This window comes from Fenollaria sp. C0166D3 (assembly GCF_056590255.1).
The window spans coordinates 1-56,124 of sequence record NZ_JBWPVU010000011.1; the positions used below are offsets into that span (position 1 = coordinate 1).

General features: G+C 37.4%; 52 protein-coding genes. 48 read left to right on the plus strand and 4 right to left on the minus strand.

Translation table 11 applies throughout. The features are described from left to right. The first annotated feature begins 156 nt into the window (after positions 1-156). Genes AC1EJ0_RS07530 through serS form a run of 12 tightly spaced genes read left to right on the plus strand, consistent with a single transcriptional unit; the run spans position 157 to position 12,219 of the window. On the plus strand, positions 157-342 hold the full coding sequence (locus AC1EJ0_RS07530) for a hypothetical protein (RefSeq protein ID WP_480023911.1): 186 nt from the start codon (positions 157-159) through the stop codon (positions 340-342). After that, positions 332-1,756, plus strand: coding sequence for a TldD/PmbA family protein (locus AC1EJ0_RS07535; RefSeq protein WP_480023910.1), 1,425 nt, complete (start codon positions 332-334; stop codon positions 1,754-1,756). The genes AC1EJ0_RS07530 and AC1EJ0_RS07535 overlap by 11 nt, the downstream gene beginning before the upstream one ends. Then, positions 1,756-3,036, plus strand: a complete 1,281-nt coding sequence (locus tag AC1EJ0_RS07540; RefSeq protein ID WP_480023909.1) for a metallopeptidase TldD-related protein — start codon at positions 1,756-1,758, stop codon at positions 3,034-3,036. The genes AC1EJ0_RS07535 and AC1EJ0_RS07540 overlap by 1 nt, the downstream gene beginning before the upstream one ends. Beyond that, positions 3,033-3,704: an orotate phosphoribosyltransferase gene (pyrE, locus tag AC1EJ0_RS07545; protein WP_480023913.1), complete on the plus strand. Its 672-nt coding sequence runs from the start codon at positions 3,033-3,035 to the stop codon at positions 3,702-3,704. Before AC1EJ0_RS07540 ends, pyrE begins: the two co-directional genes overlap by 4 nt. Then, complete coding sequence (locus AC1EJ0_RS07550) at positions 3,704-4,603, plus strand: DUF2232 domain-containing protein (RefSeq protein ID WP_480023908.1); 900 nt, start codon at positions 3,704-3,706, stop codon at positions 4,601-4,603. The genes pyrE and AC1EJ0_RS07550 overlap by 1 nt, the downstream gene beginning before the upstream one ends. Before the next feature lies 1 nt (position 4,604). Then, positions 4,605-6,614 (plus strand): DHH family phosphoesterase, encoded by a 2,010-nt coding sequence (locus AC1EJ0_RS07555; protein ID WP_480023907.1) that lies wholly within the window; start codon positions 4,605-4,607, stop codon positions 6,612-6,614. Further along, positions 6,614-7,057, plus strand: coding sequence for a 50S ribosomal protein L9 (gene rplI, locus AC1EJ0_RS07560; protein WP_480023906.1), 444 nt, complete (start codon positions 6,614-6,616; stop codon positions 7,055-7,057). Before AC1EJ0_RS07555 ends, rplI begins: the two co-directional genes overlap by 1 nt. Before the next feature lie 9 nt (positions 7,058-7,066). Continuing rightward, positions 7,067-8,398, plus strand: coding sequence for a replicative DNA helicase (gene dnaB / locus AC1EJ0_RS07565; protein ID WP_480023905.1), 1,332 nt, complete (start codon positions 7,067-7,069; stop codon positions 8,396-8,398). Further along, entirely contained in the window at positions 8,388-8,978 is a 591-nt protein-coding gene (locus tag AC1EJ0_RS07570; protein ID WP_480023904.1) for a GNAT family N-acetyltransferase, read from the plus strand. The genes dnaB and AC1EJ0_RS07570 overlap by 11 nt, the downstream gene beginning before the upstream one ends. Then, complete coding sequence (locus AC1EJ0_RS07575; protein WP_480023903.1) at positions 8,953-10,014, plus strand: DnaD domain protein; 1,062 nt, start codon at positions 8,953-8,955, stop codon at positions 10,012-10,014. Before AC1EJ0_RS07570 ends, AC1EJ0_RS07575 begins: the two co-directional genes overlap by 26 nt. A 1-nt stretch (position 10,015) precedes the next feature. Beyond that, positions 10,016-10,930 carry an ATP-binding protein gene (locus tag AC1EJ0_RS07580; RefSeq protein WP_480023902.1) on the plus strand — a complete coding sequence of 305 codons (915 nt, stop codon included), beginning with the start codon at positions 10,016-10,018 and terminating at the stop codon, positions 10,928-10,930. Between the two features lie 11 nt (positions 10,931-10,941). Continuing rightward, positions 10,942-12,219, plus strand: a complete 1,278-nt coding sequence (serS, locus tag AC1EJ0_RS07585; protein ID WP_480023901.1) for a serine--tRNA ligase — start codon at positions 10,942-10,944, stop codon at positions 12,217-12,219. A 151-nt stretch (positions 12,220-12,370) separates the two neighbouring features. On the opposite strand, the gene AC1EJ0_RS07590 is transcribed toward serS, so the two are convergent. Continuing rightward, positions 12,371-12,886: a flavin reductase gene (locus tag AC1EJ0_RS07590; protein WP_480023900.1), complete on the minus strand. Its 516-nt coding sequence runs from the start codon at positions 12,884-12,886 to the stop codon at positions 12,371-12,373. Between the two features lie 115 nt (positions 12,887-13,001). Here AC1EJ0_RS07590 and AC1EJ0_RS07595 point away from each other — a divergent pair, with 115 nt between their 5' ends. The 7 genes from AC1EJ0_RS07595 to AC1EJ0_RS07625 all read left to right on the plus strand — a co-directional run bounded on the left by AC1EJ0_RS07595 (position 13,002) and on the right by AC1EJ0_RS07625 (position 17,542). After that, complete coding sequence (locus tag AC1EJ0_RS07595) at positions 13,002-13,526, plus strand: chromate transporter (RefSeq protein WP_480023899.1); 525 nt, start codon at positions 13,002-13,004, stop codon at positions 13,524-13,526. A gap of 4 nt (positions 13,527-13,530) precedes the next feature. After that, complete coding sequence (locus AC1EJ0_RS07600) at positions 13,531-14,064, plus strand: chromate transporter (RefSeq protein ID WP_294795994.1); 534 nt, start codon at positions 13,531-13,533, stop codon at positions 14,062-14,064. Between the two features lie 15 nt (positions 14,065-14,079). Beyond that, complete coding sequence (gene pta / locus AC1EJ0_RS07605; RefSeq protein ID WP_480023898.1) at positions 14,080-15,051, plus strand: phosphate acetyltransferase; 972 nt, start codon at positions 14,080-14,082, stop codon at positions 15,049-15,051. Beyond that, positions 15,051-15,533 (plus strand): dihydrofolate reductase, encoded by a 483-nt coding sequence (locus AC1EJ0_RS07610; protein WP_480023897.1) that lies wholly within the window; start codon positions 15,051-15,053, stop codon positions 15,531-15,533. The genes pta and AC1EJ0_RS07610 overlap by 1 nt, the downstream gene beginning before the upstream one ends. A gap of 131 nt (positions 15,534-15,664) precedes the next feature. After that, a complete protein-coding gene (locus AC1EJ0_RS07615; RefSeq protein ID WP_480023896.1) occupies positions 15,665-16,402 on the plus strand; it encodes a carbon-nitrogen hydrolase family protein in 738 nt (245 codons plus the stop codon). An 11-nt stretch (positions 16,403-16,413) separates the two neighbouring features. Continuing rightward, complete coding sequence (locus AC1EJ0_RS07620; RefSeq protein WP_480023895.1) at positions 16,414-16,887, plus strand: pyridoxamine 5'-phosphate oxidase family protein; 474 nt, start codon at positions 16,414-16,416, stop codon at positions 16,885-16,887. Position 16,888: 1 nt separating this feature from the next. Beyond that, positions 16,889-17,542, plus strand: a complete 654-nt coding sequence (locus AC1EJ0_RS07625) for a DNA alkylation repair protein (RefSeq protein WP_480023894.1) — start codon at positions 16,889-16,891, stop codon at positions 17,540-17,542. A gap of 39 nt (positions 17,543-17,581) precedes the next feature. Here the strand turns inward: AC1EJ0_RS07625 and AC1EJ0_RS07630 are convergent, their stop codons facing one another. Next, entirely contained in the window at positions 17,582-18,205 is a 624-nt protein-coding gene (locus AC1EJ0_RS07630) for a hypothetical protein (RefSeq protein ID WP_294984662.1), read from the minus strand. 89 nt (positions 18,206-18,294) lie between these two features. Between AC1EJ0_RS07630 and AC1EJ0_RS07635 the strand changes: the two genes are divergently transcribed. From AC1EJ0_RS07635 to AC1EJ0_RS07665, 7 genes are read left to right on the plus strand one after another with little or no spacing between them, the layout of a single operon-like run. After that, the gene (locus AC1EJ0_RS07635; protein ID WP_480023893.1) at positions 18,295-19,248 is read left to right on the plus strand and encodes an RluA family pseudouridine synthase; all 954 of its coding nucleotides are present in this window, start codon (positions 18,295-18,297) and stop codon (positions 19,246-19,248) included. Further along, the gene (locus AC1EJ0_RS07640) at positions 19,245-21,740 is read left to right on the plus strand and encodes a PD-(D/E)XK nuclease family protein (RefSeq protein WP_480023892.1); all 2,496 of its coding nucleotides are present in this window, start codon (positions 19,245-19,247) and stop codon (positions 21,738-21,740) included. Before AC1EJ0_RS07635 ends, AC1EJ0_RS07640 begins: the two co-directional genes overlap by 4 nt. Further along, the gene (locus AC1EJ0_RS07645; protein ID WP_480023891.1) at positions 21,740-24,667 is read left to right on the plus strand and encodes a UvrD-helicase domain-containing protein; all 2,928 of its coding nucleotides are present in this window, start codon (positions 21,740-21,742) and stop codon (positions 24,665-24,667) included. The genes AC1EJ0_RS07640 and AC1EJ0_RS07645 overlap by 1 nt, the downstream gene beginning before the upstream one ends. Positions 24,668-24,672: 5 nt before the next feature. Further along, entirely contained in the window at positions 24,673-25,365 is a 693-nt protein-coding gene (locus tag AC1EJ0_RS07650) for a response regulator transcription factor (RefSeq protein WP_304016393.1), read from the plus strand. Next, positions 25,349-26,761 (plus strand): sensor histidine kinase, encoded by a 1,413-nt coding sequence (locus AC1EJ0_RS07655; RefSeq protein ID WP_480023890.1) that lies wholly within the window; start codon positions 25,349-25,351, stop codon positions 26,759-26,761. Before AC1EJ0_RS07650 ends, AC1EJ0_RS07655 begins: the two co-directional genes overlap by 17 nt. Next, the gene (locus AC1EJ0_RS07660; RefSeq protein WP_480023889.1) at positions 26,745-28,121 is read left to right on the plus strand and encodes a hypothetical protein; all 1,377 of its coding nucleotides are present in this window, start codon (positions 26,745-26,747) and stop codon (positions 28,119-28,121) included. Before AC1EJ0_RS07655 ends, AC1EJ0_RS07660 begins: the two co-directional genes overlap by 17 nt. Before the next feature lie 60 nt (positions 28,122-28,181). Beyond that, on the plus strand, positions 28,182-28,562 hold the full coding sequence (locus AC1EJ0_RS07665) for a hypothetical protein (protein ID WP_480023888.1): 381 nt from the start codon (positions 28,182-28,184) through the stop codon (positions 28,560-28,562). Positions 28,563-28,599: 37 nt separating this feature from the next. Here AC1EJ0_RS07665 and AC1EJ0_RS07670 read toward each other — a convergent pair whose 3' ends face one another. Next, positions 28,600-28,863 (minus strand): GIY-YIG nuclease family protein, encoded by a 264-nt coding sequence (locus AC1EJ0_RS07670; RefSeq protein ID WP_480023887.1) that lies wholly within the window; start codon positions 28,861-28,863, stop codon positions 28,600-28,602. Next, a complete protein-coding gene (locus tag AC1EJ0_RS07675; protein WP_480023886.1) occupies positions 28,863-29,303 on the minus strand; it encodes a regulatory protein RecX in 441 nt (146 codons plus the stop codon). The genes AC1EJ0_RS07670 and AC1EJ0_RS07675 overlap by 1 nt, the downstream gene beginning before the upstream one ends. Before the next feature lie 100 nt (positions 29,304-29,403). On the opposite strand from AC1EJ0_RS07675, the gene AC1EJ0_RS07680 reads away from it, so the two are divergent. The 22 genes from AC1EJ0_RS07680 (at position 29,404) to AC1EJ0_RS07785 (ending at position 55,600) form a co-directional block, all read left to right on the plus strand. After that, a complete protein-coding gene (locus AC1EJ0_RS07680; protein ID WP_294795810.1) occupies positions 29,404-29,823 on the plus strand; it encodes an FHA domain-containing protein in 420 nt (139 codons plus the stop codon). Next, positions 29,824-31,053, plus strand: coding sequence for an FtsW/RodA/SpoVE family cell cycle protein (locus AC1EJ0_RS07685; protein ID WP_480023885.1), 1,230 nt, complete (start codon positions 29,824-29,826; stop codon positions 31,051-31,053). Continuing rightward, entirely contained in the window at positions 31,046-32,437 is a 1,392-nt protein-coding gene (locus tag AC1EJ0_RS07690; protein ID WP_480023884.1) for a peptidoglycan D,D-transpeptidase FtsI family protein, read from the plus strand. Before AC1EJ0_RS07685 ends, AC1EJ0_RS07690 begins: the two co-directional genes overlap by 8 nt. Positions 32,438-32,451: 14 nt before the next feature. Beyond that, on the plus strand, positions 32,452-34,245 hold the full coding sequence (pepF, locus tag AC1EJ0_RS07695; RefSeq protein WP_480023883.1) for an oligoendopeptidase F: 1,794 nt from the start codon (positions 32,452-32,454) through the stop codon (positions 34,243-34,245). An 8-nt stretch (positions 34,246-34,253) separates the two neighbouring features. Further along, positions 34,254-35,114, plus strand: coding sequence for a diadenylate cyclase CdaA (cdaA, locus tag AC1EJ0_RS07700; RefSeq protein WP_304016383.1), 861 nt, complete (start codon positions 34,254-34,256; stop codon positions 35,112-35,114). Further along, a complete protein-coding gene (locus tag AC1EJ0_RS07705; protein WP_480023882.1) occupies positions 35,071-36,318 on the plus strand; it encodes a CdaR family protein in 1,248 nt (415 codons plus the stop codon). Before cdaA ends, AC1EJ0_RS07705 begins: the two co-directional genes overlap by 44 nt. Before the next feature lie 181 nt (positions 36,319-36,499). Continuing rightward, positions 36,500-38,038 (plus strand): ATP-binding cassette domain-containing protein, encoded by a 1,539-nt coding sequence (locus AC1EJ0_RS07710; protein WP_480023881.1) that lies wholly within the window; start codon positions 36,500-36,502, stop codon positions 38,036-38,038. Positions 38,039-38,269: 231 nt separating this feature from the next. Beyond that, positions 38,270-38,767 carry a translation initiation factor IF-3 gene (gene infC, locus AC1EJ0_RS07715; RefSeq protein ID WP_480023989.1) on the plus strand — a complete coding sequence of 166 codons (498 nt, stop codon included), beginning with the start codon at positions 38,270-38,272 and terminating at the stop codon, positions 38,765-38,767. An 11-nt stretch (positions 38,768-38,778) separates the two neighbouring features. Next, positions 38,779-38,970, plus strand: coding sequence for a 50S ribosomal protein L35 (rpmI, locus tag AC1EJ0_RS07720; protein WP_019214968.1), 192 nt, complete (start codon positions 38,779-38,781; stop codon positions 38,968-38,970). Between the two features lie 12 nt (positions 38,971-38,982). Further along, positions 38,983-39,333: a 50S ribosomal protein L20 gene (rplT, locus tag AC1EJ0_RS07725; protein ID WP_058259285.1), complete on the plus strand. Its 351-nt coding sequence runs from the start codon at positions 38,983-38,985 to the stop codon at positions 39,331-39,333. A 69-nt stretch (positions 39,334-39,402) separates the two neighbouring features. Next, on the plus strand, positions 39,403-40,746 hold the full coding sequence (locus AC1EJ0_RS07730; RefSeq protein WP_480023880.1) for a TrkH family potassium uptake protein: 1,344 nt from the start codon (positions 39,403-39,405) through the stop codon (positions 40,744-40,746). An 8-nt stretch (positions 40,747-40,754) separates the two neighbouring features. Continuing rightward, positions 40,755-41,417, plus strand: coding sequence for a potassium channel family protein (locus tag AC1EJ0_RS07735; protein ID WP_480023879.1), 663 nt, complete (start codon positions 40,755-40,757; stop codon positions 41,415-41,417). Next, complete coding sequence (locus AC1EJ0_RS07740) at positions 41,407-42,159, plus strand: TrmH family RNA methyltransferase (RefSeq protein ID WP_480023878.1); 753 nt, start codon at positions 41,407-41,409, stop codon at positions 42,157-42,159. Before AC1EJ0_RS07735 ends, AC1EJ0_RS07740 begins: the two co-directional genes overlap by 11 nt. Before the next feature lie 39 nt (positions 42,160-42,198). Continuing rightward, a complete protein-coding gene (pheS, locus tag AC1EJ0_RS07745) occupies positions 42,199-43,221 on the plus strand; it encodes a phenylalanine--tRNA ligase subunit alpha (RefSeq protein WP_058259281.1) in 1,023 nt (340 codons plus the stop codon). Between the two features lie 9 nt (positions 43,222-43,230). After that, positions 43,231-45,606 carry a phenylalanine--tRNA ligase subunit beta gene (gene pheT, locus AC1EJ0_RS07750; protein ID WP_480023877.1) on the plus strand — a complete coding sequence of 792 codons (2,376 nt, stop codon included), beginning with the start codon at positions 43,231-43,233 and terminating at the stop codon, positions 45,604-45,606. 11 nt (positions 45,607-45,617) lie between these two features. Then, positions 45,618-46,100 (plus strand): cell division protein ZapA, encoded by a 483-nt coding sequence (locus AC1EJ0_RS07755; RefSeq protein WP_304016372.1) that lies wholly within the window; start codon positions 45,618-45,620, stop codon positions 46,098-46,100. Further along, positions 46,090-48,165 carry a U32 family peptidase gene (locus tag AC1EJ0_RS07760; protein ID WP_480023876.1) on the plus strand — a complete coding sequence of 692 codons (2,076 nt, stop codon included), beginning with the start codon at positions 46,090-46,092 and terminating at the stop codon, positions 48,163-48,165. Before AC1EJ0_RS07755 ends, AC1EJ0_RS07760 begins: the two co-directional genes overlap by 11 nt. 8 nt (positions 48,166-48,173) lie before the next feature. Continuing rightward, positions 48,174-50,543, plus strand: coding sequence for an endonuclease MutS2 (locus AC1EJ0_RS07765; protein WP_480023875.1), 2,370 nt, complete (start codon positions 48,174-48,176; stop codon positions 50,541-50,543). 12 nt (positions 50,544-50,555) lie between these two features. After that, positions 50,556-52,250 carry an arginine--tRNA ligase gene (gene argS, locus AC1EJ0_RS07770; RefSeq protein WP_480023912.1) on the plus strand — a complete coding sequence of 565 codons (1,695 nt, stop codon included), beginning with the start codon at positions 50,556-50,558 and terminating at the stop codon, positions 52,248-52,250. Next, positions 52,250-53,944 carry a B12-binding domain-containing radical SAM protein gene (locus tag AC1EJ0_RS07775; protein ID WP_480023874.1) on the plus strand — a complete coding sequence of 565 codons (1,695 nt, stop codon included), beginning with the start codon at positions 52,250-52,252 and terminating at the stop codon, positions 53,942-53,944. The genes argS and AC1EJ0_RS07775 overlap by 1 nt, the downstream gene beginning before the upstream one ends. Further along, positions 53,904-54,641, plus strand: a complete 738-nt coding sequence (locus AC1EJ0_RS07780; protein WP_480023873.1) for a hypothetical protein — start codon at positions 53,904-53,906, stop codon at positions 54,639-54,641. Before AC1EJ0_RS07775 ends, AC1EJ0_RS07780 begins: the two co-directional genes overlap by 41 nt. Further along, positions 54,641-55,600, plus strand: a complete 960-nt coding sequence (locus AC1EJ0_RS07785; protein WP_480023872.1) for a tetratricopeptide repeat protein — start codon at positions 54,641-54,643, stop codon at positions 55,598-55,600. The genes AC1EJ0_RS07780 and AC1EJ0_RS07785 overlap by 1 nt, the downstream gene beginning before the upstream one ends. The last annotated feature ends 524 nt before the right edge of the window (positions 55,601-56,124 follow it).

Sequence of the window (56,124 nt, forward strand, 5' to 3'; positions counted from 1 at the left end):
TCATTAAATTTTAAGACACCAAACCAAGTTGTAAAAGAATATTTTTCTAAGTGTAACATATGTCTTGACAATTAAGAGAAAAGTAAATTGATTTAAATATAATTATTATTGATAAATAACTTTCATATGTGATATAATGTCTTAAGAGGTGTGAGTATGAACGGAAAATATTTAATTAAAACAGCATTTATTATTTTACTAGCATTCACTATAGCTAATGTAGTATACAAACCTATAGCTGAGTATACTGTTCCAGCATTACTTATTGTTGACCTTCTTTTAATTGTTGGTTTATGCACAAGTAAGCCTGAGAGAAAGGAGAAGAAGACTGATGAAAAATAAATTATCACAGTTCTTAGTTGATGCAAAGGAATGCCTTGTAAAGACAGTTGACATGCTTAGCAAGGACTTTGATTATGTATCGATACTTGCTACTGATACTGACTCAACTAATTACATGGTATCAAAGAGCATAACACGTGTTGGCGAAGGCATGGACAGCGAGAGAGGTTTTGTAGCACGTGTATATAATAATGATTATTATGGTGAAGTATCTTTTGACAAGCTTCAAAGCCCAGAAGAGCTCTCCAAAATGATAAAAAAAGAAATTACTGAAAATTATAAATTTTATAAAGAGAACAATTTCTCTATGAGAAAATATTCTTTAATCGATGAGGAAGACTTTATTAAGGATTTTTCATCTGATTTAGAGATTTCTCTTGATGAGATGAGCGTTCAAGAGAAAATAAATTATTTAACCGATATAAAAGACAAGATGCTTAAAGAGTCTGATCTAGTTGTTTCTGCGAGAGCTATGTACATAGAAACTGAAGTGAGAAAGCTTTTTGTTTCTAAAAAGATGTGTTTAAATCAAGCATATACTTTTACTAGCGTTATGGCTGAGGCTGACGTTCAAAAGGATGACGACTTTAGATATGATTACAAGAGCGTAAGCAGATTAGGCGGTTTGGAAGTACTTAAGGAGCTTGACAATATCTATAAAGAAGTGGTTCATAATGCGATTGAACTTCTTGGTTCAGAACTTGTTAAACCTGGTTACTATGATTTAATTAGTGCGCCAGACATCACAGGTTTACTTGCTCATGAGGCTTTTGGCCACGGGGTAGAGATGGATATGTTTGTTAAGGACAGAGCTTTGGCAAAGGACTATGTCAATAAAAGAGTGGCAAGTGACATAACTACGATGCATGACGGTGCCACAGCTATTGGCGAATGCTCAAGCTACAGCTTTGACGATGAAGGCACTTTAGCATCTGATACTGTTATTATTGAAAATGGTATACTTAGAAGAGGTATGGCGGATAAACTGTCTGCAATGTCTTTGGGCGTTAAGCCAACTGGCAATGGCAAGAGAGAATCTTTCAGAAGAAAGGCTTATACAAGAATGACAAACACTTTCTTTGAAGGCGGTAAGGACAGCGTTGACGATATGATCAAGTCCATTGACTACGGATTTTTACTTGACGGCATGAACAATGGTATGGAAGACCCTAAGAACTGGGGAATTCAATGCACTGCCATGAAAGCGAGAGAGATAAAGGACGGTAAATTAACTGGAAAAGTATTTAGTCCAGCAACACTAACAGGCTATGTACCTGATGTGCTTGAGTCTATATCCATGGTTTCTGGCGAAATCGAAATGAATGGCTCGGGCTACTGTGGCAAAGGCTATAAGGAATGGGTTAAGACTTCAACTGGTGGCAGCTACTTAAAATTTAAGGGGAGATTAAGCTAATGGACAGAATTAAAAATATTATCGATATAATAAAAGAAAATAAAGAAATCTCTGATTTTAAGTTAATTAGGAAGAAAACATCTAGCAAGGAGCTTTTCTTAATAAGAGATCAGGTAGATATGGACAGAAGCGTTGAGACTGATGACGTGAGTGTGACTATATATGCTGATACTGAAGAAGATGGCAAAAAATTTAGAGGAGACTCTTCATTTAACACAGCTCCATCGGATTCAGACGAAGAAATTGCTAGAAAAGTAGCTCTTGCTTATGAGAGAGCAAAATTCATAAAGAACAAGCACTTTCCTTTAGCTGAAGGCACAGAATTAGTAGATGAAAAAGCTTATATAGATGAGCTTGAGACTATAAAAAAGGTGAAGGACATAGTTTACAAAGACTATGGAACTAAATCTAAGATAAACTCATGCGAAATCTTTGTTAATAATATAGAAGAAAATCTTGTGAACTCAAGGGGCTGCGACTGCAAGTCTAAAAAGAGCGAGATAATTGTCGAATCAATTGCTGATGCGTGCGGTGAAGCAGGTTCGATTGAAGTTTACAGAATGTTTACTTTTTCTAAGCTAAATGAAAAAGAATTTGAAGAAAATATTTACGAAGAGCTTAAAGAGGCAGAGGACAGAGCTATGTCTAAGCCAGCTGAGCCTATCGAGGCAGTTGATGTAATCATCACTGGTCTAGATGTTCCAGCCTTCTTTAACTTTTATAATTATCAAGCGAGCGGCTCTACTCATTATATGAAGCTAAATAAGCTAAAATTAAATGAAGAGGCGCATAAAGGTGCTAAGGGAGATCTTGTAAATATCACTCTAAAGCCTGAAATTGAAGGCTCCGTTCACAATAGCAAATACGATAGTGACGGCGTTAAGCTAAAAGAAACGCAAATATTTAAGGACGGCAAGATGATAAACGTATCTGCCGGTCAAAGATTCGCCTCATACATGGGTATTGAAGCTACAGGTAATTTAGTAAATATCGAAGTGGCTCCTGGCTCTATGTCAATAGATGAGATGAGAAAGACTAGACATCTTGAGATAAAGAGTTTCTCGAGCTTTCAAGCAGATGCTTCTATAGGTATATTTGGCGGTGAGTTTAGATTAGCTAAGTACTTTGACGGCAAAGAGACAAAAATTATCAACAACGGAGCTTTCTCAGCAAATATCATGGACAAGGGACTAGATATGTATTTTTCTAAAGAAATGATTCATATAGATAATTACTATGGACCAAAATATATTTTAATTAAGGATGTGAACATAGGATAATGTCATACAAAGAAGATTTTATACATTTAATGCTTAAATCGGATGTTTTAAAGTTTGGCGACTTCAAGACTAAGTCTGGAAGGATGAGTCCATACTTTATTAACACTGGATTTTTTAATAATTCTGAAGAGATAGCAAAGCTTGGGGACTTTTATGCCAAAGCTTATATGGACAATATTAAATTAGATAAGCCTTTGCTATTTGGCCCAGCATATAAGGGCATACCGCTAGTAGTTTCTTGTGCTGTAAGTCTTTACAAGAACTATGGCCTTGAGATCGGCTACTCATTTAACAGAAAAGAAGCAAAGGACCACGGCGAAAAAGGTATATTCGTTGGAGAGACTCCAAATGCTGACTCAGATGTAGTCATTATCGAGGATGTAATCACTGCAGGAACTGCTGTTAGAGAGTCTATCGATATACTTAAAAACTACGACGCAAAAGTTAAGGCTCTGATCATCTCTGTTAATAGGATGGAGAGAGGTACTGGAGACAAGTCAGCAATTCACGAGCTTGAAGACGACTATGGTGTTAAAGTTTATTCGATACTTGATATAAAATTCATCGCTGATTACTTAAGAAATAAAGAGATAGATGGCAAAGTATATATAGATGAAGAGATGTACTCAAAGATCATGAAGCATCTTGATACTTATAAGGAAAGATAATGCAGATAGAGAATAAAAATCTTGAGACGGCCATAACATTCGTAATTCTAACTTTGACCATGCTATTAACTAGGTACTTAGGCGTGTTTGCGATGCCACTAGTGCTTGGCGCTTACCTAATGAACTCAATCGCGAATAAAGACTACAGTTCCATATATCTTTACATGGCTTCACTTGGCGTTTTGGCAATATTTCTAGAGCCGGTCTTCATATTTGAAAAGGCCATACTTGGACTGCCATTCTTAATAATTGCGGTTAAGCTGATTAAGAATAATATGAGGGGCGACAAGCTGCTTATAGCCATGACACTAACTTTGGTTGTCTCGAGCATAATATATATAATAGTTTTAAGAGAGTATTTCGATGTAAATCTCATCGAAAAGTTCAATGCAAGGCTCGATAAGCAGATGGCGCTCGTGAGCTCTTACGAGGGCGACTTGGTCTTTGACAAGGACATGGTCATTATGGCGTATCAAGAGTTTAAGAAATACTTAGCAAGCACTGTGTTTTTACTAGCTTTTGTATCGGCCTTCATAGCTTTAAAACTGCCTCATTATATAATCAGAAAAAGAGGCGACGTCAATATTACAGAGCCATTCGTAGAAGCTTTAAAGCTAAAGAAATCAGCATTTTACTTAATGCTAGCAATATTAGTCATATTTATGCTAACAAATTTAGGACTAAATCAGCTTATAGTTGACAATATATCTTTGATGATATTCATGAGCTTTGCTATACAGGGCCTATCTTTTGTAATGTTCTTATTAAAGATACGTTACAAAAAGAAGACGGCGGCAAATTTTTACTTTGCATTTTCAATATTTTTTGTAGGAATTATGTTTTTCATGAATATTATATTCGGCTTTATTGATGGAACTACAAGGATAAGGGGTGCGTAAAATGTTCAAAAAAATCGAAGCATACGTTAAAGAAAATTTAATAGAGGTAATTTTCGAGCTAGTTCTTGTCATAATGCTCATGATACTAAACATCATCATCGGCTTTATCGCACTTGTCATCTTTGTCTCACTGCACATTAGGTTTTTACAAAACTTTGAAGACCAAACTACACTTAGACAAAAGAACTTTGAAAATATCGAGGAGACCATCGACTCATTAACAAAGCAAGCGGTATTCAAGATGCCATTCCCTATGGTTATAATTAAGCAAGACGGTGAAATTAACTGGTATAACAGTAAATTTATAAAGATGCTAGAAAATGAAGATGAGCCAGAGAACAACATACTTGACGCTATATCATCACTAAACCTTAATGAGATATTAGGTGCAGGCGATGAGCCTTTAAAGATATTATACAGAGATAATTATTATCAAGTTTATGTGAATAAGGTAAAATTGAAAGACAGCAAGGATGGAGAGATGCTTCTTCTTTACTGGATTAACAGAACTGACCTTAAAGAAGCGAAGGACACTATTGACAAGGAAAAGATAGCGACTATACTTCTTTACATCGATAACCTTGATGAAGTTAAAAGCAGTGTTGAAGACAGCCTTAGAGCGACTATCACTGGCAATGTTGAGACTGAAATTATCAACTACTTCAATGGCTATGATGCGACTGTTAGAAAATATGATGACGACAGGTATTTAATAATTGCAAATAACGAAAATCTTCAAAAGATTATACAAAAGAAGTTTGATATACTTGACAGGGTTCGTGACTTAAAGGTACAAAGCATAATACCACTAACTCTTTCAATTGCTGCGACTACTGATGGAGAGACGCCTCTTGAGCAATACGAAATCGCTAGAAACACCATGGACATAGCTTTAGGTAGAGGCGGTGACCAAGCTGTTCTTAGAAGAGCACACAATTACGAGTACTTTGGCGGAAAATCGAAGGCTGTTGAAAAAACTACTAAGGTTAAGGCAAGAGTCGTTGGTGGCGCGCTTAGATCACTTATTGATGATGCATCAAACGTAATTATTATGCCTCATAAAAATGCGGACATGGACGCGATCGGCTCAGCCATCGGCGTAGTGAAGCTTGTTAGAATGAGGGGCAAAACTCCTTATATCGCACTTAACTCGGTCAATATGAGTATTAGAAATATCATGGCAAGGATAAATGAAGAAGAAAGCCTAAAGGGTGTTGTAAAGCCTGAGGGAGAACTTATTGGCTTAATCGATGAAAAGACTTTACTAATAGTTGTCGATCATCACAAGAAGTCCATCTCCGAGGCACCAGACCTAGTTGATCAAATAAAGGACAGAGTAGTAATTGACCACCATAGAAGAAGTGGCGAGTTTATTGAATCGACTGAACTTGTCTTCTTAGAGCCATATGCATCGAGTACGTCTGAGCTTGTTACAGAGCTATTCACATATATGACTGACAATGTAGTTTTAAGTAAATTCGAGGCAGAGGCACTACTTGCGGGCATCACTGTTGATACAAAGAACTTCACTGTTCAAACGGGTGTAAGGACATTCGAAGCGGCATCTATGCTTAGAAGGTTCGGAGCTGACCCAGAAGTAGTTAAGAAGTACTTTAAAGAAGATTACTTAGTTATTAAGAATAGGGCTGACATAGTTAGACAGTCAGAAATATTTATGGACGATACTATCATCGGTATACTTGAAGATAAGGTTGATAACTCAATACTTATAGCGGCACAAGCGGCTGATGAGATGCTAAGCATCAATGGCATGAAGGCATCTTTCGTTGCGGTTAAGGTCTCAAATAACGAAACGCACGTATCAGCTAGATCACTTGGTGAGATAAGCGTACAATTGATTATGGAAAAGCTTGGTGGCGGCGGACACTTGAATCAAGCAGCAACTAGGATAGACTTGTCAGTTGATTTGGCTGTTGAAGAACTAAAGAGAAAAATAAAAGAATATAAAGACGAAGAAAATGAATCTAAGAAAGAAGAAGGTGTTAAATAATGAAAGTTATACTTATAGAAGACGTTAAGGGCCTTGGCAAAAAAGGTGAAATGGTTAATAGCAAGGACGGTTATGCGAGAAACTTCTTATTTCCAAAGAAACTTGCTCTAGAAGCAACAGATGAGAACGTTAAGCAATGGAAGGAAGAGCAAGCCAAACTAAAGGCCAAGATTGAACAAGAGACTAAAGAAGCAAATGCAATCAAAGCAGATATAGAAAAGAAAGTCTTAAAGATGAAGGCTGAAGGCGGAGCAACTGGCAAATTATTTGGCGCAGTTACTTCACAAGACATACAAAAGGCTTTACTTGAAGAATTTGGCCTAGACATTGATAAAAGAAAGATAGAAATGAAGGAAAATATCAAACAAGCAGGTGTATATACTGTAGTTTTGAGACTATATCCACAAATAACAGCTAATTTAAGAGTTAATATAAGTATATAGGGGAGTACTATGGAAGTTTTAAGAGAATTACCTAACAACTTAATAGTTGAGCAGGAAGTTTTAGCAAATGCAATGCAAAATAAGACTGCTGCTGTCAAGGCCATTGAAGGACTTAACGAAGGAGACTTTTATAATGATCTTCATAGAAAGATATTCAATGCGATTAGGACTTTATTCTCTTTAAACAAGCCCATAGACCTATTGACGGTAACAGAAACGCTTGAAACGAGTGAGAATGTTGATGCTGAGACGATTAAGTACATTGCGAGCATCTATGCAAACAACGAAGGACTTAGCTCAAACCAAGATACTTATATAGATATACTTAAGGAAAAATCTATACTTAGGAGCCTTGCAGAATTTTCAGACGAGATCAAGGCTTTGTCGCTTGAAGATAAATCGCCTGCTAAGAACGTTCTTGAAAAGGCAGAGAAAGGACTTTTTGAAATCTCTCAAGGAGGTCTAAGAAACTCATTAACTGCTCTTGATGTAATTATGAGCGATACAGTTCAAACAATTATGAAGAGGGTTCAAAACAGAGGCGAGCTAAGCGGTGTAACTACAGGATTTACTGATCTTAACTCCTTATTAGGCGGCTTCCAAAAGTCAGACCTAGTACTATTGGCGGCGAGACCATCTATGGGTAAGACAGCTCTTGCTGTTAACCTTGCTGTAAACGCGGCCAAAGCGGGCAAAAAAGTTGCTATGTTTTCACTTGAAATGAGTAAGACGCAAATTGGTCAAAGAATATTAGCCTCGTTCGCACAAATGAATTTATCGAGTCTATTCAAGGGCGAGCTTGAAGGCCAAGATCTTGTCAATCTGATTACTGCATCGAATGAACTATCAAAGTATAGTCTTCATATCGATGACACGGCAGCCATCTCCCTAATAGAGCTTAAGGCAAAGCTAAGACGACTTAAGATGGAAGAGGGACTAGACCTAGTTGTTATCGACTACTTACAGCTTATGACGACTGGCGAAAGGATTGAGAATAGAGTTCAAGAAATTTCACAAATATCAAGAGGCCTTAAGGCCATAGCGAAGGAGCTGGATGTACCAGTACTAGCACTTTCACAGCTATCGAGAGCCTTGGAGCAAAGACCGGATAAAAGACCTAAGCTATCTGACCTAAGAGAGTCAGGTGCCATAGAGCAAGACGCCGACATAGTTATGTTCCTTTACAGAGACTACGTTTACAATAAAGAGACAGAAAATCCAAATCTAGCAGAAGTGATCGTTTCGAAGCACAGAAACGGTCCTATTGGCGCGGTCAACTTAATCTGGAAGGATGAGTACACAAGGTTCTTTGACGTTTCGAACAAGGCTTATGAAGGATAATGAGTACAGGATAAAGCCACTCGAGCTCGAAGACGCCTACAGGTTTAGAGGCTGGGAGCGAGGCAACTACTACCTCTTAAACGATTACGATTTCATCTATGAAGAGGACTGGGAAGTAAAAGCGTGGCTCAAGACTAAGAAGGGCTTCTTTAAACGCTATTTTGCAATTTATTATGATGATAAGGCCATTGCCTACATCGGTTTAAAAAAGATAAATTATATATTAAGAAGCGCAGAACTATCCATAGTTATGGATGTGGCATGGCAAAACCATGGCCATGGCTATAAGATACTAGAAGAATTTTTAACTTATGCTTTCACTGATTTAAAGATGAGAAGGATATGGCTGGACGTAAACGCCTTTAATGAGAAGGCCATACACTTATATAAAAAGCTAGGCTTTAGGAAGAAGGCCTACTACTTAGATACATACAACATTCAAGACATTGACAAGACTAGAGAAGAATACATAGAACATCAAGATGAGTTTAGAGAAGAGGGCAAGGAGCTTTTGTCATTTGTCTACACTTACGAGATAAAGAGAGGTGAGTTTTTTGAGCTTCACGCTAGAGAAAATTAATTCAAATTTATTAGATACAAGAGTTAACAACATTTTTATAAGCGAGTTTATGCCGCAAGCGGACGGTACTTTCGTCAAAGTATATCTCCTTGCTTTAAGATTTGCACAAGACGATGACATAGAGGCGAGCAATGAAAAGATAGCCGAAGTTTTAAAAATTCCTGTTATAGATGTCGCCAATGCATGGAGGTTTTGGAAATCGGTTGGCATAGTTGACTTCGAGGACGATGGCCTTAGCTACAACTTTGATGTCATCTTTAAAGACTTAAAAGCGCTATACCTTGGAGGGGCTTCTTCAGATAAGGGCACAAGCAGCATGAGTCAAAATACTTTTGATGACGAGATCGACATCGATGAAGATGATTTAAGCAGTGACACAAAATTAATTATAGAAGTAAATAAGGACGAAGGCGTTAAAAAGATGTTTCAAGATGTCGCTCACATCGTTAGAAGGCCGCTTAACACTCAAGAGAAGATCAAGATCATCAAGTGGCTTCGCGACTACAACATTAGCTGTGAGATGATATCACACGCTTACTCATACGCTTATGACATACTTAAGAAGAAGTCGCCAGCTTATGTTGAGACCATCATCATGAACTGGTATGACAAGGGATACACTAACCTTTCTCAAGTGATGAGCGACTTTAACGTGATGAACGACAGCCAAAGAAATTACAATAAGCTTATGCAGTCATTAGCAATGCCGTTTAAAAATGTATCTGATTTTGAAAAGAAGATCATAGATAAGTGGTATGATGACTTTAATTATGGTAATGACATCATCTTAAAGGCTGCCGAGAACTTTATCTACACATCAAAACCTTCTATAGCCTACCTCGACGCAATACTTGAGGCGTGGCACAAAGAAGGCATAAAGACTGTTGAAGACGCCGAGAGAACAAATGAGCTATATAGGTCGGACAGAAAGACTAATAATACTAAGAAGCCAAAGGCGAGGGCTAAGGATTTTGACGAGAGAGAATACCCAGACGACTACCTAAGCGATACCTATGAAGGCAATTGGAGGAAGTAGCATGACTTTGTTAGATGATGTTTATAGACAAAAAGCGAATATTAAGAACATTAGAGAGAGGGAAAGAAGTGAAAGGGTCCAAGCTATATACAAGAACTACCCAGAGCTTTTAAGCCTTGAAAATGAAAAGAACGAAGTGCTTAATGACTTTGCGTCTATGAATTTTACAAATTATGAAGATATTAATAAAAAGATACTAAATATAGAAGCTAAAAAGCAAAAGCTTATCGAGGAATATGGGCTTGCAGATGCTTTCAAAGTGCACTACGACTGCGAAAAATGTGAGGACACCGGCATATATCAGTCAAAGAGATGTTCCTGCATTGACGAGATGCTAAGAGAAAAGATGCTTGAGACAAATGAACTCAATACTGAGATGAGGGAGAAGAGCTTTGAAAACTTCGATGCCAATATATTTACAGACGATATTAGAGATGAAATGCTTGAGATAAAGAAGAGTCTTGAGGATTATGCAGATAATTTCCATAATGAACACAAATCCATCTTCTTTTTCGGTGATGTGGGTACGGGCAAATCCTTTATGGCGGTTTCACTTGCAAAGAGGCTTATAGAGAAGCTTGTCAATGTTACATACATCGGTTCTTATGAGATGTGCCAAACCATAAATGAGGCTATATTTAAGGCAGATGGCGATGCAATAACGAAGAGAGATCTTTTTTACAACACGGACTTTTTAATCATTGATGACCTTGGAACCGAGATAGACACACAGATTAGCTCGAAGTCTATACTCGATTTGATTAACTATAGACTTAGTAAAAACCTAAAGACGCTTATCACAAGCAACTTAAATGTTGACGCTATAAAAGAAAAGTACGGCGAGAGACTATCGTCGAGGATACTGTCAAATTACTATATATATCGCTTTAAAGGACGCGATTTAAGATTAAGATAAGGAGTGATTTTATGCTAGATATAAAAAGAATCAGAAAAAATCCTGAAGAAGTTTTAGAAGCTTTAAAGAAAAGACACGGAAGCTTCCCTATCGAAGAGCTTCTTGAAGAAGATAAGAAGAGAAGAGAGCTTCTAACAGTTGTTGAGACTATGAAGCAAAAGCAAAATGCGATTTCGAAGGAAGTGCCTAAGCTTAAGAAGGCTGGCGAAGACGTTAGCAAAATCTTTGAAGAGATGAAAGAGCTTTCAAATGAAATCAAAGATTATGATGCAAAAGTTAAGGAAATCGACGAGAAGATAGCTGACTACCTACTAAGCATACCAAACGTTCCTAACAAGGACGTTGTCTTTGGTAAGGATGATAGCGATAACGTCGAAGTAAAGAAGTATGGTACGCCAACTGAGTTTGACTTCGAGCCAAAAGCTCACTGGGACTTAGGAACAGACCTTGATATACTTGACTTTGATAGAGCTGGAAAGATATCTGGATCAAGATTTTCTATATTCAAAGGCGATGGAGCAAGACTTGAAAGAAGCTTAATTCAATTCATGCTTGATCTTCATACGCTTGAACAAGATTACACTGAGATGAGTACACCGTTTATGGTCAATAGAGCATCGATGCTAGGTACAGGACAATTGCCAAAGTTTGAAGACGATATGTTCTACTTGCCATCAAAGGACTTTTTCCTTGTGCCAACAGCAGAAGTGCCTCTAACAAATATGCTTAGAGACGAAATTGTTGACGTGAGCGAATTGCCTATAAACATAACTGAGTACACACCATGCTTTAGACAAGAAGCGGGCGCTGCAGGTAGAGACAACAGAGGCCTTATTCGTAACCACCAATTCGATAAGGTTGAACTTGTTAAGTTCGTTGAGCCACAAACAAGCTACGACGAATTACAAAAGCTACTTGGTGATGCAGAAGCTGTACTTCAAAAGCTTGAAATACCTTACAGAGTCGTTCAACTATCGACAGGCGACCTAGGTTTTTCATCGGCAATGACATACGACATAGAAGTTTGGATGCCAAGCTATGGCAGATACGTTGAAATATCAAGCTGCTCGAACTTTGAGGACTTCCAAGCAAGAAGAGCCAACATTAGATATAGAAATGCCGATGGCAAATTAAACTTCGTTCACACACTTAACGGCTCAGGCCTTGCAGTAGGAAGAACATTTGCAGCACTTGTAGAAAACTATCAAAATAAAGATGGTTCGATCACTATACCAAAGGCACTACAAAAGTACTTTGGCAAGGACCGCATAGTTAAAAAAGAAAAATAGAGTAAGCTAAGCAAAAAAAATAAAATAGTCAAAACAAATAGAGAAAGTAAAATAAGTAAAGAAAGTAAAATAACTAAACAAAGCAAAAATAAATTAGAGCTATGTATATCACTTGATACGCATAGCTCTTTTAATTTATCTTGATTACAATCTAGTCTTCATTTACATAAGCCTTCACTATCTCACCAATATAGACGTAGTGAAAGTCATGCTCTGGATAATTCTTCTTAATTATGTCTTGATCGACGAAGCTCTCCTCATGAAGCTTGCCTCTGTAAACCTTTCTGCATACCAAAACCATCTTCGCTTCCTTAAAGTAAACACTGCCATCACTAAAGACAGGCGTCAAAGATGTCTTAGCAAGCTTATCTTCATCGCGTCCGCTATGAGTGCCAAGGTACATTAAGTCCTTTTTGTACGCCGCATCAAAAAAGCTTAGCGTGTAGTAATTTTCCTTGTCAACAAAGGTCCTCGTATACCTTTGCGGTCTTAAGTAGATGACCGACGTAGGCATATCGCCATTCCATATGGCACCCAAGTGGCCCCATTGCGCAGTCATCGTGTTAAACGACTTTTCATTACCAGCGCTAACAAGCATCCATTCTTTGCCAATCAGCGTCATCGGATTAAATTTTAACTCCTTCATATCAATAGCTTTTAAGCTCATACCATCACCCCTTATATAAATTATATCACAAAGAGCATGAATATATTACTTAAAATTTACATTGCTAGTCTAGAAAAATATTTTTCTTTGTGTTATAATAATCTTTGGTGAGTATATGAATTTATTAGTCGAAATATTTTTAGTGTTTTTCAAGATAGGCCTCTTTAGCTTCGGCGGGGGCTATGCTATGATGCCGCTTTTTGAAAAAGAGATCATCAATGGACTTCAGTGGATAAGCTACTCAGACTTTATAGACATAGTTGCCATAGCACAAACAACGCCCGGACCCTTCGCGGTTAACTCAGCTACCTTCATCGGCAACAAGCTAGCAGGCTTTTGGGGCAGCGTTGTAGCGACACTTGGAGTAACACTACCTAGCTTTATCATCATGAGCATAATATTTTTGACCATAAACAAGTTTAGAGACTCAAATGCAATCAAAGTATCGATTAGAGGCATAAGACCAGTCGTCTTAGCACTTGTCTTAGCGGCAGTCGTTACCATTGGCAAGGGCGCCATCATCGACTACAAGTCTATAATCATAGCCATCGTTGCCTTTATCTTAGTTAGAGTCAAAAAGCTTAACCCCATACTTCTTATGGCTGTAGGCTTTTTAGTCGGCATAGTGATTTACAGGTGATGATATGAAGATACTTGATTTATTTTTTACATTCTTTAAAATAGGTGCCTTCACTTTGGGAGGTGGCTTTCCCATGCTACCAATAATTGAGCGTGAGATAGTTACCAAGAAAAAACTGATGTCAGACGAAGAGTACATAGACTCGATAAGCCTTGCGCAAACAGCTCCAGGGCCTATCGCAGCAAACATCTCGATACTAGTAGGCTACAGGATATATGGCTTTTGGGGCGCGATCGCTGCCTTTTTTGGCGCAGTACTGCCAAGCTTTATGATCATACTAGTCATATCGCACTTCTTTATGGGCGTGCAAGACAGTCCATATGTGCAAGCAGCCTTCAAAGGCGTTAGACCAGTTGTGTGCGCACTAGTATTTGCAGCGCTTGTAGGCTTAGTAGAAAAGGCCCACTTAAACAAATTCGAGTACGCAATAAGCATATTAGCTTTTTTAATAGTTGTGTTTTTAGATGTCAATCCCATCTTCGTCATCATTGGCGGCGTTGTGATTGCCTTAAGCAAAGATAAATTTATTAATAAATAGAAATAGGAGGTTATTATGGATTTATTTGAAGAATTAAAAGTTGAAGTAAAAGAAAAACATCCATCGATCGTTTTTCCAGAAGGTGAAGATGAAAGAGTTTTAAAGGCTGCTTTCAGATTAAAAGAAGAAAATATCTTAGAACCAATAGTTCTAGGCAAGAGAAGCGAGGTAGAAGAAACTGCAAAGGCTATAGGCAAGGACCTTGCTAATATCAATTTCATCGATCCAGCTGAAGCTAAGGACATTGATGAGATGGCTCAAAAGTTCTTTGAAAGAAGAAAGGGCAAGATTACTTTAGAAGACGCTAAGGCGCTACTTCTTAAGGACGTTAATTACTTCGGAACTATCTTAGTATATATGAATAAGGCAGATGGCCTTGTATCAGGCGCTGCACATGCAACAAGTGATACAGTTAGACCAGCACTTCAAATCATTAAGATGAAGGAAGGCTACAAGAAGACTTCAGGCGTTTTCGTTATGGTTAAGGGCGACGAAAGATATATTTTCGCTGACTGCGCCATCAACATCGCACCTGACTCAAATGACATCGCTGAAACAGCTATACTATCAAACATAACAGCAAAGAGCTTCGGCGTTGATCCAAAGATCGCTCTATTAAGCTTCTCAACAAAGGGCAGTGCTAAGTCAGATGAAACAGAAAAAGTTATCAAGGCACTTGAAATAGTTAAGGAAAGAGACGCATCCATCGCCGTAGATGGAGAGCTTCAATTCGACGCAGCATTCGTACCAACAGTTGCTGAAAAGAAGGCAAATGGCTCAGACATCGCAGGCCATGCGAACGTATTCATATTCCCATCACTAGAGGCAGGTAACATTGGATACAAAATTGCACAAAGACTTGGCGGCTACGACGCTATAGGACCTATACTTCAAGGCTTAAATAGCCCAGTTAACGATTTATCAAGAGGCTGCAACTCAGACGACGTTTACAAGCTTGCTTTAATCACAGCAAAACAAGCTTTATAATGATACTCGTAATGGCAGTCGACGCCAAATGGGCGATTGGCTACAAAGGAGACATGTTAACAAGGATACCAGAGGACCTCAAGCATTTTAAAGAGATGACCATGGGCGGCGTCTTAGTCATGGGACGAAAAACCTTCGACGCGACAGGCGCACTTCCTGGCAGAGAAACGATCATCGTATCACGCTCACTTAAGGAGATGGATGGCGCTCACATAGCCCACAGCCTTGACGAGCTAAGAGAGATGATAGAAGAAAAATTTTCAGATAAGAAAATTTTCTTAGTTGGCGGCGCAAGTCTTATAGACCAGCTCATAGATGAGGTGAACGAGGCAGAGATTACTTTTATTAAGAAAGACTTCGAGCCTTATGACACAGTTATGAGGAACTTGGATGAAGATGAGGCATTTGAGCTAGTTCAAACAAGCGAAGAACATGCATATCAAGATATGAAATTTGAGTATAGAAGATACAAGAGAAAATAATTTATATTAAAGACATATGAGAGCCATATGTCTTTTCTTTTGCCATAAAGAAAAGTTTATAATATTTATAATATATGGTTTACGAATTTTTTATGCCATTTATGATATAATTAATAAAAGGGGGTCATAGTATGAAGATCAATCTCATGTCTTTAGCCTTTAAAACAAAAGACACAGAACACAACAAAAAGATTATTATAAAATTCATGCGCGAATACGCTCACAAAGCGGACTTACTTGTCTTTGGCGAGTCGTTCTTACATGGTTTTGAGGCGCTGTCTTGGGACTATGAAAAGGACAAGGCCATTGCCATAGATATAAATGATGATATTATTAAGGAAATAAAAATGGCTGCGAGGGAAAATTCTATTGCGGTGAGCTTTGGCATGATAGAAAAATTGGATGAAGCTCTTTACTCATCGCAAATAACCATTGACAAGGCTGGCGAAGTAATTGATGTCTTTAGACGCGTGTCTGATGGCTGGAAGGAACCAATAGCGGACGCTCACTACAAGGAGGGCGATGGCTTTCACACATTTACTTTTGAAGGAAAGAAAATTCTAGTTGGCATATGCGGTGATTTTTGGCACGATGAGCTCATAGAAGAGGCGGGAGCCATTGAGAAGGATCTAGTGCTTTGGCCAGTTTATACGGACTTCGAGCCGCGCATTTGGAACGAAGAAGAAAAGTTTGAGTACGCAAAACAAGCGGCTAAACTAAAGGCGCCTGTCTTGTATGTGAACTCGGTCTGCTACGATTTTGACGAGCCATATATATCTAAGGGCGGCGCATGTCATTTTGATGGCGGGGAAATTATAAAAGACGTTCCATCGGGCGCTGAGGCTGTTCTTGCCGTAGAAATTGATTAAGGAGAGAAAATATGAGAAGGGCAGATAGAGAAGTTACAGATATAAATGAAATACTTAGGATAATGAAGGACTGCGACGATGTAGTGCTTGCCTTTAACGATGAGCCATCGCCATACATCTTGGCTGTGAACTTTGGCGTCAGTGAAAATGCTGGCGAGATCACTTTATACATTCACGGCGCGACTGAAGGAAAGAAGTATGACTATCTTAAGGACGGGGCGGCTGTGAGCTTCCAAATGAGCACTAATCACAAGCTTATCATGGACAAGGAGCGCGGCTACTGCACTATGAATTACGAGTCAATCATAGGTAAGGGCGAGGTGTATGAGCTTCATGATTATGATGAGAAAGAGGCAGCGCTTGAAGTTTTAGTGCAAAAGTATCATATACCGAGCGAAAAATTTGTTTATGCAAGGGCTGCTATACCTAGGACACGCGTTTTTAAAATTTGCGTGAAAGAGTTAACTTGCAAGGCGAAGGCGTAAAATGATGACTTATGAAGACGTAGTTCGTGAGTTAAATGCAAATGCAGATGCAAAGTACAGGGACTTTATAGCTAAACTCGTTCCGACTATCGAGAAAGATACTATCATCGGAGTGCGTATGGGCGACTTAAGGCGCTTAGCTCGTGAAATTATTAAAAATTCAAATCTTGATATATTTAATGAAGCGAAATTTTATTATAGAGATGAAAAGCTTTTATACGCTCTTTGCATTTTTAAGATGAGTGAGAGCTTTGATAAAGCTATGAACGCGCTCGATGAGTTTTTGCCATACATCGATAGCTGGGAAGTAACGGACTTAATTGCAGGTGAAATAATTATTGATGAAGCACATATTGACAAAGCTTTTCAAAAGGTGCTAAGCTATGTGCATAGCTCTGATGAATACACTATTCGCCTTGGTCTAGTCATAATGAATAAAAAATATAATGACGAGGCTCACATAGATAAAATTATTGACGCAATAAAAAATATTACACTTAATACTTACTATGTCAATATGGCAGCGGCGTGGCTACTTTGTGAGCTATACTTCACCGACAAAGTTAAAGTAGATGAATTTTTATTGAGCGAGGCCATTAGCACAGAGATAAAAAAGATGACTCGGCAAAAGATACGCGAGTCACTCAAAAAGTAATACACTAAGAAAGCCAGAGACTAAACTCTGGCTTTTATCTTATTTCTTAACTTGTGCTATAATCTTAACGACATCGTCAAGGCTTGCTCCCTTATTAAATGTGAACTTACCTGATTTAAGTTTTGTGTCAAGCTTTAGCTCAACGCACTTGTTAACGAAGTCTGTTGCGCTTGATACAACGCCTTGTTGCTCAAGTATCTTACCTATCTCGCCTGGTAATGACTTAGCAGGTATATTAACTTCGATAGTTCCACCTGTTTCAGCTGGCTTTTCTTCCGCCGGTTTTTCTTCGGCCGGCTTTTCTTCGTTTGCGTCGCCTGCATTCTCTGTAGGTGTTTCTTCAGTCGCATTGGCATCACCTGCTGTCTCTACAGGCGCTTCTTCGTCACCTGTTTCAGTGTTTCCTGCAGTTTCAGGAAGCTTGTCGCCAGTATCTTCATTAGTGCCTTCGTTGTTTTGATCACCGTCTATATTTTCAACGACCTTTTTGTCGTCATTGTTATTCTCAATGTTCTTTGTTAGAGTAGAGTTGGCACCGTTGTTCACGAACAAGATGTCAAGTCTCCAGCTGATAATACATACAACAGCTATGATTACTATGAGCATAATTATGTAATCAATCGAGTTATACAAAAAGTCTTTAAATTTTTCCCAAAAATTCATTATTACACCTCTTATTTTGAAACTTTCTTTTTTTTATACTTTGTATTATAATTATATCATATATTATAGCAAAATAAAAGGTGAAAATGATGAAAGAGATAAAAATTAATGAAAATGATAATGATCAAAGACTAGATCGCTTCCTTGTGAAGTTTTTTCCAAACGCGACGAAGTCCTTCCTCATGAAGATGCTTAGGAAGAAAAATATAGTTTTGAACGGCAAAAAAGCGAGCGGTGACGAGAGGGTCATGACAGGTGACGTCATCAAAGTATTTTTCTCGGACGAGACTTTCGAGAAATTTACCGAAGCGCCAAAGAAGTTTAACCCCAATATCATTGACTTGAATATAGTTTATGAAGATGAGAACATCGCCATCATCGATAAAGATGAGGGTGTATTAAGTCATGCCACTAAGGATGGCTTTGAGAAGAACGTTGTCGATAGCTTTATAAAGTATCTCATCGACAAAAAAGAATTTTCTCCGCGAAATGAAAATACTTTTAGACCCGCCCTTGCTAATAGGCTTGACAGGAACACTAAGGGTCTCTTGATTGGCTGCAAAAATTACGAAGCGCTTAAAGAGATGACTAAGCTTATCAAGGATAGAAAGATAAATAAATATTACAAAACCATTGTCAAAGGTAATTTTGATGTGGACGAAACTTTTGAAGTGAATTACGAAAAGAACGAGAAGAAGAATATGATGAAGATCTCTGATGATGGCGCTGAGATGATCACGCACTTTAAGACCATGGAGATGAAAAATAATTTTACTGAGCTTGAGGTACTTTTATTAACTGGCAAGACTCATCAAATACGTTTCCATCTAAAAACGCTTAAGCACCCGATTGTAGGTGACAGGAAGTATGGTGATGCGGCGCTTAATGCAAGGCTCGCGCATATAATTAACAATCAGCTTTTGTACTCATACAAAATCGCTTTTCCAGAGCTAGATGGTTTCTTTAGCTATTTATCGAATAAAGAATTTTATGCTAATAGCTGGGCTACTTATGATAAGGTTAAGGAGGTTTTGTTCAAATGATTACTGTATATGAAACGAGTAAAGATGCGAGCAACTTATTTAGCGCGATAGCAATGGATGAGGGCGGTAAAACTATTATTATAACTAAAAATACTGAGTACAAAGACTTCATCGTACAAGAGGGACTAAAAAGGCTTGGCGCGCTTGTAAACACAAGTGTTTTGAGTATAGATGACTTTTATTTAAGAGAAGCAAAGGGCAATTACAAATTTCTATCTGAGCTTAGTATGCGCCTTATAATTAAGCAAGTGATTGAGATGAACAAAGGCGAGATGCCATTTCTAAACTATCCATCGTATATGGATTTGATTTTCGAAGCGATTAAGGACGCAAGCGCTAATGAGATTGATTTACTCAAGAGCGGCGGCGAGTACAAGAAGATTTACGCTGACTACGAAGCGCTTCTTAAGAAGGGCGGCTACCTTGGCATGAATGAAGGCGTTGAGCTTGATGACTTAAAAATAAAAGAAGCGGATGCAATATATTTTATCGGCTTTAACGAGATGAATAAAAAGCTAGTCCACTTGATTGAGATGGCAAAAAAATTTGATAAAAATGTAAAAATTTTTATAGAAGAGGACTTTGCTTCAGATGAGCTAGTCACTTACTTAAAAGAAAATGCAAATGAATATCATGCTTCAGATGAAGATCTAAGTCATTTTGAAAAAATTTCGAAAAATTTATTTAATGAAGAGATTACCCACACAGCTGGAATAAGTTTTGTGCGTGCGGACTCAATCGAGGCCGAGCTTGACTATGCCTTAACTGATATTAAGGAAAAGGTATTGAAGGACGGCTACGCTTATGGCGATGCCCTTATCTACATAATGGACAAATCAGAGGAGAGGGCCTTAACTGATATGCTTCGCGCCTACGAGATACCCGTGAACAAGAACAGTGTAATTCACTTAAGGGATTTAGTTTGGCAAGATAAATTATTTGCCGATATTGCTGCGAGCGAAAGCCCTATGACGAGCGGAAGCCTTATGCCGGGCGAATGCCATATGCCGGGCGAATGCCATATGACGAGCATTAGTGATATGTCGGACGAATGCCATATGTCGGGCGAATCGATTTTTGAACTGATTAATAAATACGCGAGTGATGAAATGCTCTTAGATAAGTTTAAAAAAATAATCGCCGCAATCGAAGATATCTATTGCAAGGCCATTAGCAAAGAGAAGTGGATTGAGCTACTTAAATTAGCCTTCAAATATGAAGTTTACAGAGAAAAGGACAGACTTCCTTTTGGTGTATCCATATACTCAGCTGACTTTGATACGCTAAGGCGCTATAAACTAATCTACATAATCGGCATGAATATGGATAGCTTTCCTAAGAGCATGAGCGAAAACTTTTTGCTTGACAATATTTACGCAGAGACCGGCTTTGACAAGAAAGAAAAAATGTCGAGGCTATCGAAGAACTTGATGAAAAAACTTTTTAAGGCTGCTGATGAAAAAATCACTATGACTTACTCGGCAAGAACGAGTTCGGACGCGGATCAAGGCGCCTCATCCTTCTTTAATGAGTTTCATATTGACGAGTGGATAAGCGTGAAGAGCCTTGGAGCTATCGAGAAGAGCGCCTCACTTGCGGCGAGCGATGAGCAAAAGAAATTCATTAGCGCTTACAAAAATATTGGCCCAGCGAAGTTCATTAACTACGACGAAATCAATAAGCTTAGGGCAGAGGGCGTTATCTCGAAGTATAACGGCAAGCTCGAGAGCTACTCAGCCATGAGCATCGTTGACGATTTTGTAAAAAATAAATTAACTGTATCGTTCTTAGAGACTTTCAAGACCTGTCCATATGCGGCGCTCCTTGGCTATATCTATGGCATAGAGCCTACCGAGGTCGATATGAAGGCGAGAAACATCGGGACTTGCATGCATAAAGTTTTGGAGCTTTATTACAGAAACTTTATCGGGGAAAAGGTCATCTATGACGAGGCTCTTTTAGTGAGGACCATGGATATGATTAAGAAAACTAATGAATACGCCGATGTTTATGGCTTTGAACTTGAAAATATCGAGAGCTATATCAAGGACTTTATCATCTTTGATGAAGAGCGAATGAAAAATTCGAATTACATCGTAAAAGAAGTAGAAAAGATGATCACTATAGACGTAGATGGTTATAAGATTAAGGGCAAGATCGATAGGGTCGACGAGGATACTTTATCTGGCAAGCTCCTTGTCCTTGACTACAAAAAGAGCAATTACGTCAATAAAGATAGTCTTCAGCTATCGGCCTATGCCCTCTACTATAAACATAGTGGCGTAGACATTGACGCGGCCTTCATTACTATGACTAAGCTTAATGGCAAGCTTGATATTAAAAAGGCTGATGCCGATGCTTGTGAAGAAGATATAAGGTCTTTAATAGAAAAGCTTAAGACTTATAGCTTTAATATCATTGACGAAGCAAGTAAAGAAAAATGCCTAGTCTTTTGTGATTATAGATGCATGTGCAAGAAGGGGAGAGAGTAATGAACTTAAATGAAAAGCAGCTATTAGCTGTAGATACAATAGATAAGAACGTTTTGCTCGACGCCTCGGCTGGCACTGGTAAGACCACTGTCCTTGTCAATAGATTTGTAAATATCTTAGACAAGGGAGACTTTTCACGCATAAGGCCTGACGAAGTGCTTTCGTCGATAGTCGCCATCACATTTACAAAGAAGGCAAGTAACGAGCTTAAGGAGAGGGTAGCAAAGCTTATCTACGAGAAGGCAAAGACTGATGAAAGCTTCAAGAGCTATTACAATAATATGCCCTCAGCAAATGTTTCGACCGTTCATCAATTTGCCTTCAAGATGCTAAAGGCCTTTCCGCTACTAGCCAATATCGATCCGCGCGCAAAAGTCATTGAAGAGGACGAAGCGGATGAGCTACTTGATAGGGCAGTGAGAGAGGCGCTTGATGAGAAAAATTATGAAGACTTATTCAAGGCACTTGATAAGAACTACGACGATAATTTTCTTAATAGCTTTAAGAGCATAATTAATAAGACTAGGGGCATGAACCTTGCTGAGCTGCGCGAAAACACTTTGAGCTACATAGGCTCTATATATGATGAAGATAGTATAAGAACTGCTCTTATTAAGATGTGTGATGCCATTAATGAAGTGAGGGATGATTTAAAAGAAAATTCAAAGCTATATGGTGTTATCGAAAAACATAAAGACGCTATAGACGCTTTAAACGATATGCCTATAGAGGATCTTGATTTAAATCTGCTTAATGACTTTGCTTACAATATCGGAGTAAACGCAAAAAAGAAAGAGTATTACGATGCTATCATAGACAGCGCTTCTTATGTACTTAAAGCGCTTGAAGCGGGTATGCTTAGCCTCTACGAAGACTTCTTTACTCTACTAGAAAGCGCTCACAATAAGTACAAGAGCTTTAAAGAGAAAGAGGCGGCGCTTGACTTTAACGATTTAGAGATTCTTTTTAGAGACCTTCTTAAGCTAGGTGAAGTACGCGAGACGCTTCAAAATAAGCTTAGCTACATCATGGTCGATGAGTTTCAAGACACATCGCCCATACAAAAGGAAATATACTATCTACTTAACGAGGCGCTTGGTGGAGACAGGCTCTTCGTCGTTGGTGACTTTAAGCAGTCCATCTACGCGTTTAGAGGCGCGGACGTGAGTCTATATCAATCAGTTAAGGAAGACTTCTTAAATGATTCTAGGTCCACAGCCATAAGCATGAACGAAAATTATAGGACTGGCGAAAAAATTATTTCAAGCGTGAATAAACTATTTGCTGACGAGATACATGACTACGAAGATTTAATTTTTAAGGGCGATATTGCTAATAGTGAAGTAATAAGCATCAAATACATTGAGAAAAACGATAGAGATTTAGAGGGGGCTGCCATTGCCAACAAGATTATGGATTTGCATGCGCAAGGAACCTCTTTTGGCGACATCGTTATCTTGGTGCGTGCCAATAGAGACTCAGCTGCCATAGAAAAGGCGCTAAAGAGGTCGAAGGTGCCTGTATATAACACGGCGAACAAGGCACTGAACGATCGCGACGAAATGGAAGACATATATAACTTTATTCATTACTTAAGATATGAGGATGAACTTTCATTAATTGCCTTGCTTAGATCGAACTTCTACGCCATTGATGACGACGAAATATTTTTAGCTAAGGATAGAGATGGCTTTAAGTATTATAAGGAAGAGTTTGAAAAGTACGTGCAAATGAAAGACGAGCAAAGGCTTGATGAGGTATTAAAAGCATTCTTTGACGAGACTCATTATATTGAGAAGCTGCTTATAAGGAAGAGAGGCGCACAAGCCTACACTAATGTCCGCAGCTTTTTAGATAGGATAGGAGCTTATTATGAGATGGGCGAAACGAATTTTGATGCCTTGGCAGACAAGCTTCTTCTATTACGTGAGAAAGGTGCAGCAGAGCCGTCATACATCAGCGAAAGAGATGATATAGTAAGGATCATGACCATACACAAGGCAAAAGGTCTTGAGGCGAAGGTCGTTATCTGCGCACAAATGGCTTTTAAAAGATCTCCAGATACTGTTTTTGCAAGACTTGCTGATGATAAGATTTTCTTAAGATTTAAAGAGCTTAACTCGAATTTTAAAGAGGCACAGGCGAATGACAAGGACCTATATGAAGAAGAAAAGATAAGAAACCTCTATGTAATGCTAACGAGGGCGAAAGAGCAGCTAATAGTTTATAAGACTGGCGGCAAGAGCGGTTTTATTCCATATATAGATAAGCTCGATGCAATTAGTGAAGAGCCTGACTTTAATGAAAGAGAATTAGATATAGATGAAGAAGAAATTTCTATGAGCGACGAGGACCTTATTTCGAGAGAAGAGATCAAGTGGAAGAGCCCATATGCGCCGCTACCATCGAGTGCTGCCTACGCATATGACTTCGGCGCAAACACATTCAAGGTCTATGACGATGAGCGCGACACTATCGAAGGAGTTAGTAGTGATAATAAAAATCTTGGCTCCGCGGCTCACAGATTTTGTGAGGCGTATGAGGGCAAGGACTTTGACGAGGTCTTAAGAGAGACGGCCCGCTGCTATAAGCTTAGCGAAAAGCAAAGAGAAGTCCTAATGATATGCGCGAAAAACTATGAAAAGTTTTACAAAACAGTTACAAATGCCAAAACATATAAAGAATTCGAGTATTATTATACTAAAGATGATATAATATACACAGGAGTTATTGATAGAGTGGATATATACGATGACCATGTAGAGATAATCGACTACAAGCTCACTAGCCTTGACGAGAAGAGCGCCAAGAGCATATATGCTACACAGATGACCATGTATATGGAGGCTGCGAGGACGATATTCAAAAAAGAGGCGAGAGCAAAGTTATTCCTTCTATCAAGAGATAAATTAATCGATATGGAGTAGATTATATGAGTTACAGAGTACTATTAGTCGAAGACGAAGCGGCTATAAGAAAGTTTGTTAAGATAAATTTAGAGAAGGAGGGCTACCTTGTCAGCGACTTTCCGAGCGCTGAGGCGGCACTTGAGGCGTGCAAAACGCAAAGCTTTGAGATAGCAGTCCTTGATATAATGCTTGAGAAGATGGATGGAGTCACGCTACTTAAGATACTTAGGGAAGTTTATCCACACATGGCCATCATCATGCTGACTGCAAAGAGCGAGGACATTGACAAGATAAATGCCTTTGAATCGGGCGCCGACGATTACTTGTCAAAGCCATTCAACCCGAAGGAGCTAATACTAAGGATCAAGTCCATCAGCAGAAGGCTTATCACGGACAATAAAAGGGAAGAGAATGAAATCGTTCTTGGCAAGTTTAGAATTGATCTTAACTTAAAAGATTTTTATGTCGATGGCAATTTAATTGAGCTAACACCGACTGAGTTTGGCATAATTAAGTATCTAATTGAAAATGCAAATACGCTTGTAAAGAGAAAGGACATAGTCAAAACAGTTTGGGGCTACGACTACCTAATGGATACTAAGCTTGTCGACGTCAATATATCTAGACTTAGAAAGAAGATAGAGAAGGATCCATCAAATCCTGAACATTTAAAAACTATTTGGGGAGAGGGATTTACGTTTGAGTACAAAGAATAGCTTGAAGAAGAGCTTGATGCAAAACTTCATCTTGCTTGTCTTTATCTCGCTTGTGCTGATAAATATATTCTCGTCATATATGTTCAAGAGATTTTACTATAAGCAAACCATAAAGAACGCGAAAGATACTTTGGATATGTATGTCGATTACGACAAGAAGTTTTATGGCTTTACAAGCAATGAGAAGATAAAGGAAGCGATTAACCAGCATCCAAACCTCTTCTACAACAACATCGATCAAAGGCTCGAGATCTTGGATACAGATGGCACGGTACTATTTGACTCAGAGGGTTATAAATACACTGCCGTTCCAGAGATTGATTCTATTATTAACAATGGCAGTGCGACATGGATAGGACGTGACTCAGCTAGCGGCGAGAGGGTTCTAACTGTCAGTACGGCTGTCAAGCATAATGAGGAGCCTATATATTATTTAAGATTATTTTTCGGCTTAGGGCAAGTTGATGATTTTACTAGTAAACTATCTATCATCATAGCGGCAATAAGCCTTTTAGTCTTGTTTTTATGTATTATTATTTCTAATTTTATAAGTGATTCTATCGTTAATCCAATTAAGTATTTAACAAGGATAGCTAGGCGCATGTCTAAGGGCAATTACAAGGAAAAGTCCAAGCTTGATCTAAAAAATGAAATAGGTGAGCTATCAAATGCCATGAACACGCTATCAGACGAGATTATCAAGCATGACGAGCTTAAGAATGAGTTCATCGCAAACATCTCTCATGAGCTAAGAACGCCCCTTACATCATTAACTGGCTGGGCATATACGCTTAAAGACGGCGACCTCGATGAAGAGACGACAGAGCTTGCTCATGACATATTGATTAGCGAGAGCGAAAGACTTAGCTCATTACTAGAAGAGTTACTTGATTTTTCAAGACTTATCTCAGGAAAGATCTCACTTAATAAAGATTATTTCGATTTAAAAATCTGTGTTGAGAACATCACTAAGCAAGTATTTCCAAAGCTTGAGAAGAACAAGGAGAGAATCGAGCTCAATGTCTCTGACGCCTCCTACATTTATTATGGCGATGAGAATAGGATCAAGCAGGTCATGATTAATCTTCTTGATAATGCAGTTAAGTTCAATAAAGAGCATGGTCTTATCACCATAAATCTATATCAAGATAAGGATAATTTCTTTATCGAGGTCATAGATGAAGGCGTCGGCATTGATGATGACGAGATTAAATACATCTTCGAAAAATTTTATGCAGGCAAAAAATCTAAGTCACATACGGGCGTTGGCCTTGCCATAGTCAAGGAGATAGTGGAGCTTCATAAGGGAAGCGTGGGCGTTGAGTCAAAGCCGGGTGAAGGCACTAAGTTTATTCTAAGGCTAGCGAAGGAGATTAAAGATGAAAAAGATTCTTAGCTTGATAAGCCTAGTAATATTATCATTGCTGCTCACTTCATGTGCGCCAAAAAATACAATAGCAAATCCAGACTTATATGGCGTTTGGCAAGTAAAAGAGATAAAGGATGTAGAGGAAAAGCAAAAAGAGGTCGACGCGGCACTTAGGGTAGACGACTACATCTACATCAGTGATGATGACTACATCATAGGTAATGACGTCATAAAAGACGCCAAGACTAAATATAGAAAAGTATCTTTGAAGGACTATCTATTCTTTAATTACAAGATAGAGCTTAATGATACGGGTGGCCTTGATGCAGATGTTTACTCCATATACGAAGATGATAGCTTTAGATATGACCTCATCATAAGTGAGGATAAGATGATGATTAAGCTAGGTAAGTACCTTTACACGCTTACAAAGACTGACAAGGCGCTTGATGAAGTGCATATGAAGGAGTTAGTTTCTCTTGTTGATAGCACTGAAGCTGATGCTAGTGAAGCTGTAGATGAAAATATCGGCTTTTTACTAGGTCTTAGAGAGGACGAAGACGGTGTATCGACTTACAAGACTATATACATGCAGCCATACAAGGGCGAAGCCTATGAGCTTGATTACCTACTAGTACCAAGGCGCGATGGCTTTGCGAGGATCGAGTGCGCCAAAATTGAAAAAGATGGCATCTATCAAGAAGACTTCTTAGTTATTAATGACCATGTCAATACTTTTGAATCGCTTGTGCTTTATGATGGGCAAAACGAAAAAGCGCTTGATAGAATGAGAAAGATACTCTTCGTTGGCAATGATTATTTTTCATATGAGATAGTGTCAAAGCTAAGGGACAACGGTGACATAGGTATATATTTCTTAGATAATTATAGCCAAAACAATAAAGCCGCTCTCCGTGAACTAATAGATGAGAGCGAAACAGATAATACAAAGACTTATAAGATGGATGAGTTTAAAAACAGCTTAAACGATGCGAGAAACTTAACAGTAGTAAGGAACAACGGCTACTGGATACTTAAGCAGAGGGACTATGACATGAAGTATCCGGGCCTATATAAGGACAGCTACGTCATGAAGAAGCCAAATAAAAATCTTGTGCGCTTCGACGAGCTCTACTTCAATTACGAGACTTTGAAAGAGAAGTTTCCTAAGCTTAAGGACGCCTTTAGTGCGCCAAACAAGTCCATGGTCATGATATATAAGGACAAGACGCTCGCTGCTTACAGTGTATATAGAGACGAGATTATGGACGAGATCTTCTCCATTGACTTAAACTCAAAGATAATAATGAATGAGTGGGCACTTGGCCAATACGGCGATATGTGGAAAGAAAAATTTATCTCGCTTGGTGCGAAGAAGATAAAATAATTAGGCTTGCAAATAGGGCTTATATGTAGTATAATTAGTAATCATAGCGAAGGTGAAGTAATGGGTACTATAAAATCAATTTTAGAAAAAATACTTACAGAAGTAAAACCATATATGACAGAGACATCGCTTCTATTCATAGTTGCACTTGTCTTTGCTGTTTTAGTTTTATTTTTGCACATAGCCTTTATGAAGTATAAGTTTGTTAAGTATATACCGACTATAGGCTTAATAATATTTGCTGCAGTAGTTTTATTAAAAGGCAATAAGAGAAGTATATTGCAAGCGTCAATCGTTGATATGAAACTTGCCATCATATCCTTAACGGCGGCATTTACATCACTCTTTGTAGCTATAGCGATGGGGTCGATGGCGAAGAGGAGAAAGTCAAGGAAGACTAGAGTAAGTACAAAAGCTAAGAGTGAAGAAACAAGTAAATAGAGTAGATCATATAAAATACAAGAGTAGACAGATTTGCCTACTCTTTTTTTGCGTTTTCTTCTATTAACTTTAATTTAGCTTCTTTCGTAAGCTTTTTAATCGCTGCCTCTCTTTGCATCGCTTCTTCTTTAGTAAGGAAGCTCTCGTAATGAACCAGCTCAAATGGGCCGCGGCCTCTTGTGTACTTCGCGCCCTTACCGCTCCTATGTTTTTTTATGCGCTTATAAATATTATCAGTGTAGCCGGTGTAGATGGAGCCGTCCTTGCACCTAAGCATGTATATATAATAAAGCTTATTCATTATAAATCGACTATGTCCTTGATGTCGGAGTAGTCAAAGCCTCTGCTTATTAAAAAGCGAATGATTTTGTTCTTTCTCTTGTATGGATCAGTCTCGCTCTTAGTCGCTTCGAGCTTTCTCTCGTAAGCCTCTTTAAGCGCCTCATACTCTATATCACTTGCTTCTTCAATTGCTTCTTCAATCTTATCGTCATCGATGCCTCTTTGTTTTAACTCGTAGACTATCTTTCTTGCACCTTTGTTCTTGATGCGAAAACTATCTTCCACAAAAAACTTTACATATAAATCGTCATCGACAAGGCCTACTTCTTCTATGTAGTCACAGACCTCACTCGTTTCTTCATCATTGAATCCTTTTCTGATCAAGTAATCGTAGACATCCTTCTTCGTCTTAATGTTCTTCAAATATTTAATTGCATAGTTATAAGCTTTCTCGTTCATGATACACCTCTATAATTAATTCTAACAGATTAGTAAATATTTTTCAATATCCATAGCAAAAACTATTGATTTGTGATAAAATAAAGGTGAGGTGAAAGCTGTGGACTTTTTTTCAATACTGTCTATGATATTAAAATATATATTCATCATAATTATATATGCCTTCGTTTTTCAAATAGCGAAGATGATTTTTCAAGACATTAAGTCTACTCAAGTCTCGAGGAAGGGCGCTTACTTAATGCTTATCGATGACGAGGAGAAGGACAAGATATATCCAATCAGAGAGAGCTTAAGCGTTGGCCGTGATAGGTACTCGGACATAAGGCTTGACTACAAGTTTGTATCGAAGAACCACTTCATCATCGAAGAGGACGAGGGAGAGTACTACTTAACGGATCTTGATAGTAAGAACGGCACTTATGTCAATGGTACTAAGATCGAGGACGAAGTCATCTTAGAGGACGGTGACATCATTGAGCTTAATGACATTAGATTTGTTTTTGTTAATAGGGAGATATAAATGAAAAAGAAAGTAAACATATCAAGGCCTTTACTATTGGTCTTCATGTTTGTAATACTTGAACTAAGTTTATTCTTCTTTTACAAGGACATGAAGCCAACGAAAAATTTTATATATTATACGACTGGCGTGCTTGTACTTATCTATTTACTAAATATCTTATTAATAAAGATATCGCCAAAGGCGGATCGCTACTTAAATCTTATAGTCTCAATGCTATTTTCAATAGGTACATTCGAAATACTAAGGCTTGATGAGGCGAGTGGCTTTAGGCAAATCATATGGATAAGCATAGGCATAGTTGTTTTTTATCTAGCCATCTTCATAATGACGGCAATGAAAAATAAATTTGATAAGATGTTTTTTATAGTCTTGGCACTCATCTACATACTCTTTATAATAACGCTTGTCTTTGGCAAGACAAAGTATGGGGCGAGAAACTGGATTAGGATAGGCAAGATCAGGTTTCAACCGGGCGAGTTCATCAAGATACTCTATATATTCTTGCAGGCGATTTACTACAAAAATTATAAGAGGTACGCCTCAATCAAGTTTGGGCCAGAGATATTCACGCTTATCTCATATAGCTTCATAATGTTTTTCTTCTTGCAAAAGGACCTTGGCTCGGCAGTTATCATCTACGGTATGATGATGTTTAGCGAGTTTGTTTTTGAGAAGAAAAAGTATATAAAGTATGTGAACCTAGCTTTAGCAGTCGTGATGAGCGTCGTGAGCTACTACTTATTTAGTCATGTAAGAATAAGGGTCTTGAGCTTTATCAATCCATGGGACTACATGGACGGCATAGGCCTACAGATAACACAGTCGCTCTTCGCCATCAGTTCAGGCGGCTTCGTCGGAACAGGCATCGGACTAGGACTGCCAAAGACTATACCCGTTGCGACAAGCGACTTCATCTTCGCAGCTATATGCGAGGAGATGGGTACACTAGTTGGCATTGCAATCATAATGCTATTTATCATGCTTATATCGAGGATGTTTAAGATATCACTCAAGTCGAATGACACATTCTACAAGGCGCTGAGCTTCAACTCTGCGGTATTATTTTCAATTCAGTCGCTACTGATATTAGGCGGCGTACTTAAGCTAATACCACTGACAGGGGTTACATTGCCCTTCGTTGCCTATGGAGGCACGTCGATCCTCGCGTCATTCATAGTACTAGCCATGGTGCAGCTTTCAAGCATAGAAGGTGAAGTCGATGGATAGGACGAATAAGAGAATTATTATTTCACTACTAATATTTTTAGCGGCCTTCTTTGGGATTATAGTCTACTTGACATATTTCCAATTATTTTTGGCGAAGGACATTAAGAACAATCCTTACAATAGAAGGAATAGGGTCGATGAAGAGAATGTTATTAGAGGAAATATTTATGATAGGAATGGCGTGGTTCTTGCCGAAACAAAGGTAAAGGGCGAAGAAAAAACAAGAGTATATCCATTTGGACAAAGGTACTCGCATGTCATTGGTTACACAAGCAAAAAGTATGGTAAGCAAGGTCTTGAAAGCACCTTTAATGATGTCTTGACGGGCACTGACAAGGACGACTACTTCAAGGACATAAGAAAGATATTTAACGACAGAGCTGGTAAGTCACTAGTTTTGTCTATAGATAACAATTTAGAAGCGCTTATTGAGAAAAACTTTGCTAGAGAAAAAGGCGCCGTCATCGTCATGGACAATAGGACTGGAGAGATACTTGCAATGCACTCAAACCCTGGTTTTAATCCATCAACTATAGATCAAAACTGGGACGACTTTGTTAACTCAAATAACGGCGAGCTCCTAAATAGAGCAACACAAGGCCTATATCAACCGGGATCGACATTTAAACTCGTTAGCGCTATGGCGATACTTAAGTCAAAGCAGGATCTAAGCTACACAGATACAGGTAAGGAGACCGTCGACTCATATATATTCAAAAACTCTGGCGGCAATAAATATGGTGAGGTTAATCTAAATACTGCCATGAGCAAATCCATAAACACATACTTTATCAATAAAGTTATGAATATGGATAAGGATGAATTTTTTGATACGATTGAAGAATTTTACATCGATAAGAACTTTGATTTTGATTTAGTTTTTGCTAAGTCAAAGCTCAATAGAGACGCCGGCAAAACTGAGATTGCATCTGACGCCATTGGCCAAGGCTCGATACTTGTTAGTCCGCTCAATATGCTTATGGCTACGAGTGCCATCTGCAAGGAAGGCGTTATGATGAAGCCTTATTTAGTCAAGATGGTCAAGGACAATAAAGGCACTTTGCTTGAATCAACTAAGAGTGAAGTGTACAAGACCATAGGCAAGAAAGAGGACGCCGACAAGGTTAAAGAGGCGATGATAGAGACTGCAAGGACTGGAACAGCAAGCTCCTTACAAAGAAAGGGCTTTACAATAGGTGCCAAAACTGGTACTGCTGAGCTCGGCAAGGGCAAGTACAACGCTTGGCTCGTAAGCTTTATCCAGTCTGATAAGCTTGACTACAGCATCTGCGTTGTGAGTGAAGACCAAAGGAAGATGGGCTATCAAATGCAAGGCATTACTAAGATGATAAATGATTATCTAATAAAAAATTATAATAAATAGAAAGGGATGTTAATATGGACGAATTAAAAACAAGAGATCAAATTGACGAACAATTTAAGTGGGATTTGACAAAAATCTTTGAAAGCGATGAAAAGTGGGCTGAAGAGTATGACAGCTTCTGCAAAGACTTTACAAAGCTAAGTGATTATGAAGGAAGACTTGGTGAAAGCGCTAAGACTTTATATGACTTCACTAAGTTAAAATATGATTTAATTCACAGACTTGAATTAATTTATGTTTATGCAAGTCTAAAGTTTTCGCAAGACACTACAGATACTAAGAGTCAAGAACTTATCGATAAAGCACAAACTGCTGAAATCAAGTTCTCAACAAGCTTAGCCTTTGAATCACCAGAAATATTAAAAATAGGAAGAAAGAAGATTGAAGACTTTATAGCTGAAGAAAAAGGTCTTGAAGAGTATAGAAAGACTTTTGAAGACATTCTTAGATACGAAGCACACACATTAAGCGAAAAAGAAGAAGCACTTCTATCTAAAGCAGGCGACTTATATAGCGCACCAGATGACATCTACCAAATGTTCTCATATGCTGATTTAAAATTTGATTCAGTAGCAGATAAAGATGGCAAGATGCATCCACTAAGCCCAGGCGTGTTCACTAAGCTATTGGCTTCAGATGATGAAGTGTTAAGAAAAAATACATTCAACACATACTATGACAATTACGCTGACCATATCAATATGCTTGCGGCTACATTAAAAGCAGCTGTTAAGAAAAACATCTTCAGAGCTGAAGTAAGAAACTTTGAGAGCGCTAGAGAAGCTGCATTATTTGCCGATGCTGTTGATGAAAAGATCTATGACAATCTAATCGAGTCAGTTCACGACAAGATTCATTACCTTCATAGATATATGAAGCTTAGAAAGAAATATATGGGCCTTAAAGAGCAACACATGTATGACATCTACATGCCAATGGTAGGCAGCTTAAAATTTGAAATTGATTATCCAGAAGCAACAGAAATTATCAAAGAAGCAATTGCTCCACTTGGCAAAGAATATCAAGACATTGCTTACAAGGGATATCATTCAAGATGGGTTGACGTTTATGAAACAAAGGGCAAGAGAGGCGGAGCCTTCTCATCAGGTGTTAAGGGCACTTACCCATACATCTTATTAAACCATAATAAATCAGTTGACTCACTATTTACATGCTGTCACGAAATGGGTCACTCAATGCACTCATACCTAACAAACACTACTCAACCGATCCAATACGCTAACTACAGCATATTCTTAGCAGAAATAGCTTCAACTATGAATGAAACACTATTAACTCATTACATGATCGACAATGCTAAGACTAAGGAAGAAAAATTATATTTCATAGACAATTATCTTGAATCATTCAGAACTACATTATACAGACAAGCGATGTTTGCTGAATTTGAAAATATAATTCATAAATATGCTCAAGAAGGCGGTACTATAAACGCGGATTTCTTAAACAAGACTTACTACGATTTAAATAAGTTCTACTATGGTGACGATGTAGTTGTTGACGAGAAAATCAAGTACGAATGGGCTAGAATACCTCACTTCTACTACAACTTCTACGTATTCCAATACTCAACAGGTATTAGCTGCGCAACTGAATTTGCAAGAAAAGTGCTTTCTAAAGAAGAAGGAGCAGTTGAAAAATATCTTGGCTTCTTGTCAAAGGGCTCAAGCGAGTACCCAATCGATATACTTAAAGAAGCTGGCGTAGATATGACTACTAAGGATCCAATACTAAACAGTTTAGATACATTTAACGAGTTCATGGATAAGTTTGAAGAACTTATGTAGGAGGACTTATGTTCGAACAAATTAAGGATGTATTAGTAAATTTTAAACTAAGCTACCTTGTCGACATCACAATCATCGCGCTAATAATATATCAACTATACAAGCTTGTTAAGCAAACAAGAGCCGAGCAGCTAACCAAAGGCTTCTTGGCCTTGCTTATAGTTACCAAGCTAAGTGAAGTACTCCACCTATATACACTTAGGTGGCTTATCGAAAACCTATTCAATGTAGGTCTAATTGCTTTAGTTGTTGTATTTCAGCCAGAGTTGAGGCGTGGACTTGAGTATATAGGAAGGATGAAGTTCTTTTCTAAATCCATTTCCGATTTTAAAAAGGAAAACTTTTCAAGAACTGTTAATGAGATAGTTGACGCATGCCTATCACTATCGAGACAAAAGATAGGAGCGCTTATCGTCATCGAGAGAAAAACTGGTCTTAACGAGATAGTTGATACAGGAACTGATATAGATGGTCTTGTATCAAGCGACTTACTTATCAATATCTTCATACCGAACACACCTCTTCACGATGGGGCGGTCGTTATTAAGAGCGATAAGGTAAGAGCTGCTGCATGCTTCTTGCCGCTAACAGATAATCAAAGCGTTCCAAGAGAATTAGGCACAAGACATAGAGCGGCGCTTGGCGTAACTGAGATGAGTGATGCACTTGCTGTTATAGTATCAGAAGAAACAGGAGCTATATCTACAGCAGAAGAAGGCGTTATCTCAAGATATCTAGACGAGAACACACTTAGAGAGAAACTACTTAGCGTTTATTTACCAGAAAGTAGCGACGAAAAAGCATTATTTAAATGGAGGGCAAAAGATGAAGATCAAGATGAAGAAGTTCAAGATCAAGAACAAGAGTAATATCATTGCTAAGATAGTCTCAGTCATCGTTGCCATCTTCCTTTGGTACTACGTTATGGGACTTGTCAATCCAGAAGAAACAAGAACATATAGAAATATAAACGTAGCATTTAAAAATGTTGAATATCTTAATAACACTAAGCTTGTCAATCTTGGGCCAAATGAGGCAAAAGTTACAGTTCAAGTAAAGGGTAAGAAGAGTGAACTTGACAATATTAACGAAAACAATATCAAGGCAGCCATAGACTTTAGAGGCTACGATGCAGGCCAAGTTAGGATACCAGTCAAAGCCGAAATCATCGGTCAATATAATACTTTGCAAGTCACTTCAGTAGGACCAAATGAGGTATTATTTAACCTTGACAGCGTTGAATCATATAAGAAGCCTATAGAGATAAGACAAAAAGGCGAGATAAAAGAAAATCATGCTTTGTCAGAGCTAAGTATGGACGTTGAGAACGTTAAGTTAACTGGACCAGAAAGCTATTTGGCAAAAGTTGATAAAGTCATAGCCGAAATCGATTTAACAAATAAGGATAGGCCATTTACAATATCAAGTAAATTGTATGCAGTAGACATCAAGGACAATCAGATAGACCAAGTGAGCCTATATCCACAAGTTGTTAATATCAATGCACAGATAGATAAGACAAAGTCGGTTAATATAGAAACAGACTTCGTAAGCCATCTGCCAAGCAATTACAAGATAGTTAATATCAAGACTAGTCCACAAAAGATAGTTATTAAAGGGCAAGATGGTCTTGATGCCATCAGTTCAATTAAGACTGAGAAGATAGAGGTTAACGATGCGGTCGAGCCTAAGGAAGGCGAAATCATTGTTAAGCCAATACTTCCACAAGGCGTTGCACTTCTTGATGAGAACGTAAATATATCCGTAACTTATGAGATAGAGGAAGAGGCTGAAAGAGAAATTAAAGTGCCACTAGCTAATATTGAGCTTAATAATCTAAAAGATGATTTAGAGCTAAGCGATGCAAATGAAGAATATATCACTTTGACATTGAAAGGATATAAGTCGATTTTAGACAAGATTGACGAAGAAACATTTAAGCTTACAGCGGATGCAACAAATGTAACAACTGAAGGTAAACAGCAATTAAGACTTGAGCTAGTAAGCGATAAAGAGTATATAGAGATACTTAATAACGCGATAAGTCTAGACTTTGTAATGAAGAATAATTAATATAAGGGAGCTGAGTAAGAGATTACTCAGTTTTCTTTTGCCTATATATAAGAAAGACTTATAATTAATGAAGAAAGTATAAGATTTATTAATATATAATAGTGCTTGCATATTTTTAGGGGGGTGGTATAATATAGTTAAGAGGAATTTATTTTGCTAAATCATTACAAGGGAGGATCTTATGAAGTACAAAAAATTTTTTATAATCATGTTTATCCTGATATTGTGTTCGTCGATATCAGCACTACTTGCACCTATATTTATACAGCTGTGGAAGGCAAATGGAACGCCGCTTGATACGAAGAAGATAGTATTTATAGTCTTACTTATACTTGCTTCAAAACTGCTTACGATACTATTTACAATATTTAGAGAAAAGTTTGCGAAGGAGTATAACAAAGGCAATTTCATTTCTTACATAAAAAACATTTTCAATATGCATTACGATAGCATAATCGAAAAGGGCGCTATGAACTTACTAGAGAGGGCATCGATTTCTGTTAACAGCATCTACTCCTTCATGATGAACGGCTACATACAGATATTCTCCTCACTTTTAGTTGCCTTAGTATGCTTGATTCTAATTGCAAATGTAAATTTGTATTTGGCCTTGATAATGTTTTTGGCGCTGCCTATAAACTATTTTGGATATAAATTATTAAATAAGAAGCTAAAGAAAAAGTCTGAAGAGATGCAAAAGATGACAGGCATGGGCTTTCAAGAAATACTTTCTTATGTACAAGAGGTCGACTATGTAAAACAGCTTTCTGATAAGTCTGTGATTTACAATAAATTAGAGCCAGCGACTGAAAAGGTATATGGTAGCATGGCGAGCGTCAACGAGTACGCTCAGTCAATGACTGTAGTCTTAGAAGGCGTTAACGAGATCATCAAAACGCTTCTACTACTAATAGTTGTTTACGATTACATGGCGCATAGCAGCAGCATTTATTCGATCATACTTGTTACTTTAATCTTCCCACTTTACTTTGCCAATGTTTCTACCATAACTAATTCAAATATTGAGAAGAGAAATTTTGATATAGCAAAAGATTTTGAAAAAGAACTCATCGCTAATAAAGAAGCAGATGGCAGTGAAGATATTGATATGATTAACGATATAGAACTTGATGTCAATGGCATAAATATTAAAGACATGAAGCTTGACTTTAATGCAAAGGCAAAGCTTAAGAAGGGCGATATAGTCAGAATCAACGGAGCCAATGGTAGTGGTAAGAGCACATTTGCCAAAGGCCTAGTTAAGTTTAGAGACGTTAAGATAATTAAAGTGAATGGCATAGACATAGACAAGTGCAAAAACGAAGACATAAGAGATCGTATTGAATATGTCGTACAAAACGCACCTATAGTCAATGGCTCACTAAGAAAGAACCTTCTACTTGATTTTGATGATGGCAGCCACATTGATTTAGAAGAAAATCAATTCATCAGATCCATACTTGAGAAGAAGTCCCTTGACGAAGAGATACTTATGGGCGGCTCAAACCTATCTGGAGGCGAAAAGCAAAAAATATCATTTGCAAGATCCTTACTTAAAAATCCAGACGTACTCGTTTTGGATGAGATATGCTCAAACATTGACAAGGAATCGACGAAAGAGATATACGATTACCTAGATAAGACTAGAGAGGAAAGGATATGCTTCATCATTAGTCACGACGACTTGACAAGTGGCCTTATTAATGTTAATATAAATTAGTAGTATGACTCTAGTACCATTGTCATAGTAAAATATTTTTGCAAAATCAAAAAAAGTACTTGACAAATGCTCTGCATGAGTATATACTATATGAGTAAAGAATAATTATCAAGAAGAAAATGCTTTCTCACCTTATAACCGGTTGTTCATAAGGTTAATTAATTGTAATTGTACGGGCATTTTTTCATGCCCGTTTTTTTAATGGAGGTGTAAACAATTAAAGAGCTACTAATCAACGAAGAGATTAGAAATCAGAAGATAAGACTTATAGGAGAAGATGGAACACAATATGGTATCGTCGATAACAATAAGGCTTTAGAGATAGCGCAAAATGCTAAACTAGACCTTGTAATGGTTTCTCCAAACGCTGACCCTGTTGTTTGTAAGGTAATGGACTACGGTAAGTACAGATACGAGCAACAAAAGAAGAGCAAGGAAGCTAAGAAGAAGCAAAAAGTTATCAATATCAAAGAGATCAGAATGACTCCAAACATTGAAGAACATGACTTAAACGTTAAAGTTAGAACTACAAAAAAATTTATTCAAAATGGAGACAAGGTTAAAGTATCCGTTCGCTTTAGAGGTAGAGAGATGGGACACACTGAGCTTGGAAGAGAAGTTCTTGATCAATTTCTAGAACTATTAGGTCCTGAGGCAATGGTTGAAAAAGCACCAAAGTTAGAAGGTAGAAACATGTCGATGACTGTTATTCAAAATAATAAAAATTAGGAGGAATAGAAATGGCAAAGATGAAAACACACAGAGCGTCTGCAAAGAGATTTAAAAGAACAGCTTCTGGTAAATTAAAAAGATTCAAAGCATACAAAGGACACTTAACAGGTAAGAAATCTGCTAAGAGAGTAAGAAACTTAAGAAAAGGATCATTAGTATCAAAGGGCGATCAAAAGAGAATCGACTCAATGGTAATGTAGTAGGAGGACAAAATGGCTAGAGTAAAAAGAGCAGTAAATTCTAAAAAGAATCATAAAAAAGTTTTAAAACAAGCTAAAGGATATTTTGGCGCAAAGAGCAAGCTATATAGAACTGCTAATGAAGCAGTTATGAAGTCATTAAGCTATGCATATATTGGTAGAAAGAACAGAAAGAGAGACTTCAGAAAACTTTGGATAGCTAGAATCAACGCTGAATGCAGAGTAAACGATATGAGCTATAGCAAATTTATCGGTGGTTTAAAGAAATTAAATATTGACATAAACAGAAAAATGCTTTCCGAAATGGCTATTCATGATAAAGAAAGCTTTAAGAATTTAGTTGATATGGCAAAGAATGCTTAAAGTTCTCAATTTTGGGAACTTTTTCTTTTCTATATGGCAAAAATTCTTGATTTGTAGTAAAATAGATATATGGAAATAAGAAAAAAACTTTTTAAAGACAAACTAAACCCGCCACAAGTTTTGGCGCTTGGTTTTTTATCCTTAATACTTATAGGTAGTGTACTTCTAAACTTGCCTATAGCTTCGACTAGCGGTAGCCCTATTGGCTATGTAAACAGCTTGTTCACATCAGCATCTGCTGTGTGCGTAACTGGCCTTACAGTACTTAATACTGCTAAGGACTTCACGCCATTTGGCCAAGTAGTTATCATTACACTTATACAATTTGGCGGCCTCGGCATAATGACACTAGCAACAGTCGGCTACATAATCATGGGCAAGAAGATATCTTTTAAGGAAAGACTTATGATTAAGGAGCAACTAAATACTGAATCAATACAAGGTATAGTAAAACTAATGAAGAAAGTTATTGGCTATACATTATTTCTTGAGCTTATGGGCTCCTTGCTATTAGCGCTTCGCTTTGTACCAATGTTTGGACTAGAAAAGGGCTTGGCCTTTAGTATATTTCACTCGATAAGTGCTTATTGCAACGCAGGCTTTGATATATTTGGAGATTCATTAATTATCTTTCAAAATGATTACTACGTTTTGTTTATACTATCGCTATTAATTATACTAGGCGGACTAGGCTTCACTGTTTATGCGGATTTACTAGCAAAGGATAAGCTAAGAAAGCTAACGCTTCACTCTAAAGTAGTACTTATCATGACTGGATCACTTTTAGCTATAGGCACACTTAGCTTTTTGCTATTTGAAAGAACAAATCCTGGCACTTTAGGAACAATGAATTTTCCAAGGAAGCTGGCAAACTCGTTTTTCCAAAGTGTTTCGCCAAGAACAGCAGGCTTCTACTCAGTAGATATTTCTAGTATCAGGGATACTACTATATTCTCAATGATTATGCTTATGTTTATAGGTGGATCACCTGGATCAACAGCCGGCGGTGTTAAGACGACGACATTTGCTTGTCTAGTACTGACAACCATATCAGTAGTAAAGGGCGAGGAAGATGTTAACTGCTTAAAGAGAAGACTACCGTTCGAAACGATAAAGAGAGCTGTATCGATATTTTTAATTGGTTTAGCTATAGTTTTTTCAACAGCAATCATACTAACTATTACTGATAGCTCTTTCAAGTTTATCAATCTGCTTTTTGAATCAACATCGGCCTTTGGCACTGTTGGTTTGACTACGGGGATAACTGATAAGCTTAGCACTCTTGGCAGGCTTGTAATCACTCTAACTATGTATATAGGTAGGGTTGGACCACTTACTATGGCATACGCTTTTGCTAAGAGAAACAGGAAGAGAGACTTTAGAAACGCACCAGGCAACCTAATGGTTGGATAGGAGGATATATGAAATCATTTGTAATTATTGGACTTGGAAGATTTGGTATGGCACTTTCAAAGGAGCTTTCAAGGATAGGCCACGAGGTCTTAGCGATAGACTATGACCCAGCCTTAATAAGTGAAGTAGCTGACTATGTTACTCACGCTGTTGAAGCTGACGCAAAAAATGAAATGGCACTTAAGGAGATAGGTTTATCTAACTTTGATGTTGCCGTTATAAGCATAGGCTCTGACCTTGAAGCGAGCATCATAGCTACACTTACTTGTAAAGAGCTTGGCATTAAGACAATAATTGCCAAGGCTACTAGCGAGTCACACGGTAAAGTGTTATCAAAGATAGGTGCAAGCAAGATTATATTCCCAGAAAGAGATATGGGTACAAGGCTTGCACACAACTTAACATTCAAAAACATCATTGATTACATCGAGCTTTCTAGCGATTACTCCATCGCCGAAGTAAAGATACTTAAGTCATGGGTAGGCAAGTCCCTACTTGATCTTAAGTTAAGAAACATTTACGGCGTTAACGTTATTGCTATTAAGAACGATGATAAGATTGATGTGTCACCAAAACCAGATAAGGGTCTTGAGCAAGGAGACGTTTTAGTCCTTCTTGGTCAAGTTGACGATATAAGTGCCTTGGAAAAGGACTCTCAAAATGAGCAGTAGCCTTATTACATCCAAGGACAACAAAATTTATAAGCTAATTAATTCCTTAAAGAAGCCTAAGTATAGAAAGAAAAATTCTATGTTTATTCTAGAGGGCAAAAGATTAGTTTATGAGGCTATAGAACGCTCTGCGTCTATAGTGTACATAGTTATTAACGAAGACTTTGACGATGAATATATATCTGATAAGCCTTATGAAATTATTAAAATCGAAAATAATTTATTTAAAAATTTACAAGATACTGTTACATCTCAAGGCATAATTGCAGTTTGTAAAGAAAAATTGAACGAAACTTATGACTTTGATGAAAAAACAGTTTTATACTTAGAAGATATACAGGACCCTGGCAATTTAGGTACGATAATTAGAAGTGCGGCGTCATTTGGGGTTAAGACCCTTATACTATCAAAAAACTCATGCGATGTGTACAATGAAAAGGTTTTACGCGCGTCGATGGGAGCCATATTTCTAGTAGACGTTCATTATGAAGATTTAAGTATAATAAATACATTCAAAGAGAAGGGCTACAAAGTATACTCAACATCGCCACGAGGCAAGGCCATAAGCTATACGGATGAAAAGGCTTTTATACTTATGGGCAACGAGGGCAATGGCTTAACAGAGGAAGCATTTAAGATGAGTGACGAGACCATCACCATAGCCAATACAGGCAAACTTGAATCGCTTAACCTAGCTGTAGCGAGCTCGATTATTATATATGAAAGATATTTAATGCAATAGTAGCAATATGTGGTATAATATAGGTATCGGAGGAAGCATATGAAAGAAGAACTATTAAAAATTAAAGATGAGGCCAAAGCTTTGATCGAAAAAGCTGAGGACTTAAAGAGTTTAGAAGATTTAAGAGTTAAATTTTTAGGCAAGAAAGGTGACTTAACAGCCATACTCAAGATGATGGGCTCCTTATCACCTGAAGAAAGACCTGTTATGGGCCAACTTGCTAACGAAGTAAGAGAAGACATTGAGGCTCTACTTAAGAATAAATTTGACGACTTAAACGCTCTTGAAAGAGAAAAAAGATTAGATGAAGAGACTTTGGACATAAGTATAGACAAAGATCTAGTTTCATTAGGACATGAGCATCCACTAATCAAGGTTAAGGAAAAACTTGAAGACTTATTCATGAGGATGGGCTTTAAGGTTATAGAAGGACCTGAGATTGAAACTGTTGAAAATAACTTTGACTTACTTAACGCGCCACAAGACCACCCATCAAGAGATATGTCTGATACTTTTTATATTGATAAAGAAAATTTACTAAGAACACAAACATCGCCAGTACAAATTAGAGCGATGAAGAAGTACGGAGCACCACTAAAGATGGTTTCATGCGGAAGAACATTTAGGTTTGATGACGTTGATAACACTCACTCACCGATGTTCTATCAAATGGAAGGCCTTGTAGTAGGCGAAAATATTTCTCTAGCTAATTTAAAATTTACTATAGATCAATTTGTTAGAGAGCTTTTAGGTGAAAAGATACAAACAAGATATAGACCGCATCACTTCCCATTCACAGAGCCTAGCATGGAAGTCGACGTAACTTGTCACAAGTGCGGCGGCGAAGGCTGTGAATTTTGCGGAGGAACTGGCTGGTCGATGGAATTACTTGGCTGCGGCATGGTACATCCGAATGTGCTTAGGAACTGCGGCATAGATCCAAAGAAGTACTCTGGCTTTGCTTTTGGTTTCGGCGTTGACAGAATCACTATGGTTTCGTATGGCATCAACGATATAAGATTGCTTTACGAAAACGATCAAAGATTTTTAGATGAGTTTTAGGAGGACGATATGTTATTACCAATTAGATGGCTAAAAGATTATGTAAATATTGATTGCGACAATAAAAAACTAGCTGAAGACATCACTTTAACAGGTTCTCATGTAGATGGCATAGTTGACTCATTTAAAGGACTTGAGGGAGTTAATACTGTTAAGATTAAACGCATAGAAAAGCATCCAGATGCTGATAGATTAAGAGTATGCTATGTGGACGATGGCAAGAATGAGATTGTCATAGTAACTGCTGCGCCAAACGTAGAAGAAGGCGACATAGTGCCACTTGCTACAGTTGGAGCAATAATTGCTGGCGGAAATAAAATCGAAGAGCATGACTTTAGAGGAGTAGTTTCATATGGTATGTTTTGCTCATTAGCTGAGCTTGGCTACGATACAAACGTAATCAATAAAAAAGTAGCTGAAGGAGTTTTAGTTCTTGACGAAGACACTCCTATAGGCAAGGATATAAGAGAAGTTTTAGCTTTAGAAGAAAAAGTTCTTGATATAGAGATAACACCAAACAGACCTGACTGCCTAAGTGTTTTAGGTATGGCAAGGGAAGCAAAGGCAACCTTTGATAAAGAACTAAAAGAGCCTGATTATAAAGAGGCAAAAGATTCTGAAGATATTAAAAATTATATCAAAGACATCTCCATCGATACAAAAGACTGTTTAAGATATTACGCAAGAGTCGTAAAAGATGTAAAATTAGGTCTTTCTCCACTTTGGATGCAACAAAGACTTATGGAGTCGGGCGTTAGACCTATTAACAATATAGTCGACATTACAAATTATGTTATGCTAGAACTAGGCGAACCGCTTCACGCTTTTGACGTAAATACAATTAAGACAAAAGAAATTCATATCAAAAATGCTAAGGAAGAAAAATTCACTACGCTTGATGAAATCGAAAGAGATTTAAAGCCTGAAGACATTGTTATAACAGATGGAAGTGACAATCTTGCTCTAGGCGGCATCATGGGAGGACTTGATTCATCTATTACAGATAGTACTGAAACTATCATGCTTGAAGGAGCTAGCTTTAACAGATCTCAAATCAGATACACATCGAAGAGACTTGGACTAAGAACAGAAGCCTCAAATAGATTTGAAAAAGGCATTTCACCACTAATGTCAAAGAAAGCAGTTGATAGAGCTGCTTATCTAATCGAGCTTTTAGGTGTAGGAACAGTAGTTGATGGTTATTATGATGTAGTTAACTATGAGGAAAAAGATGAAGTGATTGAGTCTGATCCAGCTAGAATCAACACTTTACTTGGTAGCGATTTAAGCGTTGAGACAATGCTTGATAATTTAGCAAGACTTGGTATAGAAACAAAATATGAAGACGGACTTTTGATTTCAAAGTCACCATACTACAGAACTGACCTTGCTATTGAAGAAGATATTGCTGAAGAAGTTGGTCGTATCTATGGCTTCCACAATATTGAAGCAAAGCCTATCAAGTCAGAGACATCAGTTGGTATGCTTGACTACAAAAGACAAATCGATAAGCACATCAAGACTTTACTCATAGGACAAGGCATGGATGAGATACTAACTTATTCTTTCATCAGTCCAAAGAACTATGATGCACTTAATTTAAAAGAAGATCATGAGTTTAGAAAATATATCGAGTTAATCAATCCACTAGGTGAAGACTTTAGAGCGATGAGAACAACACTTATCGCAAATATGCTAAAAGTTTTATCGCTAAACATCAATAATATGAATGAAAAAGGTGCTTTCTTTGAATTTGGAAACACATTTGAAAAAGAAGGCAGTAAGTATATCGAGAACAAGACTATGTCCGTAGGCTTCTACGGTTATGGTGACTTCTACATGATTAAGGACATCTTAGTTAAGATACTAGAAGGCCTTGCTATAGAAGGATACGAAGTAAAGAGAAGCACTGAAACAAGCATCTTCCACAAGGGTAGAAGTGCTGACTTTTACATGGGTGGCGAAAAATTTGCAAGCCTTGGTCAAATTGACTACGCTGTTTGCGATAAGTTCTCCATAAAAACAGATGTTTATGTGATGGAGCTTGACTTAGAAAAGATATATCCACTAGTTAATCTAGAGAGAAAATATGTTAAGATAAACAAATTCCCAGCTGTTAAGAGGGACTACGCCATAGTTTTAGATGACGCTGTTCCATTTGGCGACGTGAAGAAAGAAATTTTATCGCATGGCTTTGACATCGTTAAGGACGTACAAATCTTTGACGTATACAAGTCTGATAAGCTTGGAGCTGATAAGAAGTCACTAGCCTTCAAGATTAAGTATCAAGGCGAAAAGACTCTTAAAGATAAAGATATACAAAAAGTTGAGAGCGAAATTTTGGCTTCACTTGAAGAAAAATTCGCTGCCATCTTAAGGAAGTAAGGAGGTAGGAAATGCCAGAGAGAGTAACCGTTCATATCAACGGCAGAGATTTCAATATTCGTTCGGAGTATGATGAAAAGTATGTTTCAGATATTGCATACTATGTTAATAAGTTAATAAAGGATCTTTTAGCTAATAATCCAAGACTTGACTCGCTTATGGCAACAACCCTTGCGACTGTCAACGTTACCGATGAATTATTTAAAGCGCAAAAGAAGCTTAGTGAGTATGAGAACACTCCTATAAACAAGTCAGCGGAGTACATGGATCTCAATGAAGCTTATCAAGAAGCTCTTAAAAAGATAGAAAAGCTTCAAGAAGAGCTTAATAATAAGGCGGACGAACTTGTTAAGACTAAGCTAAATACAGAGGATCTTTATCAACAGCTTAGCCGTATCAAAGAAGGAACAAGTCAAGACAGTGACGCAAAAACTACAAATAAGAGCAATATAAAAAACAATCACAATAACAATCACAATAATAATGTTAAATAAAAAGACAAAAGTACTAAGCCCTGTCGGCACCTACGAAGCGTTCATTGCAGCGCTTAAAGCGGGTGCTGATGAGGTTTATTTTGGCAGTGAAAAATTTAACGCAAGGCGCTTTGCAAAGGGCATTACAGATGAAGAAATAAAATCGATGATAGAGCTAGCAAAGCTATATGGTATCAAACTTTGTATGACTGTAAACATCATCTTAGATGATAAAGAAGTAGTCGACGCGCTTTTTTTGATAGAGCAGTATAGAAATATGGGTATCGACGCCTTTATCATTACTGATTTGGGTTTAATATCGCTTGTCAAAAAATATTTGCCAGGCGTTGAGGTACATGCGTCAACACAGCTAAACATCGCGAATCTTTCGAGCCTTGACTGGGCTATTGAAAATGGCTTTCAAAGAGCAGTCATAGCGCGCGAAAAAGACTACAGATTTTTAGAAAAGGCGGCAGAAAAAGACATAGAGCTTGAAGCCTTTGTTCATGGAGCTCTTTGTTATGCAGTTTCAGGCCAATGTTTAATGAGCTCACTTATAGGCGAAAGGTCTGGCAACCGCGGGACATGCGCACAGCCATGCCGTAAGATGTATGATGTTTACAGCGAAGGAAAATTATTAAGCGAAAAAATTTATGCTATATCAGAGTACGATTTAAATACTTTGGACTCAATAGATAAGCTCATTGGCTATGTTGACAGCTTAAAGATAGAGGGCCGCATGAAAAACCCTTCTTATGTATACTTAATAACTAAGCTATATAAGGATAAAATCTTAGGTGTAGAAAATACTCATAGACCGGATGAAGTCTTTAACAGAGGCTTCACTAAGGGACATATCTTGAAAGATGGCATGGACAAGATGCTTGTCAAAGAGAAAAAGCATTTTGAAGGCGGTTTTGAGCTAGAAGATTTTTCATTTGCAAAAAAAGATATAAGTTTTGATTTAAAAGCAAAAATTGGTGAAAAAATAATTTTAACTCTTCATTATATGAGTGAAAAATATACTGGGGAGTCTGAATACATAGTGCAAAAAGCAAAGACAGCTTCACTTGATAGAGAAAAAATTTTTGATCCAATCATCAAGACTGGAAAAGACTTTTTAAATGTAAAAGACGTGAGACTCGATCTTGATGAAGATGCCTTTATACCAGTTAAAGAGCTTAAAACATTAAGAAGAGAGCTTATAGATGAGCTTCTTAAAAAAGATTTTAAGGGCGTTAACATCGATAGAAAGAAAAAAGATATCTTGACTCCTTATGAAAATAAAAAAGCTTTACAGCCAAAAATCATTCTTAGAGCCTCCTCATATAAAGATGTAGAAGGCATTGATATAGACAAGGCTGATACGCTTAGCCTATATCTAAACAAAGATAATCTTACTTACTTAAGTAAAATTAATATAAATAAAGAAGTTTACACATCAAACGCAGCGAGTGACGAAGACCTGGATGAGTACTATGAGCTTCTTAATAAGTATGGCAAAAATATTGATTCAATTGAAATAAGTGAGCTAGGCGCTTATCAAAGACTAAAGAGCTTTAACAAGAAGATTTATGCATCATATATGATGAACGTCTTTAACTCAGAAGCTGCTAAATACATGAGCGAAAGCCATTTTTCAGGCTTTACGTACTCACTTGAGATGACTTTAGCACAGATGGAAAAAATCATGAACTACGGTCTCGAAACAAGGCTATTTGCTTACGGCTATCCAGTCGTCATGATGAGCAAGGCCTGCCCATTAGCAAATATTAGAGATGACTGTGACCAAAGATGTGACGCCTGTCCTATAAACAAGGCAAATGAACTGGTTTATGAGGATAAGGAGCGTTTTATCTTTACTCGCGAAAATAATTATACGAAGATTTATAACTCGCAAAAAATTTTTATGCTCGACAAGATGGACGACATCAAAAAATTAGGAGCTTCAAGCATTATCATAGATCTTGATAATGAAAGCGATAAGAAAAAAATTAATGAATATATAGAAAGAATTAATAATGGAGATGGAATAGACGCGATAGAAAGTTTTACTAGAGCGCATTACTACAAAAAAGTTTTATAGGTGAATAAATGGACAAAGCACTCAAAGTTTTAGAATATGACAAAATAATAGATATGCTACTAGACTTAACTCAAGGTGAGCTTGCAAGAGACTTGGTAGAAAAGCTTGAGCCGTCAAATGACATAGATGATATAAGGCGCATGCAAGAAGAAACATCTGAAGCCTACAGGGTTTTAGTGAGGTACGGAGACATTGACTACTCATCCGCAACGCATATAAAGCATCTCGTGTCAAAGGCAAGTCTTGGGTCCATGCTTTTTATAGAAGATTTATACGATATAATGCAAAACATCTTCTTAGTAAGCTCAATTAAGAGATATTTAAAAACATCTATAGAAGATGAAAACTTAAAGCTAAAGCACTTAAGAAGGCTAAACGACAGCTTAGCCTCACTTGATGATCTCAAGAAAAAGCTTAGCATGACTATAGTATCGAGAGACGAGATAGCGGACAATGCCTCAAGCACTTTAAGAAGCATAAGGCGAAGCAAAAAGCTTAAGAATCAAGCAATAGAAGATAAATTAAATTCATATATAACTAGTGATAAAACTAAAAAATATTTACAAGATGCCATAGTTACTATGCGTGAAGGAAGATATGTAATACCCGTCAAAAACGAGTACCGATCAAGCGTTGAGGGCATGATACACGACATATCTCAAAAGGGATCAACAGTTTTTATCGAGCCCATGGCAGTCGTTAAACTAAATAACGAGCTAAGAGAGCTTGAAAACGAAGAGAAAAAAGAGATAGAAAGAATACTCTATGAGCTATCAAGCGAAGTATCTGAGTACAAGGCCTATCTTGAAACGAATGAAGAAGCTTTAAAAAGTATCTCATTTATATTTGCAAGAGCAAGACTAGCTAGAGAGATGAGGGCGACAGAGCCAGTTCTAAACGATAAAGGCTATGTCAATCTAAAAAATGCAAGGCACCCATTAATACCGAAAGACAAGGTAGTGCCAACAACAGTTGAGCTCGGAGATGATTATACATCGCTTATAATCACAGGACCAAACACCGGTGGTAAGACAGTTAGTTTAAAGACAGTTGGACTTATTACGCTGATGGCAAAGTCTGGCTTAAATATACCATGCGATAACAATTCATCAGTGGCAGTTTTTGATAAAGTCTACGCCGATATAGGTGACGAACAATCTATAGAGCAGTCGCTATCAACATTTTCTTCGCACATGAAAAATATTGTTCACATAGTTGAAAACGCTGAGTATAACGACTTAGTTCTATTCGATGAACTAGGTGCAGGTACTGATCCAACTGAGGGAGCGGCTCTTGCCATATCCATATTGAAACTCTTTAGAGAGAGAAGAATTAGGACCATGGCGACGACACATTACTCGCAAATCAAGTTTTATGCGCTTACTAGCGAAGGCGTGAAGAATGCGTCGATGGAGTTCAACGTCGATACGCTCTCACCAACATATAGGCTCATCATAGGCATACCGGGTAAGTCAAATGCTTTTGAAATATCGAAGCGGCTTGGCCTTGATCAAAAGATTATTGATAGCGCAAAAGAGCTTTTAAATGAGAACGACACTCGTTTTGAAGATGTTCTTAAGGCCATAGAAGAAGATAGAACTGAGATTGAAAACAAAAGAATTAAGATAAATGAAGAGAATGAAGAGATAGAAAGGCTTAGAGAAAAGCTTGATAATAAAAATAAAAAGCTTGAAGAAAAGCAAGAAGCCATCATTAACAAGGCAAAAGAAGAAGCGAGAGAGATAGTTAAGAAGGCGAAGAGCGAGAGCACATTTATAATAGACGAATTAAAAGACATCTCATCCTTATCTAAAAAAGAGGACAGACGAAGGCTTCAAGAGGCAAAGGACTACCTAAGAGAGCTTGAAGATGAAAATAGATTAAAGATAAAAGACAATAAGAAGCGAACAAAAGAAATTCCTAAGGACATCAAGCTTGGTGAAAGCGTTAGAATCATTAGTATAGACAAGTTTGGTGAAGTAGAGACGCTTCCTGATGATAAGGGCGACTTAAATATTCAAGTTGGTATCATGAGTGTTAGAAGCAATATTAATGATATAGAGCGAAGTGAATCAAAAGAGGAAGTAAAGGTAGAGAAGAAGACTAAATCCATTAACAAAGCTAAATCAAAAAATATAAGTTCAGAAATTAATTTAATCGGAAGAACGGTTGATGAAGGGATACTTTTACTTGACAAATACCTTGATGATGCCTACCTCGCAAGGCTCAAAGAGGTCAGGATAATTCACGGTAAAGGCACTGGCACACTTAGGGATGCAGTAAGAAAGTATTTACAAAATAGCAAACATGTTATAGAATATAGAGAGGCAGACTATACGGAGGGCGGTTCAGGAGCTACCGTAGCTGTTATTAAGTAGGAGGTAATTATGATAAATTTTAAGGAAAAAGTAAGCGACGCTTTAAGCGCAGTTATTGAAGAACTATCTAAAGAAGAGATAGATAATCTAGTAGAAACACCGCCATCGTTTGATATGGGTGACTACGCGTTCCCAGTATTTAGACTTGCAAAGACATACAAGAAAGCACCTAATCTTATAGCTAAAGACATAAAAGAAAAACTAGGGGATAACGAATATTTTGAAAAGATAGAAAATGCGGGACCATATGTAAACTTCTTTGTTAACAAAGAAAAACTTCTTGAAACAGTTTATAAAGAGATAGAAGAAAAAGGTGAAATGTATGGTTCATCAGACATGGGCAAGGGCAAAAACGTTATAGTTGAGTTCTCATCACCTAATATTGCAAAACCAATGCACATAGGTCATATAAGATCAACAGTTATTGGTAACGCTCTTTATCATATATTTAAGCACCTTGGCTACAATGCCATCGCCATCAATCACTTAGGTGACTATGGTACTCAATTTGGTATGCTTATAGCTGCTTACAAGCTTTGGGGCGACAGAGAAGCTATAGAAAAGAACCCTATTGACGAACTTCTTGATCTATATGTAAGATACAATAAGCTTCAAGAGCTAGATCCAGCTGCAAGAGACACTGCTAGAGACTGGTTTAAAAAGCTTGAACAAGGCGATGAAGAAGCTACTGAAATATGGACTTGGATGAAACAATTATCAATAGTTGAGTTCGAAAAAGTATATGATATGCTTGGAATAAAATATGACTCATACAAGGGCGAAGCATTCTACTCAGATAAGATGCCAGCAGTTATCGAAGAGATAAAAGAAAAGAACATCGGTAAGATGGACGACGGCGCATACATCGTTGACTTAAAGCCATATAACTTAACACCTTTGATCATAGTTAAGTCCAACGGAACAACAACTTATGCGACAAGAGACATCGCTGCTGCTAGATATAGAAAGAAAACTTATGACTTCTACAAAAACATCTACGTAGTTGCCAGCGAACAAAATCTTCACTTCCAACAATGGAAGCAAGTTCTTAAGCTAATGGGAGACGAGTGGGCAGATGATTGTATCCACGTTAACTTCGGTTTAATCTCACTTAAGGACGGCGCTCTATCAACTAGACAAGGAAGAGTTTTAAAACTTGAAGACGTTTTAAACAAGGCCATAGAAAAAACTAGAGATATAATTGAAAAGAGAAATCCAAATCTTGAAAATAAAGACGAAGTAGCTAAGATGGTTGGTACTGGAGCCATAGTTTTCCAAGAGCTATTCAACCAAAGAATCAAAGACTATGTATTTGACTGGGACAAGACACTTTCATTCGAAGGAGAAACAGGTCCTTACGCTCAATACACATACGCAAGATGTAAGTCATTAATCGATAAGAACGGCGGCTTTGATCCAAGCAAAGTTGATTTTGATCTAGTTAAAGACGAAGCATATGAAATATTAAAATATGTTTATGATTTGCCAAGAACTATAGTTATGGCGATGGAAAAGTATGAAGCCTTCTACATCACAAGAAACATCATAGACATAGCAAAGGCATTCAACAAGTATTACGCAGCAAACCAAATAATTACAGACGACGAAAAGCTTACAAATTCAAGACTTGCTATAGTTGACATAACTCAAAAAGCAATCAAAGTAGGCATGAACCTAATAGGAGTACAAACTCCAGACAGAATGTAATGAAAGTCGTATTTGTAGGTATTAACGCAAAGTTTTCACATACAAATATTGCTATAAGATATTTAAACAATGAGCTTAAAGATATGGTAGATTCTTCGTTTGAGGAATTTACCATAAATGAGCCTTTGGAGAAGATTGTTTACGAACTTCATAAGAAAGACGCCGACGTCCTTATGTTTTCAACTTACATTTGGAACATCGATTACGTCAGAAAAGTCATTACATCGCTTAAAAAGATCAAGCCAAGCTATACCATAGTCCTAGGCGGACCTGAGGTGAGCTTTGAAAAAGAAAGCTTTCTTAGGGCTAACCCTGCCTGCGACTACATAATCTATGGCGAGGGCGAGAGGGCCATGAAGGAATTTATTCTTTATAAGCAAGACGAGCTAAGTATTGACGAGGTTCACAATCTAGCCTATATTAATGATAATAGATACATTAAAACTGAAGAAGCACCCCTTATCGACATGAAGGATCTTAGCTTTCCTTATGAAGATGAAGAGGCTTTGGAGCATAGAACACTCTATTATGAAGCACAAAGAGGCTGTCCATATAGGTGTTCTTTTTGTTTATCTTCAGCAATAAAGGGTCTTAGATACAAGCCCATTGACTTAGTGAAAAAGGATTTAGATAGGCTTATAGCTATGAAACCGTCTATAGTTAAGTTTATAGACAGAACATTTAACTCGAACGAAGACTTTGCCATCAATATAATCGAACATATTTTAGAAAATAATAAAACGAATACAAAATTTCACTTCGAAATCACTCTTGATAGGATGAGTGACAGATTTTACGAGACTTTAAAGAAACTTCCTAAGGATATGGTGCAGTTTGAGATAGGACTTCAATCAATCAACCCACAAACGCTCAAAGCGATTCAAAGGCACAATGACCTAGAGAGAATAAAAGAGCACTCGCAAATGATTAAGGAGCTGGGGACTATTCATCAGCACATAGACCTTATCGCAGGACTGCCTTATGAGGACTTTGATAGTTTTAAAGAGTCTTTTAACTATCTTTATGATTTTAAGATAGAAAAAATTCAGCTCGGCTTTTTGAAAATGCTTAAGGGCTCCTTAGTGCGTTCACAAGAGAAAGCCTTTGGATATAAATACACTGATTATGCGCCTTATGAGGTTTTGAAAAATGAATTCTTATCAACTGATGAAATTATTGAGCTAAAGAAAATTGATTACGTCGTTGATAAAATTTATAACGAGGGAAGCTTTAAAAGGACGCTTCAGATACTTGAAAGGCTGTACGCAAGCCCATTTGCAATGTTTGAAGATCTAGCAAATTTTATCGATGAAAACTTTGGTGTAGATAAGACCATTAAAAAAGAAAATTTATATAGACTAGTATATGAATTTATAATAGCAAAAAATATTCTATCGGATGAGTTGGTCAAAGCACTGAGCCTTGACTATGCGCTGAACGTCAAATCACAGGCACCGCTTGATTTCATGCCATTTACAAAGCTTAGAGGAGACAAGCTACACAGCATTTTGCGAGATGAAGAGTTTAGAAAAGCGTATTTATGGAAATATATAGAAGAGAAGAATAAAGATATCGTCAATAAAGTCGCCATCATACTTATGGATGGAGCAGCGTATCTGGTTGACGAGGACGTAGAAAGGATTAGTGATGACTATGTTCAAAGATATAATTTATACAAACACAGAAGCGTTTAAAAGGCTATTTGTAACGATAAAAGATAATTTTCTAGTTTTAATAATAACAATGCTAGGCCTATTTGCCTTTGATTATGCGACAAACTTTATAGCTGGAGCGCTCGCAATGGCGCTTGGAGGCGGCTTTACCACAATGCTTATAAGTCTCTTTATGTATATACTTATGCTTTTGAAATTTTCACTAGTGGCAAGCCTATTATCAAGAGCAGTTGAAGGCGAGAAGATTAGCCTAAACAGCATATTTATGGGCTATAAGTATTACTTAACAAAGCTAGTTAACTACGTCTTCATCACTTATCTGTTTGGCTTAGTTTTGGATATGGTCTTTAGATCAGGCTCATTCACAAATCCTTATCAAGTGGACCACAGCCTATTATATGCCAAAATGCTAGTGAACTTCATCGTTGTCTTCATTTTTAATGCATCGTTTGAAACACTTTACCAAACAGGTAACAATAGTATAGCCATCTTCACATATGGAGCAAAATTCTTTTTTAATAATTTCCTGCAATGGCTATTCGCAGCAATACTATTAGTCCTTGCACTTAACAGTGATATATTTGCAGGCGGCATCATTTTAAAAGCCCTAGTTAGCTACGTCTTAATGCCAATCATCTTCGTATATAGAGGCCACCTATTCAAAATACTTGACAATTCATCCATGAGAATGAGAGCTTTTAGAAGGAGAATGGACTAATGAATATCGATAGCTTTAAATATTTACTTAGTGAAATATTTTTCATAGACTTAAAAGAAGAGAGAGGTGCGTTTAAGAAGAACGTTGAATACCCTGTTCTTATCAAGGACATGAGAAATATTGTAAAAGAGAATAAAGAAGATATAGATGCAAAGCTATTTTTAAAAGCTATGCCCATAGTATTGTCTATCGATAATAATTTTACGCACAAAAGTGCTTATGAGGATGCAATCAAAACTGTGAAGGACTTCGACAAATTTTTATTACACGAAGCCTTAAACGCAGACACAGACATAGATATAAGGCTAATCTACGCCTATTATCTAAAAGAAAATTACGACGATGTAAATTATGTATATTTATATGTTTCACTTTTAGAAGAAAAGTATAAAGAAAAGGCCATTGACGAAGCTATAGAAATCTTTGAAAAGATCTACCTTGATAATAAGAATGCGAAGTACGCTTTATACAAGCTAGGATATTACTATAGATATAAGAAGGACTACATCAGGAGTAAGGCTTACTTTGAAAAATACCTGAAGCTTGAGGACGAACTTGAGAAAAAGGAAGAGGTAGAGGGCGTTTTGAGCCTTGACTATGAAGAGTACAAAATTGAACTAGCCGAGTACTTTATAGGCGTGAAAAAGTTTAAGGAAGCATATGATATATTGATAGAAAACATTGACAATGCTAAGGATGACAGAGTCTTTTACTACTTAAGCGTTGTGATGACCATGACAGGTAACTTCAAAGAGGCGCTTGACTACGCGATAGAGGCGAGCAAGGACAGGCAGAGCGCTCAATACATGGATCAGCTTGCGATATCAAACTACAACAGCGGCAACCTTGATAGCGCCATCGCTATACTAGAAAAGCAGATAAAGAAAGAAGACTACACGCCGAGCACGAAAGAGTACTTGGAGAAGATGAAAGAACAAAGAGATACGATGAATAAATAATAATAGATGAACCCTCATTGACAAGCAAGTCGGTGAGGGTTTTAGTTTGTGAGGGGCCATGGTCTATGACGAGACAAAATTTCTATTCTTTTTCGTTCAATTTGCGTCTGAGGCTAGTTCGTTTTTTGACAATGCTCAGGTACGATCTGTACATTGCGCTTGTCAAAAAATTCCACTTCGCCTCATCCACTATAGCGCAAAGGTTCTCGTACATTTATGTAAGAGGTTCTTCATTGCTTCAAGAAATAATTAGAAATTTTAAATATGATATCTAGTAAAATAACGAGAGCAAGACGCATGTTATATGTAATATAATAGTGTAAATATATTTGCTTGACATCTATATAAAGTGGAGTGTAAAGTTATGGTTAAACAATTTTAAAAATAATTTAAAATTGTTTAACTTTTTTCTAAAAAACCCTTGACAAGTAAAGAAATAAATGGTAAAATGGATAAGTCATCTGGAAAAACCATATGACAAGCAAAACTGAATAAAAGTGAAAAGAACGATTTAAACCAATCAA

What these genes read in the sequence shown, in the direction of transcription:
- AC1EJ0_RS07625 (WP_480023894.1), top strand. Translation starts at nt 16,889, where the DNA reads ATGATGACTTATGAAGACGTAGTTCGTGAGTTAAATGCAAATGCAGAT.
- rplI (WP_480023906.1), top strand. Translation starts at nt 6,614, where the DNA reads ATGAAAGTTATACTTATAGAAGACGTTAAGGGCCTTGGCAAAAAAGGT.
- AC1EJ0_RS07610 (WP_480023897.1), top strand. Translation starts at nt 15,051, where the DNA reads ATGATACTCGTAATGGCAGTCGACGCCAAATGGGCGATTGGCTACAAA.
- AC1EJ0_RS07650 (WP_304016393.1), top strand. Translation starts at nt 24,673, where the DNA reads ATGAGTTACAGAGTACTATTAGTCGAAGACGAAGCGGCTATAAGAAAG.
- AC1EJ0_RS07690 (WP_480023884.1), top strand. Translation starts at nt 31,046, where the DNA reads ATGGATAGGACGAATAAGAGAATTATTATTTCACTACTAATATTTTTA.
- AC1EJ0_RS07535 (WP_480023910.1), top strand. Translation starts at nt 332, where the DNA reads ATGAAAAATAAATTATCACAGTTCTTAGTTGATGCAAAGGAATGCCTT.
- AC1EJ0_RS07760 (WP_480023876.1), top strand. Translation starts at nt 46,090, where the DNA reads ATGTTAAATAAAAAGACAAAAGTACTAAGCCCTGTCGGCACCTACGAA.
- AC1EJ0_RS07730 (WP_480023880.1), top strand. Translation starts at nt 39,403, where the DNA reads ATGGAAATAAGAAAAAAACTTTTTAAAGACAAACTAAACCCGCCACAA.
- pepF (WP_480023883.1), top strand. Translation starts at nt 32,452, where the DNA reads ATGGACGAATTAAAAACAAGAGATCAAATTGACGAACAATTTAAGTGG.
- AC1EJ0_RS07660 (WP_480023889.1), top strand. Translation starts at nt 26,745, where the DNA reads ATGAAAAAGATTCTTAGCTTGATAAGCCTAGTAATATTATCATTGCTG.
- AC1EJ0_RS07710 (WP_480023881.1), top strand. Translation starts at nt 36,500, where the DNA reads ATGAAGTACAAAAAATTTTTTATAATCATGTTTATCCTGATATTGTGT.
- AC1EJ0_RS07640 (WP_480023892.1), top strand. Translation starts at nt 19,245, where the DNA reads ATGATTACTGTATATGAAACGAGTAAAGATGCGAGCAACTTATTTAGC.
- pheS (WP_058259281.1), top strand. Translation starts at nt 42,199, where the DNA reads ATGAAAGAAGAACTATTAAAAATTAAAGATGAGGCCAAAGCTTTGATC.
- AC1EJ0_RS07735 (WP_480023879.1), top strand. Translation starts at nt 40,755, where the DNA reads ATGAAATCATTTGTAATTATTGGACTTGGAAGATTTGGTATGGCACTT.
- AC1EJ0_RS07780 (WP_480023873.1), top strand. Translation starts at nt 53,904, where the DNA reads ATGTTCAAAGATATAATTTATACAAACACAGAAGCGTTTAAAAGGCTA.
- AC1EJ0_RS07665 (WP_480023888.1), top strand. Translation starts at nt 28,182, where the DNA reads ATGGGTACTATAAAATCAATTTTAGAAAAAATACTTACAGAAGTAAAA.
- pta (WP_480023898.1), top strand. Translation starts at nt 14,080, where the DNA reads ATGGATTTATTTGAAGAATTAAAAGTTGAAGTAAAAGAAAAACATCCA.
- pheT (WP_480023877.1), top strand. Translation starts at nt 43,231, where the DNA reads ATGTTATTACCAATTAGATGGCTAAAAGATTATGTAAATATTGATTGC.
- AC1EJ0_RS07670 (WP_480023887.1), bottom strand. Translation starts at nt 28,863, where the DNA reads ATGAATAAGCTTTATTATATATACATGCTTAGGTGCAAGGACGGCTCC.
- AC1EJ0_RS07600 (WP_294795994.1), top strand. Translation starts at nt 13,531, where the DNA reads ATGAAGATACTTGATTTATTTTTTACATTCTTTAAAATAGGTGCCTTC.
- AC1EJ0_RS07550 (WP_480023908.1), top strand. Translation starts at nt 3,704, where the DNA reads ATGCAGATAGAGAATAAAAATCTTGAGACGGCCATAACATTCGTAATT.
- rpmI (WP_019214968.1), top strand. Translation starts at nt 38,779, where the DNA reads ATGGCAAAGATGAAAACACACAGAGCGTCTGCAAAGAGATTTAAAAGA.
- AC1EJ0_RS07590 (WP_480023900.1), bottom strand. Translation starts at nt 12,886, where the DNA reads ATGAGCTTAAAAGCTATTGATATGAAGGAGTTAAAATTTAATCCGATG.
- AC1EJ0_RS07615 (WP_480023896.1), top strand. Translation starts at nt 15,665, where the DNA reads ATGAAGATCAATCTCATGTCTTTAGCCTTTAAAACAAAAGACACAGAA.
- AC1EJ0_RS07620 (WP_480023895.1), top strand. Translation starts at nt 16,414, where the DNA reads ATGAGAAGGGCAGATAGAGAAGTTACAGATATAAATGAAATACTTAGG.
- AC1EJ0_RS07645 (WP_480023891.1), top strand. Translation starts at nt 21,740, where the DNA reads ATGAACTTAAATGAAAAGCAGCTATTAGCTGTAGATACAATAGATAAG.
- AC1EJ0_RS07775 (WP_480023874.1), top strand. Translation starts at nt 52,250, where the DNA reads ATGAAAGTCGTATTTGTAGGTATTAACGCAAAGTTTTCACATACAAAT.
- dnaB (WP_480023905.1), top strand. Translation starts at nt 7,067, where the DNA reads ATGGAAGTTTTAAGAGAATTACCTAACAACTTAATAGTTGAGCAGGAA.
- AC1EJ0_RS07685 (WP_480023885.1), top strand. Translation starts at nt 29,824, where the DNA reads ATGAAAAAGAAAGTAAACATATCAAGGCCTTTACTATTGGTCTTCATG.
- AC1EJ0_RS07755 (WP_304016372.1), top strand. Translation starts at nt 45,618, where the DNA reads ATGCCAGAGAGAGTAACCGTTCATATCAACGGCAGAGATTTCAATATT.
- serS (WP_480023901.1), top strand. Translation starts at nt 10,942, where the DNA reads ATGCTAGATATAAAAAGAATCAGAAAAAATCCTGAAGAAGTTTTAGAA.
- AC1EJ0_RS07555 (WP_480023907.1), top strand. Translation starts at nt 4,605, where the DNA reads ATGTTCAAAAAAATCGAAGCATACGTTAAAGAAAATTTAATAGAGGTA.
- AC1EJ0_RS07765 (WP_480023875.1), top strand. Translation starts at nt 48,174, where the DNA reads ATGGACAAAGCACTCAAAGTTTTAGAATATGACAAAATAATAGATATG.
- AC1EJ0_RS07580 (WP_480023902.1), top strand. Translation starts at nt 10,016, where the DNA reads ATGACTTTGTTAGATGATGTTTATAGACAAAAAGCGAATATTAAGAAC.
- AC1EJ0_RS07705 (WP_480023882.1), top strand. Translation starts at nt 35,071, where the DNA reads ATGAAGATCAAGATGAAGAAGTTCAAGATCAAGAACAAGAGTAATATC.
- AC1EJ0_RS07530 (WP_480023911.1), top strand. Translation starts at nt 157, where the DNA reads ATGAACGGAAAATATTTAATTAAAACAGCATTTATTATTTTACTAGCA.
- rplT (WP_058259285.1), top strand. Translation starts at nt 38,983, where the DNA reads ATGGCTAGAGTAAAAAGAGCAGTAAATTCTAAAAAGAATCATAAAAAA.
- AC1EJ0_RS07785 (WP_480023872.1), top strand. Translation starts at nt 54,641, where the DNA reads ATGAATATCGATAGCTTTAAATATTTACTTAGTGAAATATTTTTCATA.
- AC1EJ0_RS07540 (WP_480023909.1), top strand. Translation starts at nt 1,756, where the DNA reads ATGGACAGAATTAAAAATATTATCGATATAATAAAAGAAAATAAAGAA.
- AC1EJ0_RS07630 (WP_294984662.1), bottom strand. Translation starts at nt 18,205, where the DNA reads ATGAATTTTTGGGAAAAATTTAAAGACTTTTTGTATAACTCGATTGAT.
- AC1EJ0_RS07635 (WP_480023893.1), top strand. Translation starts at nt 18,295, where the DNA reads ATGAAAGAGATAAAAATTAATGAAAATGATAATGATCAAAGACTAGAT.
- AC1EJ0_RS07675 (WP_480023886.1), bottom strand. Translation starts at nt 29,303, where the DNA reads ATGAACGAGAAAGCTTATAACTATGCAATTAAATATTTGAAGAACATT.
- AC1EJ0_RS07740 (WP_480023878.1), top strand. Translation starts at nt 41,407, where the DNA reads ATGAGCAGTAGCCTTATTACATCCAAGGACAACAAAATTTATAAGCTA.
- cdaA (WP_304016383.1), top strand. Translation starts at nt 34,254, where the DNA reads ATGTTCGAACAAATTAAGGATGTATTAGTAAATTTTAAACTAAGCTAC.
- AC1EJ0_RS07570 (WP_480023904.1), top strand. Translation starts at nt 8,388, where the DNA reads ATGAAGGATAATGAGTACAGGATAAAGCCACTCGAGCTCGAAGACGCC.
- AC1EJ0_RS07595 (WP_480023899.1), top strand. Translation starts at nt 13,002, where the DNA reads ATGAATTTATTAGTCGAAATATTTTTAGTGTTTTTCAAGATAGGCCTC.